The following is a 55,623-nucleotide window of genomic DNA, read 5'->3' on the forward strand; positions in this document are numbered from 1 at the left end:
CGGTGCCGGAGCGGACGGGATCAAGGTCGGAATCGGCCCCGGCTCGATCTGCACGACGCGGATCGTCGCCGGAGTGGGCGTGCCGCAACTCACTGCAGTCATGGCGGCATCGGCCGCGGCACGGGAATCGGGCGTGCCGGTCATCGCCGACGGCGGCATCCGGACCAGCGGCGACATCGCCAAGGCGATTGCCGCGGGCGCTTCGGCGGTGATGATCGGCTCGCTTCTGGCCGGGACCGCGGAAGCGCCGGGCGAGACCTTCCTTTACCAGGGCCGCGCCTACAAGAGCTATCGCGGCATGGGCTCGGTCGGGGCGATGGCGCGCGGCTCGGCCGACCGCTATTTCCAGCAGGACATCCGCGACCATCTGAAACTGGTCCCCGAGGGGATCGAAGGCCAGGTGCCGTACAAGGGGCCGGCGCGCGACATCGTCCACCAGCTGGTCGGCGGGGTGAAGGCGGCGATGGGCTACACCGGCTCGACCAGCATCGCCGAGCTGCAGAAGCGCGCGAAGTTCATCCGAATCACCAACGCCGGCCTGTCGGAAAGCCACGTCCACGACGTCGCGATCACCCGCGAGGCGCCGAACTATCCGACGCGCTAGGGCCCCCATAAAAGTGGTACTTTAATGGGAACCCTTGAGCCATGACTCCCGCCGCTCGGCTCCAGGCGGCGATCGAAATCCTCGATGAGGTGATTGCCTCGGCCCGCGACGATGGCCCGCCCGCCGACGTCATCGTCACCCGCTACTTCAAGACGCGCCGCTATGCCGGCTCGGGGGACCGCCGCGCCGTTCGCGAGCTGGTGTTCCGGGCGATCCGAAGGTCGGCGGAACGGCCGGACAGTGGCCGCGCGGCGATCGTCGGGCTGGCGCGAGACGACCCGCAACTGCCGCCGCTGTTCGGCCAGGTGCGCGGGCCGGCGGCGATCGCCGAAGGGGAGGAGGGGAGCCCGGCGGCGGCGGTCCCGTCCTGGCTCGAGCCGGAGATCTCGCCGCTGATCGATCGCTCCGAATGGCCGGCGCTGCTCGAGCGCGCCCCGCTCGACCTGCGGGTCAACGTCGCGCGCGCCGATCGAGACGCTCTGATCGGCCAGTTTCCCGGTGCGCAGCCGACGCGCGTCAGCCCGTGGGGGCTGCGACTGCCGCCCGATAGCCGGGTCGACCAGCATCCGGCGTATGCCGACGGCCTGGTCGAGGTTCAGGATGAGGGCAGCCAGCTGGTCGCGCTCGCTTGCGAGCCGCGCGAGGGCGAGCGCATCCTCGATCTGTGCGCCGGCGGCGGCGGCAAGGCGCTGGCGCTCGCCGCCGCGGCCGCGGGCGCGCAAATCCTTGCCACCGACACCAACCGATCGAGGCTGTCGAAACTGCCGCCGCGCGCGGCGAAGGCGGGCGCGCGGATCGAATCGCGCCTGCTCGACATGCCGCGCGAGCTCGAGGGGCTCGCCGACTGGGCGGACAGCGCCGACCTCGTGCTGGTCGACGCGCCCTGCTCGGGCAGCGGCACTTGGAGGCGCAATCCCGAGGGCCGCTGGCGGCTCAGTCCCGAGCGGCTCGAGCGGATGGTCCAGCTGCAGTCGCGCCTGCTGGACATTGGCGCGGCGATGGTCCGGCCGGGCGGCCGTCTGGTCTATGCGGTCTGCTCGATTCTGACCCGGGAAGGCGAAGCGCAGGCTGCCGACTTTCTCAGCCGCCGTTCATCCTGGGTTGCGCAGGAAACAGCTATCCACGCCGGACGTTTGACGGGTGTTGGACGGCTGCTGGTCCCAGGTCAGGACGGCACCGATGGCTTTTTCGTCGCGCGACTGGCCCGACCATGTTAGGCGGGCGGCGAGCGACACGGAGAGAATGATGCGTCTGTTGCACCGCATTATGTTGGTCGGCCTTGCCGGCGCGTTGCTTGCTGCTCCGGTGTCCAGCCAGAAGCCGGACGATCAAATTCATCCCCGCTCCCTCGAGCTGATGCGCCAGGGCGAGACGTTGCTCGCCGAAGGCAAGTTCGTCGACGCCGACGATGCGCTCGAAGCCTCGCTCGTGGTCGATCCGCGCAACCGTGCTGCCTTCGTTGTCATGGCCCGCGTCGCCCAGAAGCAGAAATTGTTCGGTCAGGCGATCCGCTTCACCAACAAAGCCCTGGCGCTCGAACCGCGCGACCTCGATGCGCTGGCCGTCCAGGGCGAGGCGATGGTCGAGCTCGGCGCCGTGCCGCGGGCCCGCGACAATTTGGCCAAGCTCCAGAAGCTGTGCCCGAGCGGGTGCCGTCAGCTCGCGGTTTTGTCGGCGGCAATCAGCCGTGGGCCGACGGCGGTCGCTTCGGTCAAGCCGCCGGCCAGCCCCAAGACCAACTAGCTCAGCGCTCTCGCCAGCGAGACGAACTCCGCGACGCTGAGCGTCTCGGCTCGGCGTGTCGAGTCGATTGCGAGCTCATCCAGCGCTTCAAGTGCGCCCGGAAGCGACTTGAGGCTCGATCGAAGCATCTTGCGGCGCTGGCCGAAGGCGGCCTCGGTCAGCTGTTCCATCGTTCGCGCGTTCACTCCTGGCGGCATCCTGGACGGCATGATGTGCACCACCGCCGAGGTGACCTTGGGCGCCGGCACGAAAGCCGACCGGTTCACGCTGAGCGCGATCCTGGGTTGCGACCGCCACTGCGCAGCAAGCGACAGGCGCCCGTAATGCTCGGTGCCGGGTCGGGCGACGATGCGCTCGGCAACCTCCTTCTGGAACATCAGCGTCAAGGATCGCCACCACGGCGGCCAGTCACCGCCGAGCCAGCGCAGCAGCAGCGCGGTGCCGACATTGTAAGGCAGGTTGGCGACGACATGGGCGCCGTCCCCGGCCTCGGCACGCTCGTCGATCCGCATCGCGTCGCCGTCGATCACCTTGAGTCGCGCGGGATAGTTCTGCTCGAGCTCGGCCAGAGCCGGGCGGCAGCGGCGGTCGCGCTCGACCGCGACCACGTTCGCTCCGGCGTCGAGCAGCGCCTGGGTCAGGCCGCCCGGGCCTGGTCCGACCTCATAGACCGTCTGACCCTCCAGCGGCCCGGGCACCGCGGCGATCCGAGCCAGCAGCTGCCGGTCCAGGATGAAATTCTGCCCCAGCGATTTTCGAGCCTGGAGACCGTGCCGAGCGATTACTGCGCGCAGCGGCTGGCGCCCTTCCGTCATACGGCCGAGGTCATTCGACCGGAGTCCGGTGGATTCCGCACTGCGCGGCCATCCGGATCGCCGCCGCCATCGCGCGCGGGTCGGCGCGGTCATGGCCGGCGATATCGAACGCGGTGCCATGGTCCGGGGAGGTGCGGACGATCGGCAGGCCGAGGGTGACGTTGACGCCGTCCTCGAAATGCAGCGCCTTCAGCGGGATCAGCGCCTGGTCGTGGTACATGCACAAGGCGGCGTCGTAGCGCGCCCGGGCCTGGCTGTGGAACATGGTGTCGGCGGGGTGAGGACCGGTCACTCGCCAGCCTTCGGCGGCGAGCGCAGCGACCGCCGGCTCGATGATCTCGATCTCCTCGCGGCCGAGTGTCCCGCCCTCGCCCGCGTGCGGGTTCAGGGAAGCGACGGCCAGCCGCGGGTCCTCGATTCCGAAATTGCGCTGCAACCCGCGAAGCGCTGCGCGGCCACGCGATTCGATCAGCGCCGTCGACAGCGACTGCGCCGCCTGGGCGAGCGGGAGATGAGTCGTGACCGGCACGGTTCGAAGGGTTGGGCCGGCAAGCATCATCGCGACGTTGCCCGACGCCACTCCGCACCGCTCGGCGACGAACTCGGTCTGGCCGGGATGCGCAAAGCCGATCGCGTAGAGCTGCTCCTTGGATACCGGTCCGGTGACGACCGCGGCGGCCGAGCCCGAGCGGGCAAGCCCGACCGCGATCTCGAGCGAATCGAGCGAGCAGTGCGCTCCCGCCATGCTCGGATGGCCCGGGACGTCGGCCTCGGCAGCGGCGAGCTGGATCAGCGGCAAGCCGACGTCGAACGCGGCATCGGCTTCCTGAGGGTCGTCGATGACCGCCAGCGGACCGTCCCACACGGCCTCGACCGAGCGGGGGTCGCCGATGGCGACGAACGGCGGCAGCTCGAAGCGCGCCCGGTTGTCCCAGCATTTGGCGATCACTTCGGCGCCGATCCCGGCGGGGTCGCCAATCGAGACAGCAAGCGGTCCGGGCGGAAAGCTCGTCATTGCGAAACGGGCGGGCAGCGCGTCATCGCGCGGGCCTTATCTGAATTCGATCACCGCATCACGCCGTAGATCGCGCAGGTAGCGCCGCGCCCGCAGATTGACGCGCTCCTCATTCAACTGGCTGAACACCTCGTCATAGGTCGGAGCGGTCGCATCGACCTCGTCGCGGCCGCAGATCACGAGAATTCGGACGCCCTCGTCGATCGAGCCGAACGGCTGAGTCGCCTGGCCGACCTGCAACGGCAGCATGATTTGCTGGAGAGCGGGCGGCAGGTCGCGGATCTTGACCTGGTCGCTTTCGACCAATTCGCCCTTGAAATCGGCGGCGATCCGGTCGGCGCCGCCGCAGCCGCCGACGTTCTGGGCGGACTGGGCGAAGCGAGCGACCAGCGGCTCGGCCTGCTGGCGGCTCGTCCCCTTGGGGAACGTGATCGATACCTGCTTCAAGGTGAGCACCGCATCGCGGGGATCGGCGGTGAGGATTTTGCGCGTGTCCTGGACCGCGACGATCGAGAAGCCGCCCTGCACCGGAATGGGCTGGCTGACCTGGCCCGGCCGCATGCTTCGCAGCTGGGCGGCGATCGACTCGGGAAGCTGCTCGGGGCGAACCCAGCCGAGGTCGCCGCCGACCGCGGCCGTCGACGCTTCCGAATATTGGCGAGCGTAGCCGGCGAACGATGCGCCGTTGCGGAGCTGTTCGAGAATCCGGTTGGCGTTCGACAGCGCCTGGGCTTCATTGCCGGCGGTCGCCGACAGGAAAATCTCGCCGACCCGGAACTCCTGGGTTCCCTTGGCCGCGTTCATCTTGTCGAGAATGGCTTTCACCTCTTCCTCGCCGACGCTGATCGAGCTTTCGATCTTGGCACGCTGCAGCCGGGACCAGGCGATTTCCCCCTCGATTTGGCGACGCATGGTGTTGATCGAGGATCCGTTCGCTTCGAGCATCGCGGTCAGCTGCTCGACCGATTGTTTGGTGTTCGCCGCGACCCTGGCGAGGGTGCGGTCGATATCCGCCGGCTTGATGGTGATCTCCGCCGCCCGCGCTGCCTGGATCTGCAGGGTCTCGTCGATCAGGTTGCGGAGCACCTGCTGGCGAAGCCGATCCAATTCGTCGGCCGGAAGCTGGCCGCCGTTGGCGATCGCCAGCAGCGCCAGCCGCTGGTCGATGTCAGTCTGGGTAATGACTTCGCCGTTGACGATGGCGGTTGCCTTGACCACCGATGGCATGGCCGATCCGAACAGCTGGGGATTTTCGGGCAGCCTCAGCGTTGCGGTGCTGCTGGGCTCATTCGCGGCTGGGCTCGCGGCTTGCTGCGCCACGGCCGTTCCCGCGACCGCCAGTAGGACGGCGGCCGCTCCGAAACGAGCACGCGTCGACAAAAATCCAGAACCTGCTGTCACGATCGTCAAATCCCTTGCTAAACAACGATTAACGCCATTGCCGTTTATCCAGGCCCGCTGAACGCAGGCTTAGCGGCCAAGCCCTTTCAGCGCGATCCGAAGCGCGAAAGTGCTCCCCTTTCGGAAGTCCCCGATGCGCTCATAGTCGCGCCGCCAGGATAGGCCAAGTTCCAGGCATTCGTCCTCGTAGGCGATGCCGAGCCGCTGGCGCACCGGCTCGAAGCCGTCGGCCAGCGAAAGCGGGTCCTCGTCGCGGCCGGTGAGGTCGAGGACCGTTGCTCCGAACAGCGACCAGTAGCGGGCGAACTTCACCCGTCCGGCAAGGCGCAGCTCCTCCTTGTCGTGCAGGTCCTCGATTTCGGCGCTGATATCGCGGTTGAGGCGCAAATAGCCGATCTGGGCATAGGTTTCCTCGGTGCCGACAGTGAGGTCGACCTCGTTTCGGCGGACCGCCAGATTGCCCTTGTCGACTCGGAATCGGTGGGTGAGGTCGATCAGGCGGCCATATCGGACGCGGGTCCGGCCGACGAAGTCGGAGAATCGGTCGGACAGGCCGGTGCCCTCCGGGAAGATCGCTGGGCGGCGGCGGATTCGGTAGCTTTGGCCGACGGTCGTCGAGATCGACAGGTTGGGGCGGTCGAGAGCCCAATCCAGCCCATAAGTCACGCGCGAGGCGTCCTCCCAGCGGTCGTGGCCGGGGAAGCGGTTGAGAGCGAACAAATTGCTATCTTCCAGATCGACCGCGCGGGCATCCTCGTTGGGGATCGAGAGGTTGGGGGTCGGGGGCGTCAGGACCAGCTGGACCCTCGGCACCAGGCGCTGGAAGCCGCCGAACGCGGGCCCGACGAACGGCCATTGGGCCTCGGCGGCCAGCGCGCCGATGCCGCGCGTGTGCCAGCCCTCGGTGCCGCGGTAGATCGGAACTTCGGTCGTTTCGGACTCGACCGTGTGATAGACATCGCCGCGGGCGAACGCCGTGAACAGCAATTGCTGCCCCCATGGAGTCAACCGCCGCAGGTCCCAACGCCCGCTGACGAAAGCGCGCTGCGTGTCCTGGCCGTCAATCCGCAGAATCGACAGGCTGTTGGCCTGAAGCTCGATGCCGCCGCCGATCATCGGCGGATCGAGCCGCAAGCGCGCATCGATTGCCGGCAAGGCAATCGGGATCCGCCGCTGAACGTCGTCGACTCGCAGGCCCTGGAACGCCCAGCCGGCGATGCTGATGTAGGAGTCGGGCGTGATCCGCTCGGCGTTGACCAGGCTTCGAAGCCGGTCATCCCGGGTGATGTCGTAGCGCTGCGTTACGGTCTTGTCGGTCGCCACCCGAAACGAGCCGGTCAGGCTCCACAGGGGATTGAACTGCGCCCTTCCGTTGCCTTCGAAATAAGCGCGGAGGCCTCGCCGGGTGTTGGGGGTCGGGTCGTCGGGATCGGGATCGTCGATCCGGCTGTAGGTTCCAAACGCTCCGACCTGGAATGCCCCAAGGCGGTTGAGATGGCGGTAGCGGGCCTCGAGCGCCGGCCCGCTCTTGGTGTACAAATGCGGAGTCAAAGTGAGGTCGCGATTGGGCGCAAAGCGTCGGTAATAAGGGATCGCGAGCTCGAGCCCGTTGCGCGACGAGACGCTGACGTCCGGGACGAGCCATCCGGTAACCCCGCCGCCTTGCGCCGCGGTGCCGATGCTGAAGATCGGCAGCAGCGGCACGGTCACTCCGAACAGCCTCAGCCGACCGCCGTGGAAGCGGACCTGGCTGCGGGCCGGGTCGTGGATCACCTGGGCCGCGGTAATCGACCAGCTCGGATTGCGCGGGCAGCCGGCCTCGGTGGTCACCGGGCACGGTGAGTAGATGGCGTTGTCGAGCGCGGTGACGTCGCCCATCCGAGTGCCGCGGGCCGCCGCGATCCGACCGCCGCTTTCGAGCACCACCAGCAGATTATCGATGCTCCCGTCGCGCAAGCTGTCGGTCAGGACGACGCTGTCGCCGACCAGCTTGTCGCCCTCGGGATTGACGACGACGACATTGCCCTCGGCGCGGACCTCGCCGGAGCGGCGATTCCAGGTCACCCGGTCGGCGGCGAGATAATTGCCGTCGCGCGACATGCGCACTGCGCCGGCCGCGGTGACGAGCTCGTTCTCGCTGTCGTAGCTGACCTGGTCGGCGGTAAAGCTGACGACGTCGCCCGATTCCTCGCTCACGGTCGCGGGATCGGGCTCCGCGGGCTGGGCGATTGCGGCTGCCGGCACCCCGAGCACCATCGGCAGCGCCGACCACCAGACCAATCGTCTACGCAAACCTGTCCCCGCCGCTCACCTGGCCTTGCCTGACACCGCTATCGCATCTCGCGCGGCGCACGACAATCCGAATGGCTGGTGGCCGGCTGAGAGTGGCCCCGCTTTGCCTTTCCGCACACGCGCCTTAAAGCCCGTCCAAACCCATCTCCGTTCCGAGGACCGACCTTCATGCAGATTCGTTTCGTCGAGCGCCTTCCCGCCGGTGACTATGCGCTGGTCGTGCCGGTCGCCGGCAAGAACCGGGACCCGCTCAAGGGCTTGGGAGACGACCGCGCGGGAGTCGAGGCGGCGCTGACTCGCCAGCGCTTCGATGGGGAAGCATTGAGCGCGGCCGAGCATTTCCTGTCGACGAAAGGCGGCGTTCGGCGGCTTCTGGTCGTCGGCACCGGCAACGGCTCGGCGCCCGCCGATGCCGCTGAAAAGCTCGGCGGGACCGTGACCGCAAGGCTTCTGACGTCGGGTGAAAAGCACGCCGTCGTCGATCTGTCGGGCCTTGGCTATGACGTCGACGCCGCGGCGAAAGTCGCGCTCGGGGCGTCGCTTAGAGGCTGGCGTTACGACCGTTACCGAACGCGCCTCAAGGACAAGCAGAAGCCCACGCTTACCGAAATCACCATCGTCGGCGGGGGTGCCGAGGCGCAGCGGCGGTGGGAGCAGCGCTGGCAGCCGGTGCTCGAAGGGGTCAAGCTGACGCGCGAGCTGGTTACCGAACCGGCCAACATCATCTACCCCGAAAGCTTCGTCGAGCGCGTCCGCCACCTTGCCGATCTCGGCATCGAGCTCGAGGTGCTGGATGGAGCGGCGATGGAGAAGCTCGGAATGGGGGCTCTGCTCGGAGTTGCCCAAGGCTCGGTGCGCGACCCGCGGCTGCTGATCCTGCGCTGGAATGGGGGCAAGAAGGGCACCGCTCCCATCGCCTTCGTCGGCAAGGGAGTTACGTTCGACACCGGCGGCATCTCGATCAAGCCCGCCCAGGGCATGGAAGCGATGAAGTGGGACATGGGCGGCGCCGGAGCGGTCGTCGGGGCGCTCAAGGCGATCGCCCTGCGCAAGGCCAAGGTGAATGTCGTCGGAATCTGCGGATTGGTCGAAAACATGCCGTCCGGAAACGCCCAGCGGCCCGGCGACGTCGTCACCACCATGTCCGGCCAGACGGTCGAGGTCATCAACACCGACGCCGAAGGCCGCCTCGTGCTGGCCGACGCGATCGCCTACACCCAGCGCAACATCAAGCCGACAATTGTGGTCGACCTGGCGACCTTGACCGGCGCCATCGTGCTCGCCCTTGGCCACGAGTTCGGAGGCTTGTTCACGCCCGACGACGAGCTCGCGGACCAGCTGCTCGCCGCCGGGCATGCGTCGGGCGACCGGCTGTGGCGCATGCCGCTCGATGAGAAGTTCGATCGGCTGATCGATTCGCCGATCGCCGACGTCAAGAATGTCGGCCCGCGGGAGGGCGCCGCCATCACCGCCGCCGAGTTCATCCACCGGTTCGTCGACGACGGAGTGCGCTGGGCGCATCTCGACATTGCCGGCATGGCTTGGTCGGACAAGGCCGGAGCAACCTTCGACAAGGGCGCGACCGGTTATGGGGTGCGACTGATCGACCAGTTCCTCGCCGACACCGCCGAGGCCTAGCCACTCGTGCCGGCCTGAACATGCAGGTCGATTTCTACCAGCTGGGGCGAACTCCCCCCGAACAGGTGATCGCCAGCCTCGTCCACAAGCTGCTGGCGCAGGACGACCGGCTGCTGATCGTCGCCGAGGACCAGACCCTGCTCGCCCGGCTCGATCGCATGCTCTGGGACCAGGAGCCGGCGAGCTTCCTTCCGCACGCGCTGGCCGGCGGCGCCGACGACGCTCGCCAGCCGATCCTTCTGTCGACCAGTCCCGATGCGCCGAACCTGGCCCGCAACATGCTGATCGCGGACGGCCAGTGGCGCGAGGCGGCATTGAGCTATGATCGGGCTTTCTATCTGTTCGACCAGGACGCCCTGCAAGGCGCCCGGCTGGCGTGGAAATTGCTCGCCGGTCGGGAAGGGGTCGAGCGCCACTTCTGGGCCCAGGACGATCGCAGCCGCTGGGTCGAAAAAGGCTGACCCTTGCCGCGCCCGGTTCGGGCGGCTAGGCGCGGCCCGGCAATTCCACCAACCTCAATTTCAGGAGACCGCTCGGCCATGGCGACCGAACGCACCTTTTCGATCATCAAGCCCGATGCCACCCGGCGCAACATCACCGGCGCGATCACCAAGATGCTCGAGGACGCGGGCCTGCGAGTGGTCGCGTCGAGGCGCATCCGGATGACCCGCGAGCAGGCCGAAGGCTTCTACGCAGTCCACCGCGAGCGGCCGTTCTTCAACGACCTGTGCGCCTTCATGACCTCAGGGCCGGTGGTGGTGCAGGTGCTCGAGGGCGACGATGCGGTCGTCCGCAACCGCGAGGTGATGGGCGCCACCAACCCCGCCGACGCCGACGAGGGCACCATCCGCAAGACCTACGCCGAATCGATCGAGGCCAATTCGGTCCACGGCTCCGACAGCCCGGAGAACGCACAGGTCGAGATCGACTTCTTCTTCAAGCCCGACGAGATCGTCGGCTAGTCAGCGGCCGCCGGCTTCGAGCCGGCGACGAACAAGGTCGGCTGGCCGTGCGACAGCCGCTCCTGCGCTTCATTGCCGGACGAACTCCCGAAGCGCTTTGGGATATAGCCGATGCTCGGCCTCGAGCACGCGCTGTTCGAGCGCCGACGCGTCGTCGCCCGCCTCGATCGCCACTTCGATCTGGCCGAGCACCTTGCCGGCGTCGACCTTTTCGGTGACGATGTGGACCGAGCAGCCGGCGACCGTGTCGCGGGCGGCGATCGCCCGGGCATGCGTATCGAGACCCGGATATTTGGGCAGCAGCGAGGGGTGGATGTTGACGATCCGGCCGCCCCATTGCTCGACGAAGCGGCTCGACAGCAGGCGCATGTAGCCGGCCAGCGCGATGGTGCCGACGCGGTGGTCGCGCAGGGCCCGGTCGAGCGCCGCCTCGAACTCCTCGCGCGCCACTCCCTTGCTGTCCCAGGTCCAGGTCGGGATGCCGGCCCCGCGGGCGTAATCGAGGCCCGGCGCCTGCGGCTTGTTCGAGGCGACCAGGACCACCTGATAGCCGCTCGACTGCTCGATCAGCGCCCGCATGTTGCTGCCGCGGCCCGAGATCAGGATGGCGACCCGCCGCTGGTCGCCCGGCGCCCGCTCAGCCATAAAAAGTCGCGGTCCAGTCTTCGTCCGAGCCCCAGCTGCCGGCTGGGCCGCGGACCGTGCAGCCGCGCTTGCCGTTCGTAATTCGGCCGATGCGGTGAACCGTCTCGCCGGCCTGCTCCAGTTCCCGCGCCACCGGTCCGGCCTGAGCTTCGGCCACGATCGCGACCATTCCGACGCCGCAGTTGAAGGTCCGCGCCATCTCCGCGGCCGCGAGGTCGCCGCCTTCCTGGAGGAGCGCGAAGATCCGCGGCAGCGGCCATTCGCCGGCTTCTACTAGAGCGTGACAATCATCCGGTAGAACTCTTGGAATATTCTCGAGAAATCCGCCGCCGGTGACATGCGCGATCCCGTCGATACGACCGGATTGGATGACCGGCAGCACCGATCGAACATAGATTCGGGTCGGCTCGAGCAGCGTTTCGCCCAACGTCTTCCCGCTTGGCAGCGACTGGTGGAGGTCCCACTCCCGCTCGGCGATGATTCGGCGAACCAAAGAGAAGCCATTGCTGTGCACGCCCGAGCTCGCCAGGCCGAGGATCACATGCCCAGGCGCGATTCCGGCGCCGGTCAGCTGCGCCGACCGCTCGACCGCTCCGACGCAGAAGCCGGCAAGGTCGTAATCGCCGTTGGCGTACATGCCCGGCATCTCGGCCGTCTCGCCGCCGATCAGCGCGCAGCCCGCCTGTCGGCAGCCCTCCGCGATCGACGCGACGACCGCCGCCGCGACGTCGCCGTCCAGTTTGCCGGTCGCGAAATAGTCGAGGAAGAACAACGGCTCGGCACCCTGGACGATTAGGTCGTTGGCGCACATTGCGACAAGGTCGATGCCGACGCCGTCGTGCCGCCCAAGCTCGATGGCCAGCTTGAGCTTGGTTCCAACGCCGTCGTTGGCCGCGACCAGCAGCGGGTCCCGGTAGCCGGCGGCCTTCAGGTCGAACAGGCCGCCGAACCCGCCGAGTTCCGCGTCCGCGCCCGGCCGAGCGGTCGATTTCGCGAGCGGCCCGATCGCCTTCACCAGCGCGTTGCCGGCGGCGATCGATACCCCTGCGTCGGCATAGGTCAGAGGCTTTCGGGTCACGGCTGAGGCCCGTAGAGACAAGCCGCTTGGATTTCCACGCCGTTGTCGCCAAAAGCCGCAGCGATGCTCCGCCGGACGTTCCTTCCCGCACTGCTGCTGTTTCTCGTCGCCGTCACCCTGTCGGGCGCGCTTTACGCGCAGCTCGAGAGCGGCGAGCGTGGAATCCTGCCGATCGACAGCTCGGGAACGCTCGAGATCACCGGCATCCACGTCGACGTCGGGGGCAAGGACGCGGCGAGCGCCCGCTACTCCGGCTGGCGCCTCGCCCAGCGGCAGGGCTTCCGGGCGCTGTGGGCGAAAACCCACGGCCGGCCGATCAGCGAAGCGCCGTCGCTGCCGGATTCAACGCTTGACGGGCTGGTCAGCTCGATCACCATCGAACGCGAGCAGATCGGCCCCAACCGCTACATCGCCGATCTCGGTATATTGTTCGACCGCGCCCGCGCCGGTGAAATACTGGGCGTCGGAGGCCCGCGGCGGCAGTCCCCGCCAATGCTCCTGATCCCGATCTTGGTCAGCGGCGGCACCGCAACGTCCGTGGAGCTTCGCAATTCCTGGCAACGCGCCTGGGCCCAGTTCCGGACTTCGCAGAGCACGATCGATTATGTCCGGGTCAGCGGGATGAACGTCGACCCGTTGCTGGTCAATGCCGCGCAGACGAATCGCCCCGGACGCGGCTGGTGGCGCAATATCGTCGACCTTTACGGCGCCGCCGACATCCTGGTCGCGCAGGTCCAGCTTCACCGGCTCTATCCGGGCGGACCTGCGCGGGCCCGGTTCATCGCCCGTCACGGGCCCGATAATGAGATCGTCGGCGGGTTCACCCTGACCGCTCCCAACAGCGATGCGATCCCGGCGATGATGAACGAGGGCGTGCGCCGCATGGACGAGCTGTTCATGGCCGCTCTGGAGGCGGGAGCGCTTGAGCGCGACCCGTCGCTCGACATCCCGGAGCCGCCGCCGCTGCCCGAGTTGGAGGAGGAGGTGGTGGAAGCGCCGCGATCGCAGGCCCAGCAGCAGGCCTTTGCCTTCCAGGTGCAGATCACGGCGCCCAACGTGACCGTCTACAATTTCGCGATGGCGCATCTGCGCACGGTGCCGGGGATCGAGCAGGTCACCCCGCAGAGCATCAATCCGGGTGGGACCAGCTACATCCTGGTCAGCTTCCGCGGATCGGGTGCGCAACTGGCGGCGGCGCTGATCGCCCGCGGCTGGTCGGCAGATTATGGCGGTACGGTGGTCCGGATGCGGGGCGGCGCCGGGCCGCCGCCGCCGGTTCCACCGCCGCCACCGATCCAGCAGCCGCAGCCCCAGCCGCAGCCTCCCGGCCAGCCGGTCGCAAACACGCAATGAAGAGCGGTCCCGACCAGATCGCACTGCCGCTCGACTGGCCGCAATGCGCGGGTGACGCCCGGCTGATCCTGTCCGATGCCAACCGCGAGGCGTTCGACCATTTCCGCAAGTGGAGCATGTGGCCGGTCAAGGCGAGCATCCTCACCGGCCCCCGCCGCTCCGGCCGCACCCTGCTCGCCCGAAGCTTCGTCGAGCGGGTCGGAGGCCGGCTGTTCGATGGCGCCGAACGCGGCAACGAGGAAGATCTGTTCCATGCCTGGAACGACGCCCAGGACAGCGGCCGCCCGTTGGTGATGATCACCGATGTCGTTCCGCCGCAGTGGCAGCCGCGGCTTGCCGACCTGCGCACCCGGCTCGCGGTGACTCCGGTCGCCACCATCGGCCTGCCCGACGATTTCCTGTTTGCCCGGCTGATCGAGCTGTTGTTTGCCGACCGAGGTCTGCACGTGCCCGGCGAAGCGTTGCGCTTCATGGTCGAGCGCCTGGAGCGCGATTATTGGGCGGCCGAGCGGGCGGTGGAGGCGGTCGACCGCTTCGCGATCGCCGAGCGGGCGCGGCTGACCCTGCCGACGATCCGGCGAGCGCTGGGCGAAGCCAATCTGATTTCGAGCGAATGATCAGCCGCAGTTGGCGGCGATCACCCGGTTGCCGGCATCGACCCGCACCGTCAGCCGATCTTCGCGATATTCCATGGTGATCATCGAACCCGGCGGCACCCAGCGGACCGTCTTGGCGCCCGACGCCCGCCGCATCTCGGCGCCCAGCTCGGCCGTCGCCGCGCGGCCGACGAACCGCTCCAGGCCCTGACTTCGGCAGGTGAAACCCGGTGTTGCGCCCCGGACTGGAATCTCCGGCTGGGGAGCAGCGGCGGCACAGGCCGGCAGGGCCATCGTCAAAAGAGGAATCGCTTTACGCATCGACCGGTTCTTTCACCATCCGGCTTAACTTGAGCTTGCCGTTCTCGATCGCGAAGCCGATTCGGCCCTCGACCAGGTTGACGGCGTCGCGCCCGAATTCCTCGAACCGCCAGCCCGACAGGATATTGAGGCCGTTGCGGACCCCGGCCGCGAGCGCCTCCAGCTCGTCGGCTCGGGCGATCAGCCGCGGCGCCACCCCCGCCTCCTTGGCGCGAATCTTGAGCAGCAGCTTCAGAAGGTCGCTGACCAGGGCGCCCTCCTTGGTCAGCCCCGGCCGGCGCGGCTCGCGGTCGGGCAGCTCGTGCGGCTCGAGCGGCTTGGCCGAAGCGAGCGCGGCCATCAGCCTGGCGCCGATGTCGTTCGACTGCCAGCCCGACGACAGTCCGCGGACCTGGCCCAGCTCTTCCTGCTTCTTGGGCGGATGGACCGCGAGCTCGCCCAGAGTGTCGTCCTTGACGATCCGGCCGCGCGGCAAGTTCTTCGAGCGCGCTTCGGTCTCGCGCCACCCGGCCAGCGCCTTCAGCCGGCCGAGCACCGCCGGGTTGCGGCTCGGCAGCTTGAGGCGTTTCCACGCATCCTGCGCGTCGAAGGCGAAGCTCGACGGGTCGGCCAGCCGCTCCATCTCCTCGTCGAGCCAGGCGCCGCGCCCGTTCTTGCGCAGCCGGTCGACCATCCGCGGGAAAATCGTCGCCAGATGAGTGACGTCCGCGATCGCATAGTCGATCTGCCGCTTGTCGAGCGGCCGGCGGCTCCAGTCGGTGAAGCGAGCCCCCTTGTCGAGGCTGTGGCCGAGCAGCGATTCGATCAGGTTCGAGTAGCCGACCTGCTCGCCATGGCCGAGCGCCATCGCCGCGATCTGGGTGTCGAACAGCGGGCTGGGCACCTTGCCGGTCAGATTGTGGACGATTTCCAGGTCCTGGCCGCCGGCATGGAAGACTTTCAGCACGTCCTTGTTTTCGACCAGCAGCTCGAGGATCGGCGACAGGTCGATGTCCGCCTGGGGGTCGATCGCCGCTGCTTCCTCGCTGCTGGCGACCTGCAGCAGGCACAGGATCGGCCAGTAGGTGTTCTCGCGCATGAACTCGGTGTCGACGGCGATGAACGGTTGCCGCGAGAGCCGGTCGACCAGGCTGGAGAGTTCGTCGGTCTTGGTAATGAGCGGGTGAATTCGCATGAGTCTCACCGGCAATAGCGCCCGCCCGCGGGTTGACAAAGCGCCGAGTGAAGGGCGAAGCGCGGCGCGTCTTTTTTCCTCACTTCCGACAGTCAAGCGGGCCCCGGCCGACCATGCACGCCTATCGCACCCATAGCTGCGCCGAGCTTCGCTCCACCGACGTCGGTTCGACCGTCCGGCTGTCCGGCTGGATTCACCGCAAGCGCGACCATGGCGGCGTCCTGTTCGTCGATTTGCGTGATCATTATGGGCTCACCCAGGTGGTCGCGGCGGCGGGCAGCGAGGCGCTCCGGCTGCTCGACGCGCTGCGGGTGGAGTCGGTGATCACGGTCACCGGCGAAGTGGTCTCGCGGGGCGCTGAAGCGGTCAACCCGAAGCTCGCGACCGGCGAGATCGAGGTGGTCGCGCGCCAAGTGTCCGTGCAGTCGGCCGCCGCCGACCTGCCGATGCCGGTTGCCGGCGAGGCCGACTATCCCGAGGACATCCGCCTCAAGTACCGCTACCTCGACCTTCGCCGCGAGCGCATCCACGACAACATCATGCTGCGCTCGGCGGTGATCGCGTCGGTCCGGCGGCGGATGATCGACCAGGGATTCACCGAGTTCCAGACGCCGATCCTCACCGCTTCGTCGCCCGAGGGCGCGCGCGATTATCTGGTTCCGAGCCGGATCCACCCGGGTAAGTTCTACGCGCTCCCGCAGGCGCCGCAGATGTTCAAGCAGTTGATCATGGTCGCGGGCTTCGACCGCTATTTCCAGATCGCGCCCTGCTTTCGCGACGAGGACGCGCGCGCCGACCGCTCACCGGGCGAATTCTACCAGCTCGATTTCGAAATGAGCTTCGTCACTCAGGACGACGTGTTCGCCGCGCTGGAGCCGGTGCTCGCCGGGCTGTTCGAGGAATTCGCCGACGGCAAGTCGGTGACGCCGGCCGGGCAGTTCCCGCGCATCCCGTACCGCGAGGCGATGCTCAAATACGGCACCGACAAGCCCGATCTCAGGAACCCGCTGCTGGTCCATGAGGTCGGCGAGCGCTTCCGCGGGTCGGGCTTCGGACTGTTCGCCAAGATCGTCGATGGCGGCGGGGTGGTGCGCGCGATCGCCGCTCCCGGCACCGCCGGCCTGAGCCGAAAATTCTTCGACGACATGAACGAATGGGCGCGAGGCGAAGGCTTCGCCGGGCTCGGCTACGCGACGCGCAAGGGGGGCGAGTGGGGCGGGCCGATCGCCAAAAACCACGGCACCGAGGGCATGGACGCGCTCGCCGAGGCGATGGGTCTCGGCCCCGACGACGGGATTTTCTTCGCCGCCGGCAAGGAAGCGGAAGCGGCGCGGCTCGCCGGGCTCGCTCGGACCCGCGTCGCCGAGCATCTCGACCTCATCGAAAAAGACTCGTTCCGTTTCTGCTGGATCGTCGATTTCCCGATGTTCGAGTTCAACGACGACCAGAAGAAGGTCGACTTTTCGCACAACCCCTTCTCGATGCCGCAGGGCGAGCTCGAGGCGCTCGAAACCAGGGACCCGCTCGACATCCTTGCCTGGCAGTATGACATCGTCTGCAACGGGGTGGAGCTGAGCTCGGGCGCGATCCGCAATCACCGCCCGGACATCATGTACAAGGCGTTTGAAGTCGCCGGCTACACTCGCGAGGAGGTCGACCGCGAGTTCTCGGGCATGATCAACGCCCTCAAGTACGGCGCGCCGCCGCACGGCGGTTCGGCGCCGGGCATCGACCGGATCGTCATGCTGCTCGCCGGCGAGCCCAACATCCGCGAGGTGGTGCTGTTCCCGATGAACCAGAAGGCCGAGGATTTGATGATGAACGCCCCCGCGCCGGTGTCGGACAAGCAGCTCAAGGAGCTGTCGATCAAGGTCGTCGGAAGCTAGCCGCCCGGATAGTCGATCGAGAGGACTTCGTAGCTCTTCTCGCCGTTCGGGAGCCGCACCATGCGTTCGTCGCCGACCCTGGCGCCGACCAGCGCCCGGGCCAGGGGAGCGCTCCAACCGATCCGGCCCTCGCTCGCGTCGGCCTCGTCGTCGCCGACGATGGTGAGGATTCGCCGCTGGTCGTCCGCGTCCGCCAGCTCGACGGTCGCACCGAAGCGCACCTCGCCGGTCGCCGACTGGCTCGAAGGGTCGACGACCTTGGCCGCTTTCATGACCCGCGCCAGATGCGCCAGCCGGCGGTCGATCTCGCGCAGCCGCTTCTTGCCATAGAGATAATCGGCGTTTTCGGACCGGTCCCCGAGCGATGCGGCCCACGAGACGATCTCGACGATCTTCGGGCGTTCGACGCCGAACAGCTCGTCATATTCGGCGCGAAGGCGCGCGAACCCTTGCGGAGTGATGAAACGCGGCGAGTCGGCCATCGCGGCCGGATATCAGCCTGGGCGGCTCTTTCCCAAGTAACGCGAGACGTGCATCGCCGAGCGAGGAGCGGGCTGCGGGTTCATCGAATCGTAGACGACGCTGTTTTCGATCACCCGCTGGACATAGCCGCGGGTTTCCATGAACGGGATCGCCTCGATCCATCGGATCACGTCCGTGTTGCGCGGGTCGCCATTGGCCCGAACCCACTTGCGGACATTGCCGGAGCCGGCGTTGTAGCTCGCCACCGCCAGCGGAACGTTGCCGTTCCAATTGTTGAGCAGCCGGGCGAAATAGGCGGAGCCGAGCATCACGTTGTAAGCGGGATCGCTGGTCAGCCGGCTGCTGTTGTATGCGACCCCCATCTTGCCGGCCTGCTCGCGCGCCGTCGGAAGCATGAGCTGCATCATGCCGCGCGCGCCGGCGTGGCTGATCGCGGCGCGGTCGAACGAGCTTTCCTGCCGAGCGATGCCGTGGGTCAGCGGCCACAAATGCCCCCGCGGCGCCGACGCGAGCGTCGGATAGGCCTGGCGGGCGTAAAACGACGCGCCCTTGTTGCGCGCCGAGCGCGAAACCCAGACCGACACGTCCTGGCGGCCGATTTGCTGGCCGAATTCGAGCGCCAGCGACCGCTCGGCGTCGTTCTGAAGCGATTCGGCGAGCGCCCGAATGAACAATGTCTGCTCGTCACGCCGGCCTAGCTGGCCGAGCAGCCGCGTCGCGCGGACCAGCCGGTTGCCGCTGAACACCACTCGCTGGGCATCGTTCACGACCGGGTTGATGGCCCGCGGAGCAGTCACCGAGCGCCCGACGCGCTCGAGCGCGAGCTGCCCGTAGAACAACTCGGGATAGCGGGCGGCGCTCTGGAAATAGAGGCCCGCGTCGCTCGCGCGCCCGGCCGCAAGAGCCGCGCGCCCGGCCCAATAGAGCCCCTTGGAGGCGACCTGCAGCGAGCGTCCGCCCTGCGAATAGCGGTGGAAATGCGTGACGGCTTCCGCCGGACGCCCGAGGCCGTCGAGCGCGGCAGTTCCGGCGAGCCACGTCAGCGAGGTGTAATCGTCGCGAATCCCGAGCGGTTTCAGGCTGATGTCGGTGCCGGCTGGGAACACGTCGTCGACCTGCCGGGCGATATCGTAGGCGATGCGCCACTGCCGATCGGAAGCGGCGCCGCGCGCCAGCAGCAGCATCATCTCATAGAAGCGGCCCGGATCGGTCGGACGATGAACCAGATTGCGCGGCCGAGCGAAAAGCTGTCGGGCCGCATGCTCGAGGCCGGTGTCGCGAAGGTAGCGCGCCCGGTCCATCATCAGCCCGGCATCGCTGGTCACGTTGGCCATCAGCGGCTGATACCGCCGTTCCGCGTCCGGCATCCGCGACTGCATGGCGATCCGAGCGCCGAACGAGGCGGCGCGATGCGGGCTGACGAAGCCGAGAAGACGGTGCGCGTCGCTGACCTTCTTGTCGAACAGCAGCGCATCGACCCGGCGGTCATGGTCCGAGCGGGTGAAGTGCGCCCCGTAACGGGCATGGAGGACTGGTTCGTAGGTGGTGCTGAGGTCACCGGAAGCCCAGGCCTCGCGGGCGGCGGCAAGAGCTTCGGCCTGCCGACCATTTGCGAGCAGTGCGTCGGCAAGCGCCGCATGGCCGTTGCCGGTCGTCGGCTGAGCGCTTGCAAAGAAGGCCAGCACCGTCGCCGGATTTTCGCCGGGCCGGATCGCCCGCTCGGCGTTTCGGCGCAGCGTGGATTCACCCGGCCAGGCGGAATTGGCGACCAGGAAGCGCGCATAGTCGCCAAAGCTGTAGCCGCTGCTTTGCCGCAGCCGGCGCCAATCGGCGATCGCCCAGTTGATGTCGTTGTTGACCGCGGGTGCCGGCTGGAAGGTCGGGCGATAGCTTTGCTGCCACGGCGCTTGAGCCGAGCTCGATGCGGCGGTCGCCAGCAACGGAAGGAGAAAAGCGGCTCGTCTCATGCTGGACATCATGCAGTCGCCGTCCTTATCAGTCGCTGAACAAGAGCAGGTTCCGCCTGCAAAGTGAATCCTCCGGGAGGACTTAAGTTCATGTTTTTCGGGTCAATCCCGGCGCTCGTGACGCCATTTGTCGGCGGCCGTGTCGCGGAGGACACATTAACCGAGCTGGTTAAATGGCAAATTAATCAAGGGAGCACCGCTCTGGTGCCGTGCGGGACCACCGGCGAAGTCGCGACCCTGACCGCCGACGAGCATCGCCGGGTGATCGAGCTGGCGGTCGAGCAGGCGCGGGGGCGGGTGCCGGTCATCGCCGGCTGCGGAAGCTATTCGACCGCCGCCTCGATCGAGCGGATGGCGGCAGCCAAGCAGGTCGGCGCCGACGCCGCGCTGATCGTCGTGCCTTATTACAACAAGCCGAGCCAGGCCGGCATCGCCGCCCATTTCCGGGCGCTGGCCGAGGCCTCGGACCTGCCGATCATCGTCTACAACGTGCCGTCGCGAACGGTTGCCGACATTTCTGTCGAAACGCTGGCCGAGGTCGCCCGGCTGCCGACGGTGGTCGGCGTCAAGGACGCGACCGGCAACCTTGGCCGAGTCACCGCCCAGCGCCTCGCCTGCGGGGCCGACTTCTGCCAGCTGTCCGGCAACGACGACATGGCGCTGGGCTTCAATGCGATGGGCGGGGTGGGCTGCATCTCGGTCACCGCCAATGTCGCGCCCAAGCTGTGCGCCCAGTTTCAGGAGGCGACGCGCGAGGGCCGCTGGGATGACGCGCTCGAGCTCCAGGACCGGCTTTACCCGCTTCACGCCGCCTTGTTCACCGACGCGTCGCCCGGCCCGGCGAAATATGCGCTGGGGAAAGTCCGCTCCGGCTTTCCCACCGAGCTTCGATTGCCCCTCACCGAGCCGTCGGAAGCGTCGCGCCAGGCGGTCGATGCGGCGCTCGCTCACGCCGGACTCGCCTAGGCCCCGTTCGTCCTGAGCTTGTCGAAGGACTGTCTTTCTTCCTAGGGCTAAAGGAGAGGGCAGGGCTTCGACAAGCTCAGCCCGACGGGCCAGGAAAGTTTCGCACCGCCAATCATGCCCAAACCGCTGCCGCCACCGTTCGACAAGAAGAAGGTCGTCGCCGAGAACCGGCGCGCACGGTACGATTATTTCGTCGAGGAGCGGCTCGAGGCGGGAATCGAGCTCACCGGCACCGAGGTGAAGTCGCTGCGCAGCGGCGAGGGCTCGATTGCCGAAAGCTACGCCGCGGTCGAGGGCGAGGAGCTGTGGCTGATCAACAGCCATGTCCCCGAGTATAGCCACGGCAACCGGCTCAACCACCATCCGCGGCGGCCCCGGAAACTGTTGCTCAAGAGCCGGGAGATCGCCAAGCTGCAGGGCGCGGTGACGCGCCAGGGGCTGACGATCGTTCCGTTGTCGATCTATTTCAACGGCAGCGGCCGGGCGAAGGTCGAACTGGCGGTCGCTCGCGGAAAGAAGATGCACGACAAGCGCGACACCGAGAAAGAGCGCGACTGGAAGCGCGAGCAGGGCCGGCTGCTGCGGAAGCATGGCTAACGCCCTGATCCCGATCGAAGATCTTCAGCGCGTTTGCAGCTTGTCCGGTGCCGCTCGTCGGATCGCACTGGCGCGAGTAGGGCAATGGCGGCAGCATCGCTCCATGTTGCAACAGAGGAGCGCGGAGTCGCGCTCGTGTTCGAGAGGAATGAAATGCTTCGAGTAATGATGATCCTGGCCGCAGGGACGGCTTTGGCCGGGTGCGCGGCGGGAACGGTGCCGCCGGCGGTCGTGGCAACCGACGTCGAGCTTGCAACGGCGGTCGAGGCGGCTCCGGAAGCGCCGAAGCCCGAGATCGACACGTTCGGTTTCGACACGGCCGGCATGGACCGGAGCGTTCGCCCCGGCGACGATTGGGTGCAGTTCGCCAACGGCACCTTCCTGCGCACGCTGGAGATTCCCTCGGACAAGCCGGCCTACGGCATGTTCAACAGGCTCGACGATCTGTCGCGCGAGCGCACCCGCGAGATCATCGAAGCTGCGGCCGCGTCGAAGGCGACCGCAGGAACCAACGCCCAGAAGGTCGGCGACTATTACAGCAGCTTCATGGACGAGGCTGCGATCGAGTCGCTGGGAGCGGCGCCCCTGGTCGAGGATCTCGCGCCGTTCAAAGCGGCTCGGACCAAGGCCGACTTCGCCCGCGTTGTGGGAGAGTCGCTGGACGGCTTCGACCCCGGCCTGTTCCCGTTCTTCATCGGCCAGGATGTCAAGGCGCCGGACCGCTACGTGCCGATCTTCTTCCAGGCCGGGCTCGGCATGCCGGACCGCGACTATTATCTGTCGAAGGATCCCAAGCTGGTCGACGCGCGCAACAAATATGTGACCCACGTCGCCAAGATGCTGCGGCTTTCGGGCGTCCCCGAAGCTCAGGCTGCCGCGAAGGCCAGGGCGATCTTCAACCTCGAGCGCAAGTTCGCCCAGGTCCATTGGACCCGGGTCGAGAGCCGCGACGACGACAAGACCTACAACAAATGGTCGCGCTCGGATTTCGCACGCAAGGCTCCGGGCTTCGACTGGAACGCCTATCTTTCCGCCGCCGGCCTCGGCGGGCAGCAGGACTTCATCGTTTCCCAGCCGAGCGCCTTTGCCGGCATGGCCAAAGCCGTGGCGTCGACCCCGCTCCAAACGCTGACCGACTGGGCGATCTACCACACCGCCCGTGATGCCGCGGGCGTGCTCCCGAAGGCGTTCACCGAGGAGCGGTTCGATTTCACCGGCCGGGTCCTCTCCGGCACTCCGGAACTGGAGCCGCGCTGGAAACGCGGAGTGAATGCCGTCAACGCCTCGATCGGCGAGGCGGTGGGGGAACTCTATGTCTCCAAATATTTCCCGCCCGAAACCAAGGCCGAGGCCGACCGCCTGGTCCGCAATCTCATCGCATCGATGGATACGCGGCTTGCGAACCTGCCGTGGATGACCGCGCAGACGAAGGTCAAGGCGCGCGAAAAGCTGGCGAGCTTCCGGGCGAAGATCGGCTACCCCGACAAGTGGATCGACTATTCGCCGCTGACCATCCAGCGTGGGGACGCGTACGGCAATGCGGAGCGGGCGACCGCCTTCGAATACCGCCGCGAGCTCAATAAGCTCGGTAAGCCGGTCGACCGCGACGAGTGGTTCATGACCCCGATGACCGTCAACGCCTACGCCAATCCGCCGATGAACGAGATCGTCTTCCCGGCGGCGATCCTGCAGCCGCCGTTCTTCGACCCGAACGCCGACGACGCGGTGAACTATGGCGGGATCGGCGCGGTGATCGGGCACGAGATCAGCCACCATTTCGACGACCAGGGCCGCAAGTACGATCCGCGGGGGCGGCTGACCGACTGGTGGACGCCCGCCGACGTCAAGGCGTTCGAAGCCTATGCGACCAAGCTCGCCGAACAGTACAGCCTGTACGAGCCGCTGACCGGGACCTTCATCAACGGGCGTCTGGCCCTGGGCGAAAACATTGCCGACCTCGCCGGCCTGCTCGTCTCCCACGATGCTTACCGACTGTCGCTCGGCGGGAAACAGGCGCCGGTGATCGACGGTTTCACCGGCGATCAGCGCTTCTTCCTCGGGCACGCGCAGATCTGGCGGATCAAGTACCGCGAGGCGGCGCTCAAGCGGCAACTGGTCACCGGGCCCCACTCGCCGGGCCACTTCCGGCCTTACGTCGTTCGCAACCTCGACGAATGGTACCCGGCGTTCGACGTCCAGCCGGGCCAGAAGCTCTATCTGGCGCCGACCGACCGAGTGCGGATCTGGTAGATGCTTCACCAGGAGCTGCCTGCCATCGATGCGAGTTCGCTCGACGGAGTCTCTCGCTGGCTGGTGCCGGCGCTGGTCGGCGCGGCGGCACTGACTGGAGCTTTGCTCGCCTGGCTGCTCGGCTATCCGCTGGTCGCGGCCGGGATCGCCGTCGCCGGGCTGGCCGGCGCGATCGCGGTGAGACTGGCGGACAGGCGCTCCGAGCCCGCCATCCCGCAATCCGCCACTCTTAGCCTGGCTCCCGACTATTCGGTCATCGGCTCGACCCTCGGCCTCAGCCGCGAGCCGGCCGCGCTGACCGACTGCGACGGCGGCCTGCTGGTCGCCAACAGCGCCTATCGGGACCGGTTCGGCGGCGCCGGTTCGCCGCTTAAGCTCGGGACCGACGCCGATTCATCGCAGTCGCTGCAACTGGTGTGGACCATGGCGGTTCGCGACGGCGGCGGCTGTGTGACCGGAGTATCGACCGCTTCGGGCGCAACCGCGGTCGAGGTCGAGCGGGTCGGCTCGAGCGGCGAGCTCCTGCTGTGGCGCTTCCCGAAGGCGTCCGCGCCCAATCCCATGACCGTCGCCGCCAAGCAGGTCGCCGGCCCGATCGGCGAGCGGCTCGCCGCCGCCGGTATGCTCGCTGCCCTGGTCGATGCCGACGGCCGGCTGGTCGCCGCCAACCGCTCGTTCGCCAGTCGCGCGGTGACCAACGACGAGGATGCCGACAAGCTGCCCTTCGCCGATCTCGTCGAGTTCACCGAAGACGGAAAGGCCCGGCTGGTGGCGGAGGGCGAATCCGCGCGGCCGCTGCAGGTCGTCCACATCCCGGTCGACCCGCGCCAGGAAGGCGGCGCCGGCACGTTCCTCTTGGTCGAACGGCACGAAGGCGGAGCGCTCGATTCCGCCGACCTCCAGGCGTTGCTGGAAATCCTTCCCATCGGCCTTGCACTGGTCGATCGCGACGGGCGCTTCCTGACCATGAATCGCGCTTTCCGGGTGGCCGCGGGGATCAAGGGCACGACGATGCCCAGCTATCCCGGCGATCTGGTGGTCAAGGAAGACAAGGCGCCGGTCGCCAACGCGGTCCGCCGCAACGCGCGTGGCCCAGCGATGTCGGGCGATGTCGCCGTGCGCCTCGCCAAGCACAATTCCGAACCGGTCGCGCTGACCGTCGCCGGGGTTCGCGGGCTCGGCGACGCCGCGGTGCTGCTGCTGCTCAAGGACAATAGCGAGGAGGCCAAGCTCAAGCGCCAGATCGCCCAGGCGACCAAGATGCAGGTCGTCGGCCAGCTCGCCGGCGGAGTCGCGCACGACTTCAACAACATCCTGACGGCGATCATCGGCCACTGCGACCTGATGCTGATGCGCCATACGCCCGGCGACAGCGACTATGACGACATCCAGCAGATCAAGTCGAACTCCAACCGCGCCGCCGGCCTGACCCGGCAGCTGCTCGCCTTCTCGCGCCAGCAGACCCTTCGGCCGCAGGTGCTGCAGCTGCCCGACGTCGTCTCCGAGGTCTCGCACCTGCTCAAGCGTTTGCTCGGCGAGACGGTGAAGCTGGTCGTCAAGCACGGCCGCGACCTCGGTCCGGTTCGGGCCGACCCCGGCCAGCTCGAGCAGGTGATCGTCAACCTCGCCGTCAACGCCCGCGACGCGATGGTCTCGCAAGGTGGCGGCACGCTCACCATCCAGACCTACGCGGTCCGCGCCGACCAGGTTGCCGAGCTCGGCTCGGAGATTTTGCCAGTCGCCGACTACAGCGCCCTGTCGGTGACCGACACCGGCTGCGGCATTCCCGCCGGAGTGCTCGGCAAGGTGTTCGAGCCGTTCTTCACCACCAAGGAAGTCGGCAAGGGCACTGGGCTCGGCCTCAGCACCGTCTATGGAATCGTCAAGCAGTCGGGCGGTTTCATCTTCGCCGATTCGAAGGTCGGCGAGGGCACCCGCTTCGTCATCTATCTGCCGGTCCATCGCGAGGACGCGACCGCCGGCAAGGCCCGCCGGGTTGCCAAGCCCAAGGAGCACGACCTGTGGGGGACCGGCACGATCCTGCTGGTCGAGGACGAACCGATGGTCCGCGGTGTCGCCGAGCGGGCGCTGACCCGCCACGGTTACACGGTGATCACGGCCGAGAACGGCGAGGAAGCGTTGGAGGTGCTCGCCACCGGCGAGGAGATCGCGCTCCTGATCAGCGACGTGGTGATGCCGGCGATGGACGGTCCGACCATGGTCCGCGAAGCGCGCAAGACCCGGCCGGACCTCAAGATTTTGTTCATGTCTGGCTATGCCGAGGAGCAATTGCGCAACTCGATCGACATCGACAATGTCGCCTTCCTGCCCAAACCCTTTTCGGTTCAGGAGCTTGCCGAGGCCACCCGGCGCGCATTGTCGGTCAAATAATCGTTGCTCTTGCGGTCCGGTCGATTATTCCGGCGCTTATGTCGGCGTCGCGTTCCATTCTGATCGTCGAAGACGAACCGCTGATCGCGATGATGCTCGAGGATTTCCTCGAATCGCTCGGCCACTCGATCTCCGCGACCTGCGACAGCCTCGATGCGGCGATGGCCGAAGCCGACAAGGGCGGGTTCGATCTCGCCATCCTCGACGTCAATCTGAAGGGCGAGAACGTCTGGCCGGTCGCCAGCCGCCTGCGCGAGCAGGGGATTCCGTTCGTCATCGCCAGCGGCGGCCATGTCGACCCGCCGCCGCCCGAGTTCGCCTCGGTGCCGCTGATCGAAAAGCCCTACACCGTCGACCGGGTGACCCCGGCGATCAATGCCGCCTTCGCCGGCTAGGTCGCGACTTTTCAAACTCGCTGGTGCGGCCCTTGTCTCGATCGCCGCGTTCCTGCTCGTGATGTTCGAGTTCCAGGCCCAGGCGATTTTCCCAGTTCACGCCGTCGCGGCGCCGGGACCGCTTCCGAGCGGCGCCGAGCGCGTCAGGATCGCGGCGCCCGAAGGCAACCAGCTGCACGGAATCCACATCCCGCCCGCCCGAGCGCCATCGGGAGAGCGGACGCTGATCCTGGGTTTTGCCGGCAATGCGTGGAACAGCCAGGACGCAGCGGCCTACCTCAGCGATCTCTACCCGTCGGCCGACATCGTCGCCTTCCATTATCGCGGCTACCGGCCGTCGACCGGCTCGCCGTCGTCCGCGGCGCTGCTCGGGGATGCGCCCCTGGTGCACGATTTCGCGGTGTCAAAGGTTCGGCCCAGGCGGACCATCGCCGTCGGCTTCAGCATCGGCAGCGGCGTTGCCGCGCACTTGGCCAGCGAGCGACCGCTCGACGGGGTGATCCTCGTGACCCCGTTCGATTCCTTAAAGGCGGTAGCCAGCGGCCATTACCCGTTCCTTCCGGTCGGCGCGCTCTTTCGTCACGAAATGGACGCGGCGGCCGCGCTCAAGGAGAGCAAGGTGCCGACGGCGATCGTCGCGGCCGAGCGCGATTCGATCATCCTGCCGCGGCGCACCGAGGCGCTGCGCGGCTCGGTCGGCAATCTGGTGTTCGACCGGACGATTCCCGGCGCCGGCCACAACGACCTCTATCATCTGCCCGAATTCCGCGATGCGATGCAGCGCGCCCTACAGGCTCTCGGCGAGCCCGGCGCCTAGTCATCGGACGGGGCCTTGCCGAGGCACCGCCCGCGAGCCATATTCCTGAATTGGAACAGCAATCGGCGCGCGTGGGCGGTGTTAAGACTCCCGAGAGTTTGATTGTGTAATAAAGATGGCTAGCATGGCGCTCGACGGAAGGGCGGCTCAAGGCCGGACGATAGGATTGGAATGACCAAGCTTTCAGGCGGCGACAGCAAGAGCACCCTCTACTGCTCGTTCTGCGGCAAGTCGCAGCATGAGGTCAGGAAGCTGATTGCCGGGCCGACCGTCTTCATCTGCGACGAATGCGTCGAGCTGTGCAACGACATCATCCGCGAGGAATCGAAGTCGGCGCTCGTCAAGACCCGCGACGGAGTTCCGACCCCGGCCGAGATCTGCAAGGTGCTCGACGATTATGTGATCGGTCAGAACCGCGCCAAGCGCGTGCTCTCGGTTGCCGTCCACAACCATTACAAGCGCCTCAACCACGGCGCCAAGACCGGCACCGACGTCGAGCTCGCCAAGTCCAACATCCTGCTGATCGGCCCGACCGGCTGCGGCAAGACCCTGCTCGCCCAGACCCTTGCCCGAATCCTCGACGTGCCCTTCACCATGGCCGACGCGACGACCCTGACCGAGGCCGGCTATGTCGGCGAGGACGTCGAGAACATCATCCTGAAATTGCTCCAGTCGTCCGACTACAATGTCGAAAAAGCGCAGCGCGGGATCGTCTACATCGACGAGATCGACAAGATCAGCCGCAAGTCCGACAACCCGTCGATTACCCGCGACGTGTCGGGCGAGGGCGTCCAGCAGGCCCTGCTGAAGCTGATGGAGGGCACAACCGCTTCGGTCCCGCCTCAGGGCGGCCGCAAGCACCCCCAGCAGGAATTCCTGCAGGTCGATACGACCAACATCCTATTTATCTGCGGCGGCGCCTTCGCCGGGCTCGAGAAGATCATCGCCGACCGGCTGCAGGGCAAGTCGATCGGCTTCGGCGCCCATGTCGCCGCTCCCGAGGAACGCCAGACCGGTGAGGTTTTGAAGCATTGCGAGCCCGAGGATCTGCTGAAGTTCGGGTTGATCCCGGAGTTCATCGGCCGCTTGCCGGTGATCGCCACTCTCGAGGACTTGGACGAGGAGGCCCTGGTCAAGATCCTGGTCGAGCCCAAGAACGCACTGGTCAAGCAATATGCGAAGCTGTTCGACATGGAAGACGTCGAGCTCGACTTTACCGACGAGGCGCTGGGAGCGGTCGCGCGCAAGGCGATCGACCGCAAGACCGGCGCTCGCGGCCTTCGCTCGATCCTCGAGGGAATCCTGCTCGACACGATGTTCGACCTGCCGTCGATGGACGGGGTCGACGAGGTCCATATCGACCATGAGGTGGTCGACGGCCGCAAGGAGCCGGTCCGGGTCTACGCGAAGAAAGGCAAGGCGGGCGACGCCGCCTGACCGCACGCCGACCTTAAGCCTTCGGTCCTAACCAGTGACTCATTCCGACGGCACGCGGCTCGCCGAGTGGCGGGCCCCCGTTTCCTTCCTTCCGAAAGCGCTGCTCGAGCCCCGCCGCCCGCTGCTCGCGCTCGCGATCGCCTGGGCGACGGCATTCCTTCCGAGCCTGCCGCTCGGAGCCGCGGTCAGCGCGCTCCTGCCGCGAGATGCGCTGCCGCAATTTCCGCAGGTGGACTGGTATTTCTTCGTGTTGCTCGTCGTCGCGGCACCGCTGGCCGAGACAGTGCTGATGGGCGCCGCGCTGTTGTTGCTGAGGCTCTTCCTCAGCCCGACCAGCGCGGTTGTGGTCAGCGCCGTCGGCTGGGGGATTCTCCATTCGACCGCGGCGCCGGCCTGGGGCCTGGTGATTTGGTGGCCGTTCCTGGTCTTCTCGACGGTATTCCTGACCTGGCGGGGCCGCTCGTTGTTAGCCGCCTTCGGGCTGGCTGCGGCCACCCATGCGCTGCACAACCTGCTGCCGGCGCTGTTGCTCCTGTCCGGCTTTCAGGGCTAGCGCGCGGCCAGCTCCGAATCGCCGAAATAGCGGGCGATGACCGCCGCGTCGCGCCGGTACGGATCGTTCCTGAAAGCGATCCCGGTCGGGGTCGCGGAAGCGGTCAGATAAGTGATGAACACCGGCACCGGCTCGGGAATGTCGACGCGCAGCGGTCGGTCGGGGTCGGGCGCCCGCGGCAGTCCGCCCATCAGCCAGGCGGCGAGGCGCTGGGCATCCTCGACTCGGATGCAGCCGTTGCTGACCCAGCGGTCCTCGTCGGCGAACAGCGCCTTGTTGGGGGTGTCGTGCAGATAGATGCCGAAGTCGTTGGGCATCATGAACTTGACCTGGCCCATCGAATTGCCGCCGCCCGGCAGCTGGCGCACTCGGATTTCCTTGCGGCCGGCCGCGACCGCCGGCCAGTCGACGGTCGCCGGATCGATCGGCTGCGCCTCGTCGCTCCAGTCGGCGAGGACTTCGTAACGACGGTCCTTGAGATAGGTCATGCCCTGCTTGAGCACATTGGGCGCGATCAGGCTGATCACCAGCTCGGGCGGGACGTTCCAGTAGGGATTGACGTCCGCGTAGCGCATTTGCGCGGCCATCATCGGAGTGGCCGTGTCCGCCTTGCCGACGATCACCTTCATGCTGTCGACCGGTCGTCCGTTCTCGTAGAGAAACAGCTTGGCGGCGCCGACGTCGACCAGCACGTAGCGCCCGCGTTCGGTCGCCAGCGGCAACCGCCGGGCGCGCTCGAGATTGACGATGATCAGGCGCTCGTAATGCCGCGAGCCGAGGTTCAGCGATGCGATCGTGCCCGCGCCAGCGACCCCGTCGGCCTTCAGGCCGTGCGCGGCCTGATACTCCTTGACGGCAATGGCGAGTTGCTCGTCGAACTTGTCGCCCGGCAGGAGGCCGAACCGCTGGCGAAGCATGGCAACGTTCATGCCTTGAGAGCCGACCTTCATCGCCGCGCCGGCGGGTATCTGGAACTGCGGCAGATCGCCCCACTTCTGCTTGTAGCGGACCAGGCCGCGCCGCAGCTCGGTGTAGATCGGGTTGACCGGCAGGAACAGATCGTAGGGGGCGCCGGCCCATTCCTCGAACGAGATCTGATGCATGGCGACGTCGGCGTCGCGCAGCTTGGGGGCGATCTCCGGGTCGATGTAGATCATGTCGACGCCCTGCTCGACGCTCGGCGGCAGGTCGATCGGCTCGATCGGCTGGGCGCGCTGGGCGAGCGCCGGGGCCGACAAACCGACGGAAAGTCCGAGCGCGGCGGCGGTCACCAGCAGTCGAAAAGGCTTCAGGCTGTGTCTCATGCCAGCCGGTTTAGCATGTAATTCTGAACAGTTACGGAATCAGTGAATTTTTCGCCCCTCAGAGGCCAACTGTGCTTGAGCCAAGATCGCCGCATTCCATCTCCGCCGCGGTTCGCTTCCAGGTCGCGAAAAGCGAGCAGTCTTCCGGGGATTGTTCCGGCGGCTTTGTTGCGCCGCGCCGGAGCGCCGCCCATATAGGCCCATATGACACGTTTGCTTCCAATCCTCCCGCTGCGCGACATCGTCGTCTTTCCGCAGCGGATCGTGCCCCTGTTCGTCGGTCGCGAGAAATCGGTCGCCGCGCTCGAAGCCGCGATGGCGACCGACAAGGAATTGTTCCTGGTCGCGCAGCTCGATCCAGGCGAGGACGACCCCGACCGGGATGCCCTTTACGACCTCGGAGTCGTCGCCACCGCGATGCAGCTGCTCAAGCTTCCCGACGGAACCGTCCGGGTGCTGGTCGAGGGCCTTCGCCGGGCGAAGCTGGTCGATCTGGTGCCGCGCGACGGCTACATGGCGGCCGAGGTCGAGGACGTGCCCGAGCAAGCGTCCGAAGGGCCCGAGGCCCAGGCGCTGATGCGCTCGGTGATCGACCAGTTCGAGAATTACGCCAAGCTCAACAAGCGCCTGCCGCCCGAGACCGGAATCCAGCTCGGCGAGATCGAGGATCCTTCGATCCTTGCCGACGCTGTCGCGTCCAACCTGTCGATCAAGGTCGCCGACAAGCAGGCGCTGCTTGGCGAGCTCGACCCGGTGCGCCGGATGGAGATGGTGTTCGCCTTCATGGAGGGCGAGCTCGGAGTGCTCCAGGTCGAGAAAAAGATCCGCAGCCGCGTCAAGCGGCAGATGGAGAAGACCCAGCGCGAATATTATCTCAACGAGCAGCTGAAGGCGATCCAGCGCGAGCTCGGCAACGAGAGCGAGGAGGGCGGCGACGAGCTCGCCGAGCTTGCGGCCAAGATCCGCAAGACCCGCCTGTCCAAGGAAGCCAGAAGCCGCGCCACCGCCGAGCTCAAGAAGCTCAAGGCAATGGCGCCGATGTCGGCCGAGGCGACCGTCGCGCGCAACTATCTCGACGTTCTGCTGGGCCTTCCGTGGGGCAAGAAGTCGCGCGTCAAGAAGGACATCGCCGAGGCCCAGGCGGTGCTCGACGAGGACCATTACGGGCTCGAGAAGGTCAAGGACCGGATCGTCGAATATCTCGCCGTGCAGGCGCGGACCAACAAGTTGAAGGGGCCGATCCTGTGCCTGGTCGGAGCGCCGGGCGTCGGCAAGACCTCCCTTGGCCGCTCGATCGCCCGTGCCACCGGCCGCGAGTTCGTCCGCCAGTCACTGGGCGGAGTGCGCGACGAGGCCGAGATCCGCGGCCACCGGCGGACCTACATCGGCTCGCTGCCGGGCAAGATCATCTCCAACCTCAAGAAGGCCGGGACCTCCAACCCGCTATTCCTTCTGGACGAGATCGACAAGCTCGGCACCGATTTCCGCGGTGACCCTGCAGCGGCGCTGCTCGAGGTGCTCGATCCGGAGCAGAATTCCAAGTTCCAGGACCATTATCTCGAGATCGACTACGACTTGTCCGACGTGATGTTCGTGACCACCGCGAACTCGCTCGACATTCCCCAGGCGCTGCTCGACCGGATGGAGGTCATCCGCCTTGAAGGCTATACCGAGGACGAAAAGGTCGAGATCGCCAAGCGCCACCTGATCCCCAAGCAGATGGAGGCGCACGGCCTCAAGCCCGAGGAGCTGAGCTACAGCGACGAGGCCCTGCGCGGGATCATGCGCCACTACACCCGTGAGGCCGGAGTCCGGACGCTGGAGCGCGAGCTGGCCAAGGTCGCCCGCAAGTCACTCCGCCAGATCCTCGAGGGCAAGGTGACTTCGGTCGAGCTGACCGCGGACAATCTCGGCGATTTCCTCGGCGTCATTCGCTACCGCTACGGGGTTGGCGAGGAAGAGGACCAGATCGGCGCGGTCACCGGACTTGCCTGGACCGAGGTTGGCGGCGAATTGCTGACCATCGAGGCGGTGACGGTTCCCGGCAAGGGGCAGGTCAAGACCACCGGCAAGCTCGGCGAGGTGATGCAGGAGTCGATCCAGGCGGCGATGAGCTTCGTCAAGGCACGCAGCCCAAGCTACGGGGTCAAGCCGTCGATCTTCGCCCGCAAGGACATCCACGTCCACTTGCCCGAGGGCGCGGTGCCCAAGGACGGCCCGTCGGCCGGCATCGGGATGGTGGTCGCGATGATTTCCACCCTGACCGGGATCGCGGTTCGCCGCGACGTCGCGATGACCGGCGAGGTCACGCTGCGCGGCCGGGTGCTGCCGATCGGCGGCTTGAAGGAAAAGCTGCTCGCGGCGCTGCGGGGAGGGATCACGACCGTTCTGATCCCCTCGGAAAATGAAAAGGATCTCGCCGAGATTCCGGACTCGCTGAAGGAAGTCCTCGAAATCATCCCCGTCGCTCATGTCGACGACGTTCTGGCGCGCGCCCTGGCCGAGCCGATGCGGCCGATCGAGTGGACCGACGCGGACGAGCATGCGGCTGAACCTCCGGTTCCACCGATTCCGCCCGAAACCGGGACAGCAGTGCGCCACTAGGCCCGTTTAAGCGCCGAAGAGCTTTGACTTCGCGGCCGACTCTTGCCTTAAAGAACCGCGTCTGACGCGGGCGAGTCTCGCGACACGTCCCGGGAGTTGCGAGCCTATGAACAAGCAGGAACTGATTGGCCATGTCGCCGATCGCGCCGGGCTCAACCGCAACGATGCAGTCCGAGCGGTGGAAACCATGCTCGAGGTCATCATGTCGGCCTTGAAGCGCGGCGATGAGGTTCGGCTGGTGGGTTTCGGCAATTTCTCCGTGACCCGCCGCAAACCGTCGACGGGACGCAATCCGCGCACCGGCGAGCCGATCCAGATCAAGGCCAGCTCGCAGCCCAAGTTCCGACCCGGCAAGGCGCTCAAGGACGCGGTCCAGTAAGCGAACAAGAGCGCGCGCTGGACAGCCCATGTTGCGCGCCTTATCTCCGCGCTCCGGCGAGGGCGTGGGCGCGTAGCTCAGTGGTAGAGCACTGTGTTCACACCGCAGGGGTCGCAAGTTCAATCCTTGCCGCGCCCACCATGCCCCGCCTTGCAACCGTGCTTTGACGGACCGCGTTGCTCCACCGATGAACCGCATTCCCGACAGCGTCTCGGCGCCGCCGACTGAACTGCTGCGCGGCGCCAGCCTGTTCCTCGATTTCGACGGCACGCTGGTCGACATCACCGCAACGCCCGACGCTGTGGTCGTGACCGAGCAGCTGCGGCGATTGCTTGTGACTTTGCAGGAGCGTCTCGGCGAGCGAGTCGCGATCATCACCGGTCGATCCGCCTCGAATGTCGAGGGATTGTTCAAACCGGTGCCGGTGCTGGTTGGCGGCAGCCACGGGCTGGAAATCCCGGGCGATCGCGGCGACGATCGAATTCACCGCCCAGCGGCCCTCGACGAAATCATCGCCGAACTGCGCGAGGTCGAACGGACATATCCGGGCGTGCTGGTCGAGGTGAAGCCGCTCGGGGTCGCCCTCCATTACCGGCAGGCGCCGGATGCCGAGCAGGCCTGCCGAACCGCCACCGAGCAGGCCGCGGCACGCAGCGGGCTTGAGGTGCAGGCCGGCAAGATGGTGTTCGAGCTCAAGCCGCGCGGCGCCGACAAGGGAGCAGCCGTCAGGACGTTGATGTCGCGCCCCCCGTTCGCCGGCTCTCGACCGGTGTTCCTCGGCGACGACCTGACCGACGAGCCGGCTTTCGCCGCGGCTCGGGAGCTCGGCGGAGCCGGCGTCCTGATCGGCGACCCGCGGCCGACCGCAGCGGCCTACCGCCTGCCGACGGTTGCCGCAGCGCTCGAGTGGCTCGCCGAAGCGAGCGGCGCCGCGCGATGACTTCGCTCGATCTCTGGCCGATCGGCAATTGCCAGGTCAGCGCGTTGGTCGACCGGGCGGGCAGCTTCGTCTGGGGTTGCGTGCCGCGGGTGGACGGCGACCCCGTTTTCTCGAGCCTTGTCGCCGGAGCGCCATCGGAAGGCGGCGAGAGCGGCAGCTGGTCGATCGAGCTCGAAGGCGGTGAAACGACCGAGCAAGCCTATGTGCGCAACACGCCGATCCTGCGGACCGTCCAGGCGAGCGAAGCCGGGAATGCAATCGAGATCATCGATTTCTGCCCACGATTCCGCCGCTCCGGCAGAATCTACCGGCCGGTCGCCTTCGTCCGGATCGTTCGCCCGCTCCACGGCAGCCCGCGAGTCCGAGTCCGGCTTCGGCCAACCCGCAACTGGGGGCTGTATTCGCCGCCGTTGCCCGGCGGGTCCAACCATTTGCGCTTCGACCTGACCGCGCTGCCGATGCGGCTGACCACCGACGCGCCGATCAGCCTCATCCAGGAGGGGCGCTGGTTCCGGCTCGAGCAGCCGCTGCATTTCTTCTTCGGTCCCGACGAGAGCTTTGTCGGCGACGTCCGCCAAACGCTCGACGACATGCTCGCGAAGACTGCTTCGGAATGGCAGGAATGGGTCCGCGGCCTCGCCATCCCGCTCGAATGGCAGAGAGCCGTGATCCAGGCGGCGATTTCGCTCAAACTGTGCCAGCACGAGGAGACCGGGGCGATCGTCGCGGCGCTGACGACGTCGATCCCGGAGCACGACCGGTCGGAGCGCAACTGGGACTATCGCTACTGCTGGATCCGCGACGCTTATTACACCGTTCAGGCGCTCAACCGGCTCGGCGCGCTGGACGTGCTCGAATCGTACCTCGCATATCTGCGCAACATCGTCGACGCGGCCAAAGGCGGGCACATCCAGCCGCTCTACGGAGTGAGCGGAGAGGCGAAGCTCGACGAGCGCGCGGCTCCCGATCTTGCCGGCTACCGCGGCCTCGGGCCGGTGCGGGTCGGCAACCAGGCTTACGAACAGGTTCAGCACGACGCCTACGGGCAGATCATTCTGCCCAACGTCCAGGCGTTCTTCGACCAGCGCCTGTTCCGCCCATCGGGAGTCGAGGACTTCCATTCGCTGGAGCGGGTCGGCGAGCGGGCCTGGCAGCTCTACGACACGCCCGACTCGGGCCCGTGGGAGCTGCGGACCCGCAAGGCCGTCCATACCTACTCGGCGGCGATGTCGTGGGCAGCATGCGACCGGCTCGCCAATGCCGCCGAGGTTCTAGGGCTCGACGAGCGGGCTGCGGTCTGGGCCGAGCGGGCGGCGACCATCCGAGCGCGCATCGAGCAGTCGGCGTGGCGTCCGGACATGAAGAGCATGGCGGCGACGTTCGACGGCGATGACCTCGATGCAAGCCTCATCCAGCTGCTCGACTTGCGGTTCTTCGCGCCAGGCGACCCAAGGTTCGAAGGCACGCTTCGGGCGGTCGAGGCGGGGCTGCGCCGCGGCTCGCACATGCTTCGCTATGCGACCGAGGACGATTTCGGGCTGCCGGAGACCGCCTTCAACGTCTGCACTTTCTGGCTGATCGAGGCGCTTCATGGTACAGGCCGCTCGGAGGATGCCCGAGCGTTGTTCGAGGAGATGCTCGAACGGCGCACCGCTGCGGGCCTGTTGTCCGAAGACATCGACCCCGAGAGCGGCGAATTGTGGGGAAATTACCCGCAGACCTACTCTCTTGTCGGCATAATCAACTGCGCAGTCCTGCTCAGCAAGCCGTGGAGCTCCATCCGATGAGCCGCCTGATTGTCATTTCCAACCGCGTTTCGGCGGCGACCGGGCAGCTTTCGGGTGCCCAGGGCGGGCTCGCCGTCGCCTTGACCGCCGCGCTTCGGGAATATCGCGGGCTGTGGTTCGGCTGGTCGGGCGAGCTGACCGAGGAGTTTACCGGCCAGATCAATTTCAACCGCGAGGCGGGCGTCACCACCGCGACGGTCGATCTCGAGGAGCAGGACGTCGACGAATATTACAACGGCTACGCCAACCGGACGCTGTGGCCGTTATTCCATTATCGCATCGATCTGGCCGAATATGAGCGCGATTTCGCCGGCGGTTACCAGCGCGCCAACGAACGGTTCGCCCACACCGTCCAGCCGCTCATCGAGCCCGACGACGTCGTCTGGGTCCAGGACTATCACATGATCCCGCTCGGGCTGGAACTGCGCAAGCTCGGCTGCCGTAACCGGATCGGCTTCTTCCTGCACATACCCTGGCCGCCGCGCAGGTTGCTCAACACGCTGCCCGAGGCGCGCCAGCTGGTGGAGACGATGTTCGCCTATGACGTCATCGGCTTCCACACCGACGAATGGCTCCAGTCGTTCCGCGAATATGCGGTCGCGGAATGCCGCGGCTCGTACAGCGACGGAGTGATGGCGGTCGGCGACCAGAAGGTGCTGCTGATCGTCTGCCCGATCGGCATTGACGCCAAGGAATTCACCGAGCTCGCCAACAGCGAGGCGGCGCGAGGCGTGTGCGAGCGCATGCAGGAAAGCGCGAACGGCCGAGCGATGATCGTCGGCGTCGACCGGCTCGATTACAGCAAGGGCCTCGAAGAGCGATTCCTCGGCTATGAACGCTTCCTCGTCGACAATCCGGAGGAGCGCAAGGAAGTCTTCCTGCTGCAGATCGCGCCCCCGTCACGCGACGCGGTCGAAAGCTACCAGCGGATCCGCGCCGGCCTCGAGGGCCTGTCGGGGCGGATCAACGGCGCCCACGCCGACATCGACTGGGTGCCGATCCGCTACGTCAACCAGAACTATCCGCGCGACGTTCTCGCCGGCGTCTACCGCGCGGCCAAGATCGGGCTCGTGACCCCGTTGCGCGATGGCATGAATCTGGTCGCCAAGGAGTTCGTTGCGGCGCAGGATCCCGACGATCCCGGAGTGCTGATCCTGTCGCGGTTCGCCGGCGCCGCCGCCCAGATGAAGCAGGCGCTGCTGGTCAACCCGCACAGCGCGGAGGAGATCTCCGACGCGATCTGTACGGCGATCAGCATGCCCCGCGAAGAGCGGGTCGAGCGTTGGCGAAAGCTGCAGAAGATCAACCTCGAGCAGGACGTTCGCTGGTGGCGCCAGCGCTTCACCGACGCTTTGATGGCCGCCCCGGTGAGGGAGCGGGCGCCGGCCCAGTAAGCCGCAAGTGAGGCTATCTGAGGTAGTTCGGCTGGAAGCTCGCAAGCCGCCGGAGTTCCGGCCAGTCACGGAACAGGATTTCGCGGCCGCGGCGCTCGATCAGACCCTGGCGCTGCAGATCGGCGAGCACCCGGTTGACGTTGACCGAAGTCTGGCCGGTGATGTCGGCGATCTGCTGCTGCGTGAACGGGTTGATCATCCGGTCACGCTCTGCGCCGTTGCCGGTGCGAGCCACCGTCTCGCACAGCAGATGGGCAACACGGGCGGTGGAATCGCGCCGGCCGCAGTTGACCAGCCATTCGTAGCTGATCGCCTCGTTGCGCAGGATCTGCTTCCAGACGAAGCGGCCCAGCTCCGGATGAGCGTCGACGATGCGGTCGAAATCCTTTGCGCTCCCGATCAGCACCTCGCTCCGGACGATGCCCTGGATGCCGAAGTCGGCGGGACCCTGGCTCGGCAGGATGGCTTCACCCGCAAAGCGCAGCGCGACGATCTGTCGGCGCCCGCCGCCGTCGGTCTTGTACTTGCAAAGGATTCCCGAGCGCACGAACAGGATCTCGCGGCGAGGGGCGCCTGGTACGCGAAACGGGCGCCGCGGGTCGACCGCAACGGCGGTGTGAGGAATATCGTCGAGGAGCGACGCAAGACGCCGTTCCAGACCCGCGGCGGTCAGCGCGTCCACAAGCGACACTGCTGGCGCCGTCGCCGAGCGTCGACTCGCCTGCATTCTGTTTTCTCCTCACGCAATGATGCGTCAGGCGATGGTGTTGTGCAAGATTGCGCGCCAGTTACGGGGTTGGTTTAAACCAGCTTGGCAAGCTCATCCCGTAACGCGCTGATCTGATCCAGGGAAAGCTTGATTGCCGATTTGAGGTCGGCGGGTCCGGGCCAGCCTTGGTCGACGAAATCCAGCCCATGCCATTCCCGCGCGCCCGAATAGCGCGGTATCACGTGGAAATGGACGTGGGGATCGACCATCATCAGCATCAGATAGTTGATCCGCTGGTAGCGGCAAAAGGCGCTGAGGCCGGTCTCGATCGCGGCGACCGCGTCGGCCTGCTCCGCGAAGGCCCGCCGCGGCAGCTCCCCGTACGCCGTCGCGTCGCTCCTGGCCGCAAGGACCAGCGACCCGAGGGTCACCTGCGCAGGCCGGACCAGCACCAGCCAATGGTCAAATTCGCGCACCAGGCTCGCCGGGTAGCCGAACTTCTCGATTGTCGGGTTAATGGGGGTCGCATTCATGCCGGTTCGTTCATAGATGGGCGTTGCTTGCCTTCGGTAGGCCCCGACCTTAAGGACCGCGCGCGCCTTAGGGAACTGCTCCAAAGGCGCGCCGTGGCGATCGTAGCTCAGCTGGTTAGAGCATCGGTTTGTGGTACCGAGGGTCGCGGGTTCAAGTCCCGTCGGTCGCCCCACCAGCTGCTCTTCGACAAAGATGGAAATTCGCTCGTCTATGACCATTGCCTGGCGCCTTCCCGACTACGACGCGCACGAAGTGCTGCATTTCGTCCATGACGAGGCGTCGGGGCTGAAGGCCATCATCGCCATTCACTCGACCCATCTCGGTCCCTCGGCGGGCGGCTGCCGATTCTGGCATTATGACCACCCCGAGGACGCGATCACCGACGCTCTGCGGCTGTCGCGCGGGATGAGCTACAAGAACGCGATGGCCGGGCTGCCGCTGGGCGGCGGCAAGTCGGTGATCCTCGCCGATGAGGCGCTGACCAAGCCCCCCGAGCTGCTGGCTGCGTTCGGGCGCGCGGTCGACCGGCTCGGCGGGCATTACGTGACCGCCGAGGATGTCGGAATGAATGTCAAGGACATGGTCGAGGTCAGCCGGCAGACCAAGTTCGTCGCCGGGCTTCCGGCGGAAGACGGCGTCGGTGGCGACCCTGGGCCGCACACCTCGCTCGGCGTGTTCCTCGGAATCAAGGCAGCGGTCCGCCACGCGCTCGGCAAGGACAGCGTTTCGGGGCTGCACATCGCGCTCCAGGGCGCCGGCAGCGTCGCCACCGGGGTCGCGCTCCACGCCGCCGCCGAGGGGGCGAAATTGTCGATCGCCGACATCGATCCCGAAAAGGCGCAGAAGCTCGCCGATGCGTCCGATGGAAAGGCGGTCGACCCGGACGACATCCTGTCGCTCGAGGCCGACGTCCTCAGCCCGTGCGCGCTCGGAGCCATTCTCGACGAGGAGAGCATTGCGGCGCTGCGGGTCCCGGTCGTCGCCGGCGGCGCCAACAACCAGCTCGCGACGCCCGAGGACGGCGCGAAACTCCACCAGCGCGGCATTCTTTATGCGCCGGATTACGTGATCAACGCCGGCGGAATCATCAACGTCTGCACCGAATATCTCGGCGACGGCGACCAGAGCCTTGTCCGCCAGCGGATCGAGGCGATCCCCGACAGGCTCGAGCAGGTCTGGGCGGAAAGCGCCTCGTCGGGCCGCGATCCGGCCGCGGTCGCCGACGCGATGGCCCAGCGGCTGATCGGGCGGGGCTAACGCCGCCGATCATGCACGCGCTCGCCAATCCCGCCCGTTTCCTGCGCATTGCCCGGCCGGCGACCGCATGGCTGATGGCGATCGGGCTGCTGCTGGCCGCCGCCGGGATGGCGGCTGGGCTGATGCTGACTCCGCCCGACTATCTGCAAGGCGAAACGGTGCGCATCCTCTACGTCCACGTCCCCGCCGCGTGGCTTGGCATGGCCGGCTGGGCCGGGATCGCCGCCGCCTCGATCAGCCAGCTGGTCTGGCGGCACCCGCTGTCCGCGGTCGCCGGCCGGGCGATCGCCCCGGCCGGAGCGACCTTCGCACTGGTCTGCCTCGCGACCGGCTCGATCTGGGGCCGGCCGACCTGGGGCACCTGGTGGGAGTGGGATGGCCGGCTGACCTCGATGCTGATCCTGTTTTTTCTCTATCTGGGATACATCGCGCTGGCCTCGGCGGAAAAGCAGCGCGGCGGCGAGGGACGGCTGGCCGCGATCTTTGGCCTGGTGGGTGCCATCAACCTGCCGATCATCCATTATTCCGTGCTGTGGTGGCGAACTCTCCACCAGGGTCCAAGCATCGGAGTCACTGGCTCCACCATCGACAATTCGATCTTGTGGCCGCTGCCGCTGACCGTGATCGGCCTGACCGCGATCTTCGCTGGAGCCGCGCTGATGCGCATGCGGGCCGAGCTCGCCGAGGCCAAGGTCGAGGCGCGCCTGCGCCGCTCGGCAGCCGAATGAACCCGTGGCCGTTCGTCGTCGCCGCTTACGCGGTGACCATCGTCGCCGTCACCGGGCTGATCCTGTGGTCGTACGCGTCGATGCGGCGTGCCGAGGCCGCGGCCGACAAGCTCAGAAGCCGATGAAGCCCAAGAACCAGCGGCTGGTCCTGGTGATGGCCGCGGCGGTCGCGGTGCTCGCCGCCGTGCTGCTCGCAATGTGGGGCCTCAAGGATCGCGCGGCTTACTTCTACACCCCCGCCGACATCGCTGCCGGCGGCGCCGTCGACGGCAAGGCGATGCGGCTCGGCGGCATGGTCGAGACCGGTTCGGTGCAAAAACAAGCCGACGGCGTGAGCATCCGCTTTACCGTCGTCGACGGCAAAGCGCGCACCCCGGTCTCGTACCGCGGCATCGTCCCCGACCTGTTCCGCGAGGGCAGCGGAGTGGTTGCGGAAGGGCGCCTCCAGCGCGGCACGTTCATCGCCGACACGATCCTCGCCAAGCATGACGAGCGCTACATGCCGCCGCAGCTCGGCAATCAGGCCGCGGAGCACAAGGCGGCGAAGACGCTCGAGCGATGAGCGCTCAACATGATCGCTGAGGCCGGACTTGCGGCTTTGTGGCTGGCGGCGGCGCTGTCGCTGCTCCAGCTGCTGCTGACGGTCGGCGAGCTGCGCGGCTGGTACGCCGGGGCCCGCGCGATCCGCGGAGTCGCGATCGTCCAGGGCGTGCTGACCCTGATCGCGATGGCGATGCTGATCTGGGTGTTCGTCCGAACCGACCTGTCGGTGGCCCTGGTCGCGGCCAACAGCCACAGCGCCAAGCCGTTCATCTATAAGCTCGCCGGGGCGTGGGGCAACCACGAGGGCTCGATGCTGCTGTGGGTGACCGTGCTCGCACTCGCGGGCGCCATTCTGGCCGCCGGCTCGCGCCGTCTCGCCGAGCGCACCCTGGTCGCGGCACTGGGAGCGCAGGGCGCTCTGGCTCTCGGCTTTTACGCGTTCCTGCTGATCGCTTCAAACCCGTTCGAGCGCCTGAATCCCGCCCCGCTCGAGGGCCGGGGGCTCAACCCGCTTCTCCAGGACCCCGGCCTCGCGTTCCACCCGCCGACGCTTTACCTGGGCTATGTTGGGCTGTCGGTCGCGTTCAGCCTCGCGGTCGGAGCGCTCCTGACCGGCGACGTCGGCCGGGCGCTTGGCCGGGCGATGCGGCCGTGGGTGCTCGGCGCCTGGGTGCTCCTGACGCTGGGCATCTCGGCGGGCAGCTACTGGGCCTATTACGAGCTCGGCTGGGGCGGCTGGTGGTTCTGGGACCCGGTCGAGAACGCCTCGCTGATGCCGTGGCTGGCGGGAACGGCGCTGCTCCATTCGGTCACCGTGCTCGCGTCGCGCGGGGCGTTGCGCGCGTGGACGATGATGCTGGCGATGATCGCCTTTTCGATGTCGATGGTCGGCACCTTCCTGGTCCGCTCGGGCATCCTGACCTCGGTCCACAGCTTCGCGGTCGACCCGACCCGCGGAACGTTCATCCTCGCGCTTCTCGGCATCTATGTCGGCGCAGCATTCCTGCTGTTCGCGCTGCGGGCCGCGGCTCTCAAGGAAGGCCCGCCGTTCGAGCTCGTAAGCCGCGAGTCGGCTCTGGTCGTCAACAATCTGCTGCTGACCGTGATCCTCGGGATTGTCTTCTTCGGGACGCTTTACCCGTTGCTGGTCGAAGCGGCGAGCGGCGACAAATTGTCGGTCGGTCCGCCGTACTTCAACACGGTCGCCGGGCCGCTCGCATTGATCCTGGCCGCGTTGGTCGCGGTCGGGCCGTTGCTCGCCTGGAGGCGCGAGCCGCGGCCGGTGTTCAAGCGGCTGGCGGTCCCGGCACTGGTCGCCGCGGCGGCGTTCGTCATCAGCCTGTTCGCCGCGCCCGGCATCGGCTTGCTGCCGAGGCTTGGCCTGACGCTCGCCGCCTGGCTTGCGCCCGCCAGCCTGATCCCGCTGATCAGCCGCAATCCGTGGCGCACGCCGCTCGCCACCTGGGGCATGGCGGTCGCGCATTTCGGAGTCGCCGTGGCCATCGCCGGGATGGCGGCCGACAGCGCTTTCACCCAGGAGAAGCTCGCCGCCGCCCGGCCCGGCGAGACGTTGAGCGTCGGCCCGTGGCTAGTCCGGCTGCAGAGCGTGACTCCGGCCGTCGGGGCGAACTGGACGGCCGTCGAGGCCGAGCTTCGAGCCTCGCGCGGCGGCGGCGTTCGGGTGCTGAGGCCGCAGACCCGCTATTTCACCGACCCGGTGACCGAAACCAACGAGGCGGCGATCGACACCATGCTGCGCGGCCAGCTCTACACGGTGATCGGCAAGCCGGACGGGGAGGGGCGCTGGCAGCTCCGGTTATGGTGGAAGCCGCTGGTCACCTTGATCTGGCTTGGCGGCGTCCTGATCGCCCTGGGCGGACTGCTGGCGCTCGCCGGCCGAGGGTTGCGCGCCTGGCGCACGAGACCCGGCGCTCGGGAGGCGCGTGGCGAGCGCGCCTGGCGCCGGGAGCGCTACGCATGAGCAAGTGGCTGCGTCTCGCACCGATCATCTTGCTTGGCCTCGTGCTGGCAGCGCTGGTCTGGCGCCTCGCCAATCCCGAGGACACGACCATCCGCTCGCGCCTCGCCGGCAAGCCGGTGCCCGAGTTCATGCTTCCGCCGGCGCTTCCGGGCAAGCCCGGCCTTGCGTCCGCCGACCTCGCGAAGGGCCAGCCGCGCCTGCTCAATGTGTTCGCCAGCTGGTGCGTGCCGTGCATCGCCGAGGCGCCGTTGCTGCTGCAGCTCAAGGACCGGGGGGTCGCGATCGACGCGATCGCCATCCGTGACCGGCCCGAGGACGTCGCCGAGTTCCTCGCCCGGCATGGCGACCCGTTCGACCGCATCGGCTCGGACGACAACAGCCGAGTCCAGCTCGCCCTCGGTTCGTCCGGGGTGCCGGAGAGCTACGTCATCGATGGCCGCGGCAGGATTCGTCACCAGCACGTCGGCCCGATCCAGCCGTCCGACGTGCTGGCGATCCTCGCCGAGCTGGAGAAAGCGAGGTGATTTTCCACCCCTGCGTTCGTCCCGAGCGAAGTCGAGGGACGTATCTCGACTACGCTTCGCTGCGCTCGATACGAACGGTGTTGGGGTTGGTGTTGGCCTTGCTCGCCGCGCAGCCGGCGCTCGCCGACTCGTCGCTTCCGCCGGCTGAGTGGGCCAACCGCCAACTGCCGGACCCGCGCCAGGAAGCCCGCGCCCGGGCGCTGATGGAGGAGCTTCGCTGCCTGGTCTGCCAAGGCCAGTCGATCGCCGATTCCGACGCGGAGATTGCCGGCGACATGCGGCACCTGGTGCGCACCCGGATCGCCGCCGGCGAGAAACCCCGCGCGATCCGCTCCTGGCTGGTCGAGCGTTACGGCCACTGGATCAGCTATCGCCCACCGGCCGAGCCGGTCGGCTGGCCGCTGTGGCTTGCCCCGCTGGTCCTGCTGCTGCTCGGGGCGCTGCTGGTTCGCAAGCGCATCAAGCTGAGGCGCGGATGAGCGGCTGGCTGATCCTCATTGCGCTGGTCGTGCTCGGCCTCGGCGCTTTCCGGCTGCTGGGCCTGCGCGGTCCGATGCTCCAGCTCGGCGCGGCGGCTTTGCTGGTCGGAGCGGCCGGCTACGCGCTGCAGGGCCGCCCGGGCCTGGCCGGGTCACCGCGTGCAACGGCGACGTCTCGCGAGGTGCTCCCGCTGACCGGCGCGCGCAACGCCTTCTTCGGCCAGTTCACCCGGACGGGGCACTGGTTGCTGATGGCGGACTCGATGGCTCGCAAGGGGAGGACCGCCGACGCCGCCGGGCTGCTGCGCTCGGCGGTGCGCGAATATCCCAACGACCCGGTGCTTTGGGTGGGTCTGGGCAACGCGCTGGTCGATCATTCCGGAGTGCTGACTCCGGCTGCCCAGCTCGCTTACGAGCGCGCCGTTGAGCTTGCGCCCGGGCATCCGGCGGCGCGGTTCTTCTTCGGCCTTGCGCTGGCGCGGTCGGGGGACCGGGCAGGGGCGATCGTCATGTGGCGTCAGATCCTGGCCGAAGCGCCGGCCGACGCGGGTTGGCGGCCGCTGGTCGAGGACGCGATCGCCGCTCTCGAGTCATCAGCGCGACGATAGTCAGTCGGCGCGCCCGGTTTTCTCGCGCAGTTCGTCGATCCGCTTGGATGCCTCGGCCTTGCTGAGCGACGGGTCGAACTCCGCGCCGGCCTCTTCGGACAGGGTCTGCAAATAGGAGGCCTGGGCTCCGGTCATCGCCTCGTCGCCGCTCACCCAGTCCTCGGGATCCTTGACCGCATTGCCGACCGGATGCTGCTTCGGGTCGTCGGGAATTCGCTCGGACATTGCCGCACCTTTTCAACTGCTTGAACAGCCGAGCCAACGCGTCTGTTCTTCTAATGTTCCGCTGCTAGGCGGCGGCCTCGAAGTCCAGCTCGAGCGCCTCGGCAACCGCCTCGTGGCGGATCTTGCCATTGGACACATTGACGCCGTTGGCGAGGTGCGGGTCGGCGCGCATCGCCTCCTCGGCGCCGAGATTGGCGATCTTCAGAGCGAAGGGCAGGGTCGCATTGTTGAGCGCGAACGCGCTGGTCCGCGACACGGCGCCGGGCATGTTGGCGACGCAGTAATGGATCACTCCCTCGACCTCGTAGACGGGGTCGTCGTGGGTGGTCGCGTGACTGGTCTCGAAGCAGCCGCCCTGGTCGATGGCGATGTCGACGATGACGCTGCCGCGCTTCATCGTCTTGAGCATCTCGCGGGTCACCAGCTTGGGCGCGGCGGCGCCGGGCACCAGCACGGCTCCGATTACCAGCTCGGCTTTCTGGACCGCGCTGGCGATTGCGCTCCGCGACGCATATGCGGTCTTGATCTGGCTGCCGAAGAACATGTCGAGCTCGGCCAGGCGCTCGTTGGAAATGTCGTAGATGGTGACGTCGGCGCGCATCCCGACCGCCATCTGCGCCGCATTGACCCCGGCGACTCCCCCGCCGAGGATTGCGACGCTGGCCGGGGCGACTCCCGGCACTCCGCCGAGCAGCACTCCGCGGCCGCCCTGCTCCTTTTCGAGATAGTGGGCGCCAACCTGGATCGACATCCGGCCCGCGACCTCGCTCATCGGCTTCAAGAGCGGCAGAGCGCCCGAGCGCGAGGTCACCGTCTCATAGGCGATGCAGGTCGCGCCCGATTTCATCAGCCCCTCGGCCTGCGGCTTGTCGGCCGCCAAATGGAGGTAGGTGAACAGGATATGCCGGGGCTCGAGAAGCGCGATTTCCTGCGGCTGCGGCTCCTTCACCTTGACGATCATGTCGGCGGCTTTGAACACGGCCGCCGCATCGGGAAGGATTTCCGCTCCGCCTTTCCGGTACGCGGCGTCGGGGCAGTCGATGCCGTTGCCGGCCCTGGTCTCGACCACCACTTCGTGCCCGGCGGCAACCAGCTCGGCGACCGACGCGGGAGTGAGGCCCACCCGATATTCGTGGTTCTTGATTTCCCTGGGCACCCCAATGCGCATCGATTCCCCGCTCCGGAAGTCATGTTCGCGCCGCGCTATAGACGCGCCATTCGCCCTTGTCCCGCTAGATTGCAGCCATGGATTCGCGGTGCTAGGGCGGCGCGCCGCTGCTCTCGTGGCGCGGCAGGGGCACTCGAACAAATGCGCACGCGCGGACGGTTCAGGCAGAACATCACAGCATGAACATCACTGCGACGGGAGGCGCCGAGGCGGACGCGCCGCACGACGTGTCCCATGGGCACGCGCACGGGCCTCTGCACAAGCTGGCGCTCGGAGCGGTCGGAATTGTCTACGGGGATATCGGCACCTCGCCGATCTACGCGTTCCGCGAGACCTTCGCGGGGCATCATACCCTCGCTCCCGACCAGCTCCACATCTACGGCGTCCTCAGCCTGATCTTCTGGTCGATGATGATCATCGTCACGACGAAATATCTGTCCGTCATCATGCGCGCCGACAACAAGGGTGAGGGCGGCAGTCTGGCATTGCTGGCGCTGATCAACCGCTCGGTCGGCGGCGAGAAGCGCTGGACCGCCGGCATCGTCCTTCTGGGAGTGTTCGCGACCGCCCTGTTTTACGGCGATTCGATGATTACCCCGGCCATCTCGGTGCTGTCGGCGGTGGAGGGGCTGACCACCGTCGAGGCTCGCTTCGAGCCGTTCGTGATCCCGGTAGCGATCGGGATTCTCGTCGGCCTGTTCGCGATCCAGTCGCGCGGCACGGCCAAGGTCGGCTCGCTGTTCGGCCCGGTGATGGTCATCTATTTCGTGACTCTGGCGGTGCTCGGCTCAATGCACATCGCCGATCATCCGGCCGTGCTGTGGAATACGATCAACCCGTTCAACGCGCTCAACTTCTACATCCAGGAGCCGACGCGCGCGTTTATCGCGATGGGGTCGGTGGTCTTGGCGGTAACCGGTGCCGAGGCGCTGTACGCGGACATGGGCCATTTCGGCCGGCGGCCGATCCGCGTCGCGTGGATCTATTTCGTCATGCCGGCGCTGCTGCTCAACTACATGGGGCAGGCGGCGATGCTGATGGCGCAGTCGCCAGCCGACGCGGTCGAGACGGTCAAAAACCCGTTTTTCTATCTCGCCCCCGACGTGCTTCGCCTGCCGCTGGTGCTGCTGGCGACCTTGGCGACGATCATTGCTAGCCAGGCGGTGATCTCCGGCGCCTTTTCGGTCACCCAGCAGGCGATCCAGCTAGGCTTCATGCCCCGGCTTCGCATCACCCACACCAGCGAGCGCGCCGCCGGCCAGATCTACATACCGGTGATCAACTGGGCGCTGATGGTGATGGTGATCCTGCTGGTCATCACTTTCGGATCGTCGTCCAACCTCGCTGCCGCCTATGGTATCGCGGTCACCGGTGCGATGCTGATCGACGGGGTGCTGATCGCGGTCGTGCTGCTGATGATGTGGAAGTGGAACCGGGTCGTCGCGATCGCGCTCTTGGCCGTCTTCTTCACCATCGACCTGCTCTATTTCTCAGCCAATTTGCTCAAGGTGCCCGACGGTGGCTGGTTCCCGCTGCTCGTCGGGGCGGTTGCCTTCACCTTGCTGACCACCTGGGCGAAGGGCCGCAAGCTGATGATCGACCGGATGGCCGAGGCGAGCCTGCCGATGGAGATCTTCATCAAGTCGGCCGCTGGAAGCGCCGCCCGAGTCCCCGGCACCGCGGTGTTCATGACCAGCTCGGGGAGTGGAGTTCCGCACGCGCTGCTCCACAACCTCAAGCACAACAAGGTGCTCCATGAGCGGGTGATCCTGCTGACCGTGCGGATCGAGGACGTGCCTTATGTGCCGGAGGACAAGCGCGTCGAAACCCACGATTATGGCTCGGGCTTCTACCGGCTGAAGCTGCGCTACGGCTTCATGGAGGAAGTCAATGTGCCGGCGGCCCTGGCCAAGGCGAAGAATTGCGGGCCGATCTGCAAGATGATGGACACCAGCTTCTTCCTTGCCCGCCAGACCCTGCTGCCGTCGGCGAACCCCGGCATGGCGCTGTGGCGCGAAAAACTGTTTGCCTGGATGCTTCGCAACGCCGAAAGCGCGATGGAATTCTTCAAGCTTCCGACCAACCGGGTCGTCGAGCTCGGAAGCCAGCTCGAAATCTGAACTTTCGCGCCGCGCTGCGGGTTGCGCGGCCATGGAAACCAGCCTTTCGTGGGTCGCGACGATCGCGACCGTCACCGCCGCCTCGATCGTTGCCTCCAACCTCGGCGCTCGAATCACCGGCTACGGATTTATCATCTTCACGGTCGGCTCGCTCGCCTGGCTGGGGGTCGGCCTGGCGAGCGACCAGATAGCGTTGGTGTGGACCAACATCGCCCTGACGTTCCTCAATCTGTTCGGCATCTGGCGCTGGCTCGGCCGTCAGGCGCGGGTCGAGGACGGATCGCGCGCGGCCGCCCGGGCGAGCCACTCGGCGCCCGGCGAAGACCTGTTCCCGGTGTCGCTGCTGGCCGGCGCCAAGGTTCGATCCGGAACCTCCGACCTCGGCAGCTGCGTCGATGCGATGGCCGGCTGCCGAAGCGGACGGATCGCCTATGTGATGGTTTCCGAGGGCGGGTTCGCGGGCGCCGGCGAGCATTTGCGCCGGCTCCCTTGGAACGAGCTGCATGTCGACGACGATGCGGTCGTCACCCGCCTCGACGCGGCTCGATTCTGCAGGCTTGACCCCGTTCCGAAGGACGAATGGCCGGCGCGCTGATCGTCACCGCCGAGCTGGGCTCCGAGGATTTCGCCTGGCTCGACGCGCTTCGCCGTCGCCATTACCCGCCGGAGCGCAACCGGGTGCCGGCGCATCTGACCATGTTCCACGCGCTTGCTCCGTCCGCCGAGGATGAGGTCCGAGGGCGGCTTGCCGGCCATTCTGCCGGTCCGGCTCCGCCCGCCCGTATCGCCGGGGTCATGGATCTGGGCGGCGGGGTTGCCTTCCGGGTTGTTTCGGACGAGCTCGAGGCGCTCCGTGACGAACTCGCCGACGACCTCCACGGGCTTCTCGGAGCGCAGGATTCGCGCGGATGGAAACCGCACGTCACGATCCAGAACAAGGTCGCTCCCAAGGTCGCGCGTCAGCTTCTTTATTCGCTCGAGCGTGAATTTCGGCCGCGGCCGCTGCGCATCGCCGGGCTCGGGCTGCATCGCTACCTCGCCGGCCCGTGGGAAACGCTCGGGGTGTGGAAGTTCCGCGGCTAGCTGACGTCGCCGACGCCGTTGCAGCTCAACTCGAACGCGGCGAGTCCGGCTTCGAGAACGGAGGCCAGCATCGGCATGTCGAGCAATTCGTCGATCGCCGCGTCGCTTCCGCCGGTGACGAGCGCGGTCGCTTCCTCCATCGCCTCGTCCCAGTCGGCGACGTCGTAGGTGCCCTGGCCGACCCAGCAGAAAGCGACCACCTCGGCCAGCTGGTCCTCGCCGAGGTCCTCGAGAATCGCCTTCAATTCCTCTTCGACGCTGTCGTTGATGGTGTCGTCGAGCACCGACAGCGCGCCCTCCTCGTCGTCGTCGACATTGTCCGCTGTTTCGTCGCCGTCATAGTTGGTCGGCGTCTGGGCTTCATATTCTCGCGCCCGAAGGACGATCCGGCACAGGGTGTCGAGCGGGGTCAGCGGGTCCATTCAAGCGGCCTCCATTCGCTCGCTCAACGAGGGCAGGGGTAAGCGGTTCCTCGCGTTGACCGGCAGCATGGCGCGACCTATATCCGCCGCCGCTCCCGCCACGGCGGGAACAGTCGTCAAGCCCCGCGACATGCCGCGGAAATTTGCTGGGGCGGAGTAGCTCAGCTGGTTAGAGCAGCGGAATCATAATCCGCGTGTCGGGGGTTCAAGTCCCTCCTCCGCTACCACCTCGTCCCCTCCGTTCGCCCTAATCGAGCGGGGATGGGTGATAGCTGTCGTCGGGGTGGCGCCGGCGCAGGCCGAGAAGGCCGAGCACCCCGAACAACCCGATCAGGTCCCACGGAATCCCGGCATCCCCTTTGGCGAGGCGCCGCTGCGTCTCGGTCGGAATGCCGCCCACATCCTGGTTCTGGGCGAGCGCCGGCGGGCCTGCCGCGGTCGCCGCGAGAAGGGCCGCGAGAATCAACTTGTTGCGCATTTCCGTCCTCCCGTTCGCATCCGCGTAATTGCGATGAAGGCGCAAAATCGCAACGGATTTGGGCACGGAACTGTTCCGCACGCCGAACGACGCTGGATCGGTAAATGGAGGCTGCTCGCAACTCGCCTTGTCCCGGCAAAAGGAAACGCCCGGACCGACTTGCGGTCCGGGCGTCCTGCGTGACGACTGAAAATCACTCGCCCCCTTGAAACGCTAATCCTGCATTCGCGGCCTTGTCACCTGTGCACGGCTGTTCGGGCGACTTTTCCACAGCCGCTGTGTCGGGCGAGACACAGCGCCATCGCGCCCGAGGCCGCTGGCCTCCGCATTGCGTTGGCCAATCCGCCGCCTTAGGGGAAGGCGCCGCAGCCAACAGCAACAGCCGGAAGGCATCCATCACTTGCGAGTCTCCCGCTGTTTCCTGCCCGTCCTCAAGGAAAGCCCGTCGGACGCCCAGATCGTCAGCCACAAGCTGATGCTGCGCGCCGGTCTCGTTCGGCAGACCGCGGCTGGCATCTATGCCTGGCTGCCGCTCGGCTTCCGGGTCCTCAAGAAGATCGAGCAGATCGTCCGCGAGGAGCAGGACCGCGCCGGAGCGATCGAAATGCTGATGCCGACCCTGCAGCCGGCCGAACTGTGGCGGACAAGCGGCCGCTACGACGCCTACGGGCCGGAGATGCTTCGGATCCGGGACCGCCACGACCGCGAGATGCTCTACGGCCCGACCAACGAGGAGATGCTGACGGCGATCTTCCGCGACGACGTCAAGAGCTACCGCGACCTGCCGCGAACGCTCTATCATATCCAGTGGAAGTTCCGCGACGAGGTCCGCCCGCGCTTCGGCGTGATGCGCGGCCGCGAGTTCCTGATGAAGGACGCCTATTCCTTCGACCTCGACGAGGGCGGCGCCCGGCTGAGCTATTACACGCAGCTGCTCGCTTATTTGCGCACCTTCCAGCGGATGGGCATCCAGGCGGTGCCGATGAAAGCGGCATCGGGACCGATCGGCGGCGATCTTTCGCACGAGTTCATCGTCCTCGCCCCGACCGGCGAGAGCGAGGTGTTCTACGATTCCGCGTTCGAGCAGATCGACTGGAACCGCGCCGACCTCGACTATTCCGACGAGGCCGGGCTTCACGGCCTGTTCGAGCAGGTCAGCTCGACCTACGCGGCCACGGATGAGACTCACGATCAAGCGCTGTGGGCCAAGGTTCCCGACGAGCGCCGCCGCACCGGCCGCGGCATCGAGGTCGGCCATATCTTCAATTTCGGCCAGCTCTACAGCGAGAAGATGGGCCTGAAGGTGTCTGGATCGGACGGCTCGATGGTGACTCCGCACATGGGCAGCTACGGTGTCGGAGTGTCGCGGCTCGTTGGGGCGATCATCGAGGCCAGCCACGACGACAATGGCATCGTCTGGCCCGAAGCAGTCGCTCCGTGGCGGGTCGGGCTAGTCACCATGCGCGCCGACGACGAACCGACCCTCGTCGCCGCCGACCGGCTCTACGCCGACCTGACCGCGGCGGGCGTCGAGACTCTGTACGACGACCGCGACGAGCGCGGCGGGGTCAAGCTCGGCTCGATGGACCTGATCGGCCTGCCCTGGCAGGTGATCCTGGGGCCGCGTGGGATCGCCTGCGGCACGGTCGAGCTCAAGAACCGCCGCACCGGCGAGCGCGAGGAACTGAGCCTCGATTCCGCATTCGCGAGGCTGGCCGCATGATCCTCAACCGCTACGAGCGGATGATCGCCCGCCGCTATCTGCTTCCGGGCAAGGGCGAAGGCTTCATCTTCCTGGTCGCCGCGATCAGCCTGATGGCGGTCGCGCTCGGCGTCGCCGCCTTGATCATCGTCATGAGCGTCATGAACGGCTTTCGGGCCGAGCTGTTCGACAAGATCGTCGGCTTGAACGGCCATGCCATCGTCCAGGGTTACGACGGGCGGCTATCCAACTGGCAGCAGATCGCCGACGCCGCGCGCAAGACGCCCGGGGTGACCTCCGCGCTTCCGCTGATTGAACAGCCCTTGATGGCCTCTGCCAATGGTCGGGTCGAAGGCGTGCTGGTGCGCGGAATGCGAATCCAGGACCTGCGGTCGAACCGGACCATCAACGACAACGTCAAGTCCGGCGACCTGCGCTCGGTTACCCCCGGCAGCGGCCGTATCGCGATCGGCTCCAGGCTCGCCGAGATGCTCGGCGCCTTTCCAGGCAGCGAGATCGCGCTGATCAGCCCCGAGGGTCGTTCGACGGTCGTCGGCACCGTGCCGAGGATCGTCTCCTACACCGTCGGAGCGACGTTCGAGGTCGGCGTCTATGATTACGACAAGGCGTTCGTCGTCATGCCGATGGAAGACGCCCAAACGCTGTTGATGCTGGGCGACGAGGTCGGGATGATCGAAATCCAGACGACCAATCCCGACCGGGTGCACGAGATCCTCGCACCGCTCGAGCCGGTGGTCCGCGGCCGCGGAATCATCGTCGACTGGCGTCAGATGAACTCCGCGCTGTTCGAGGCGCTGGAAATCGAGCGGATCGCGATGTTTGTGGTGCTGTCGCTGATCGTGCTGGTCGCGGTGTTCAACATCCTGTCGTCGCTGATCATGCTGGTGCGGGCCAAGACCCGCGACATCGCCATCCTCCGGACGATGGGCGCCAGCCGGCAGGGGATGATGAAGGTCTTCGTCACCGTCGGGGTGATTATCGGCTCGCTCGGCATCGTCCTTGGCCTGATCCTCGGCGCGATCTTCCTGTTCTTCCGCCAGGGCGTGGTCGACGTGATCCAGGCGATGACCGGCCAGAATTTGTGGGACCCGTCGGTCCGCTTCCTGTCCGAATTGCCGTCCAAGACGGACCCGTTCGAGGTGACGGCGATCGTGTTGATAGCGCTCATCCTGTCGTTCCTGGCAACGCTCTACCCGGCCTGGAAGGCGGCGAGCACCGACCCAGTGCAGGTGCTGCGCTATGAGTGAGGAGTCTCTCGAACGGCTCCGCGAGGCCGCGACGCCGGTCCTCAAGACCCACCAGCTCAAGCGCAGCTTCACCCAGGCCGACGTCACCATCGAGGTGCTTCGCGGGGTCGATCTCGAGGTCCGGCCGGGAGAGATCGTCGCGCTTCTCGGGCCGTCCGGGTCGGGCAAGTCGACCTTGCTGCAGGCGGTCGGGCTGCTCGAGGGCGGCTTTGAAGGCTCGATCCGGATTGTCGGCCGCGAAGCCTCCGAACTCGACAACGACCAGCGCACGCGGCTTCGCCGCGAGGCGTTGGGGTTCGTCTATCAGTTTCACCATCTGCTGCCTGATTTCGACGCTCGCGAGAATGTCATGCTGCCGGTGCTGATCCGCGGCGCCGAGGTCGACGCCGCGCGCACTCGCTCCGATGAGTTGCTGACCAAGCTTGGGCTTGGCGGGCGCCTCACGCACCGCCCCGCGAAGCTGTCGGGCGGCGAGCAGCAGCGCGTGGCGGTTGCGCGGGCGCTCGCCAACCGGCCGCCGCTGGTGCTGGCCGACGAGCCGACCGGCAACCTCGACGAGGCGACCGCCGACGTTGTCTTCGGCGAATTCCTCCAACTCGTCCGAGGTGAGGGCAGCGCGGCGCTGGTGGCGACCCACAACGAGCGGATCGCTGGCAAGATGGACCGAGTCCTGCGTCTCCATGACGGCCGGCTCGAATGATTGGACCTGACACAGCAGCGGCGCGTTAGCGCCCCCATGCGACGCCTGAACCCAACGGCGATAGCCCTGCTCGCGGGTGCCCTGCTGCTGCTCCTGATCATCTACGTTTTCACCGGGGCGACCCGAACGAACACCGACAGATTGTCCGACGCGCAGGTCACCGGCGAGGTCGACGCCAGCGATCCGGAGAAGCGCTGCGGTTCCCAAAAGACGTATGATCTGATCAAGCGCGAGCTGTTTCGCCGGGCCGCCGAGGTTCGCGGCAGCGACCAGGCGGCGTTCGACCGGCTCGCGGCCTATTCGGTGGTGCGGATGGACGCTCCGATGCTGCGCAGCCACGACGAGGAGCTTGGCACGATCACTTGCGCCGGTTCGTTGGCGCTGGACCTGCCCCCGGGAGTTGCGGTGGTCGGCGGCCGCCGCACTCTGACCGCCAACATCGGCTACGCAATCCAGCCGGCCGCCGACGGCAGCGGCGACGTGCTGACCGTGAGCGGCGCCGACTCGATCATCACCCCGCTCGCGACCCTCGCCCGAGTCGGCTCAGCGGCCGGGCAGCCGCTGGCCCCGGCAGATCCAAGCGATCCGACCCTGCCACCGCTCACCGCCGAGCCGCCGCCATCGCGGCCGCCGGCCACAATGCCGCCGCCGCCGCAGGACACCCGACCGCCGCCGCCGCAGCCGTCTCGGCCACCCGCAACGGCCAGCCCGAGCTTCAACTGCCGCTTCGCGCGCAGCCGGGGCGAGATCGCGGTCTGCAACGACGGTGGATTGGCGGCGCTGGATCGCCAGATGGCGGCGCAATTCAATTCCGCCATGGCCCAGGCCGATTCGCGCCAGCGGTCGCTGCTCCAGCGAACCAGAAGCGATTTCCTGCGCTACCGCGACAATTGCCCGTCCAACGGCTGCATCGCCGAGACCTACCGCGGGCGGATTCGGGAAATCCGCGATATCATGGCGGGCCACTGGCGGGGGCGCTGACCAGCCGGCAATCAGTTGTGGAAAACATCGCACCGCGCGGTTTTCCTCGAGTGGTGAAGGCCCCATAGTGCCCGCGTGACCGCGCCCTACGTTCCGCTCCGCAACCTGTCGTGCTTCACCATGCTCGAAGGCGCGATGGAGCCCAAGACCATCGCCGAGCGCGCGGCGATGCTCGGCTTCCCGGCGATCGCGCTCACCGACCGCAACGGCCTTTATGCGGCGATGCCGTTCAGCGACGCCTGCGCGGCCAAAGGCGTGCAGCCGATCATCGGCGCGATGCTGGCGGTGGCTCGGCCGGCCGAGATCGGCGCCCTTCGACAGGCTCA

The 55,623-nt window shown here is 67.0% G+C and carries 56 protein-coding genes and 3 tRNA genes (1 of these 59 only partly in view); 42 read left to right on the top strand and 17 right to left on the bottom strand.

Annotated features, from left to right (window positions below):
- From H0T81_RS05290 to H0T81_RS05300, 3 genes are all read left to right on the top strand, one after another.
- Positions 1-604: IMP dehydrogenase (locus H0T81_RS05290; RefSeq protein ID WP_294010586.1), on the top strand; the 604-nt coding region annotated here is incomplete at its 5' end.
- Between the two features lie 41 nt (positions 605-645).
- The gene (locus H0T81_RS05295; protein WP_294010589.1) at positions 646-1,821 is read left to right on the top strand and encodes an RsmB/NOP family class I SAM-dependent RNA methyltransferase; all 1,176 of its coding nucleotides are present in this window, start codon (positions 646-648) and stop codon (positions 1,819-1,821) included.
- 25 nt (positions 1,822-1,846) lie between these two features.
- On the top strand, positions 1,847-2,347 hold the full coding sequence (locus tag H0T81_RS05300) for a tetratricopeptide repeat protein (RefSeq protein WP_294010593.1): 501 nt from the start codon (positions 1,847-1,849) through the stop codon (positions 2,345-2,347).
- On the opposite strand, the gene rsmA is transcribed toward H0T81_RS05300, so the two are convergent.
- Genes rsmA through H0T81_RS05315 form a run of 3 tightly spaced genes read right to left on the bottom strand, consistent with a single transcriptional unit; the run spans position 2,344 to position 5,404 of the window.
- Positions 2,344-3,162, bottom strand: a complete 819-nt coding sequence (gene rsmA / locus H0T81_RS05305; RefSeq protein WP_294010596.1) for a 16S rRNA (adenine(1518)-N(6)/adenine(1519)-N(6))-dimethyltransferase RsmA — start codon at positions 3,160-3,162, stop codon at positions 2,344-2,346. The genes H0T81_RS05300 and rsmA overlap by 4 nt on opposite strands.
- A gap of 10 nt (positions 3,163-3,172) precedes the next feature.
- On the bottom strand, positions 3,173-4,177 hold the full coding sequence (pdxA, locus tag H0T81_RS05310; protein ID WP_294010598.1) for a 4-hydroxythreonine-4-phosphate dehydrogenase PdxA: 1,005 nt from the start codon (positions 4,175-4,177) through the stop codon (positions 3,173-3,175).
- Positions 4,178-4,213: 36 nt separating this feature from the next.
- Positions 4,214-5,404, bottom strand: a complete 1,191-nt coding sequence (locus H0T81_RS05315; protein ID WP_294010601.1) for a peptidylprolyl isomerase — start codon at positions 5,402-5,404, stop codon at positions 4,214-4,216.
- On the opposite strand from H0T81_RS05315, the gene H0T81_RS05320 reads away from it, so the two are divergent.
- On the top strand, positions 5,388-5,639 hold the full coding sequence (locus tag H0T81_RS05320; protein ID WP_294010603.1) for a hypothetical protein: 252 nt from the start codon (positions 5,388-5,390) through the stop codon (positions 5,637-5,639). The genes H0T81_RS05315 and H0T81_RS05320 overlap by 17 nt on opposite strands.
- Before the next feature lie 8 nt (positions 5,640-5,647).
- On the opposite strand, the gene lptD is transcribed toward H0T81_RS05320, so the two are convergent.
- Complete coding sequence (gene lptD, locus H0T81_RS05325) at positions 5,648-7,858, bottom strand: LPS assembly protein LptD (RefSeq protein ID WP_294010605.1); 2,211 nt, start codon at positions 7,856-7,858, stop codon at positions 5,648-5,650.
- A gap of 180 nt (positions 7,859-8,038) precedes the next feature.
- On the opposite strand from lptD, the gene H0T81_RS05330 reads away from it, so the two are divergent.
- The 3 genes from H0T81_RS05330 (at position 8,039) to ndk (ending at position 10,470) form a co-directional block, all read left to right on the top strand.
- Positions 8,039-9,508: a leucyl aminopeptidase gene (locus tag H0T81_RS05330; protein WP_294010608.1), complete on the top strand. Its 1,470-nt coding sequence runs from the start codon at positions 8,039-8,041 to the stop codon at positions 9,506-9,508.
- Between the two features lie 20 nt (positions 9,509-9,528).
- Entirely contained in the window at positions 9,529-9,969 is a 441-nt protein-coding gene (locus tag H0T81_RS05335; protein WP_294010611.1) for a DNA polymerase III subunit chi, read from the top strand.
- A 78-nt stretch (positions 9,970-10,047) separates the two neighbouring features.
- On the top strand, positions 10,048-10,470 hold the full coding sequence (ndk, locus tag H0T81_RS05340) for a nucleoside-diphosphate kinase (RefSeq protein WP_294010613.1): 423 nt from the start codon (positions 10,048-10,050) through the stop codon (positions 10,468-10,470).
- 69 nt (positions 10,471-10,539) lie between these two features.
- Here ndk and purN read toward each other — a convergent pair whose 3' ends face one another.
- Positions 10,540-11,115 carry a phosphoribosylglycinamide formyltransferase gene (gene purN, locus H0T81_RS05345; RefSeq protein WP_294010616.1) on the bottom strand — a complete coding sequence of 192 codons (576 nt, stop codon included), beginning with the start codon at positions 11,113-11,115 and terminating at the stop codon, positions 10,540-10,542.
- Entirely contained in the window at positions 11,108-12,193 is a 1,086-nt protein-coding gene (gene purM / locus H0T81_RS05350; RefSeq protein WP_294010619.1) for a phosphoribosylformylglycinamidine cyclo-ligase, read from the bottom strand. Before purM ends, purN begins: the two co-directional genes overlap by 8 nt.
- Positions 12,194-12,256: 63 nt before the next feature.
- On the opposite strand from purM, the gene H0T81_RS05355 reads away from it, so the two are divergent.
- Both H0T81_RS05355 and H0T81_RS05360 read left to right on the top strand, forming a co-directional pair.
- Positions 12,257-13,546: a heavy-metal-associated domain-containing protein gene (locus H0T81_RS05355; RefSeq protein ID WP_294010622.1), complete on the top strand. Its 1,290-nt coding sequence runs from the start codon at positions 12,257-12,259 to the stop codon at positions 13,544-13,546.
- The gene (locus H0T81_RS05360) at positions 13,543-14,163 is read left to right on the top strand and encodes a chromosomal replication initiator DnaA (protein ID WP_294010625.1); all 621 of its coding nucleotides are present in this window, start codon (positions 13,543-13,545) and stop codon (positions 14,161-14,163) included. The genes H0T81_RS05355 and H0T81_RS05360 overlap by 4 nt, the downstream gene beginning before the upstream one ends.
- Here H0T81_RS05360 and H0T81_RS05365 read toward each other — a convergent pair whose 3' ends face one another.
- Positions 14,164-14,463, bottom strand: a complete 300-nt coding sequence (locus tag H0T81_RS05365) for an I78 family peptidase inhibitor (RefSeq protein WP_294010627.1) — start codon at positions 14,461-14,463, stop codon at positions 14,164-14,166. It abuts the gene before it with no gap.
- Entirely contained in the window at positions 14,456-15,637 is a 1,182-nt protein-coding gene (gene rnd / locus H0T81_RS05370; RefSeq protein ID WP_294010733.1) for a ribonuclease D, read from the bottom strand. The genes H0T81_RS05365 and rnd overlap by 8 nt, the downstream gene beginning before the upstream one ends.
- 113 nt (positions 15,638-15,750) lie before the next feature.
- Here rnd and aspS point away from each other — a divergent pair, with 113 nt between their 5' ends.
- Positions 15,751-17,523 carry an aspartate--tRNA ligase gene (gene aspS / locus H0T81_RS05375; RefSeq protein WP_294010630.1) on the top strand — a complete coding sequence of 591 codons (1,773 nt, stop codon included), beginning with the start codon at positions 15,751-15,753 and terminating at the stop codon, positions 17,521-17,523.
- Here aspS and greB read toward each other — a convergent pair.
- Complete coding sequence (greB, locus tag H0T81_RS05380) at positions 17,520-18,005, bottom strand: transcription elongation factor GreB (RefSeq protein ID WP_294010632.1); 486 nt, start codon at positions 18,003-18,005, stop codon at positions 17,520-17,522. The genes aspS and greB overlap by 4 nt on opposite strands.
- 12 nt (positions 18,006-18,017) lie before the next feature.
- On the bottom strand, positions 18,018-19,973 hold the full coding sequence (locus H0T81_RS05385; RefSeq protein WP_294010633.1) for a lytic transglycosylase domain-containing protein: 1,956 nt from the start codon (positions 19,971-19,973) through the stop codon (positions 18,018-18,020).
- Positions 19,974-20,063: 90 nt separating this feature from the next.
- Between H0T81_RS05385 and dapA the strand changes: the two genes are divergently transcribed.
- The 8 genes from dapA (at position 20,064) to H0T81_RS05425 (ending at position 29,379) form a co-directional block, all read left to right on the top strand.
- Complete coding sequence (gene dapA, locus H0T81_RS05390) at positions 20,064-20,939, top strand: 4-hydroxy-tetrahydrodipicolinate synthase (protein ID WP_294010636.1); 876 nt, start codon at positions 20,064-20,066, stop codon at positions 20,937-20,939.
- A gap of 114 nt (positions 20,940-21,053) precedes the next feature.
- A complete protein-coding gene (gene smpB / locus H0T81_RS05395) occupies positions 21,054-21,536 on the top strand; it encodes an SsrA-binding protein SmpB (RefSeq protein WP_294010639.1) in 483 nt (160 codons plus the stop codon).
- Between the two features lie 84 nt (positions 21,537-21,620).
- Complete coding sequence (locus H0T81_RS05400; RefSeq protein ID WP_294010642.1) at positions 21,621-23,786, top strand: M13 family metallopeptidase; 2,166 nt, start codon at positions 21,621-21,623, stop codon at positions 23,784-23,786.
- Positions 23,787-26,177: a response regulator gene (locus H0T81_RS05405; RefSeq protein ID WP_294010645.1), complete on the top strand. Its 2,391-nt coding sequence runs from the start codon at positions 23,787-23,789 to the stop codon at positions 26,175-26,177.
- 38 nt (positions 26,178-26,215) lie between these two features.
- Positions 26,216-26,572: a response regulator gene (locus tag H0T81_RS05410; RefSeq protein WP_294010648.1), complete on the top strand. Its 357-nt coding sequence runs from the start codon at positions 26,216-26,218 to the stop codon at positions 26,570-26,572.
- Positions 26,573-26,633: 61 nt separating this feature from the next.
- A complete protein-coding gene (locus H0T81_RS05415) occupies positions 26,634-27,389 on the top strand; it encodes an alpha/beta fold hydrolase (RefSeq protein ID WP_294010650.1) in 756 nt (251 codons plus the stop codon).
- 171 nt (positions 27,390-27,560) lie between these two features.
- Positions 27,561-28,826: an ATP-dependent Clp protease ATP-binding subunit ClpX gene (gene clpX / locus H0T81_RS05420; protein ID WP_294010652.1), complete on the top strand. Its 1,266-nt coding sequence runs from the start codon at positions 27,561-27,563 to the stop codon at positions 28,824-28,826.
- Between the two features lie 34 nt (positions 28,827-28,860).
- A complete protein-coding gene (locus H0T81_RS05425) occupies positions 28,861-29,379 on the top strand; it encodes a hypothetical protein (protein WP_294010654.1) in 519 nt (172 codons plus the stop codon).
- Here the strand turns inward: H0T81_RS05425 and H0T81_RS05430 are convergent.
- Entirely contained in the window at positions 29,376-30,683 is a 1,308-nt protein-coding gene (locus H0T81_RS05430) for a L,D-transpeptidase family protein (protein ID WP_294010657.1), read from the bottom strand. The genes H0T81_RS05425 and H0T81_RS05430 overlap by 4 nt on opposite strands.
- A 204-nt stretch (positions 30,684-30,887) precedes the next feature.
- Here H0T81_RS05430 and lon point away from each other — a divergent pair, with 204 nt between their 5' ends.
- The 6 genes from lon (at position 30,888) to H0T81_RS05460 (ending at position 37,787) form a co-directional block, all read left to right on the top strand.
- The gene (gene lon, locus H0T81_RS05435) at positions 30,888-33,287 is read left to right on the top strand and encodes an endopeptidase La (RefSeq protein WP_294010660.1); all 2,400 of its coding nucleotides are present in this window, start codon (positions 30,888-30,890) and stop codon (positions 33,285-33,287) included.
- A 106-nt stretch (positions 33,288-33,393) separates the two neighbouring features.
- On the top strand, positions 33,394-33,666 hold the full coding sequence (locus H0T81_RS05440; RefSeq protein ID WP_294010663.1) for an HU family DNA-binding protein: 273 nt from the start codon (positions 33,394-33,396) through the stop codon (positions 33,664-33,666).
- Between the two features lie 66 nt (positions 33,667-33,732).
- Positions 33,733-33,807: transfer RNA gene (locus H0T81_RS05445), tRNA-Val, on the top strand.
- A gap of 46 nt (positions 33,808-33,853) precedes the next feature.
- A complete protein-coding gene (gene otsB / locus H0T81_RS05450) occupies positions 33,854-34,606 on the top strand; it encodes a trehalose-phosphatase (RefSeq protein ID WP_294010666.1) in 753 nt (250 codons plus the stop codon).
- Positions 34,603-36,393: a glycoside hydrolase family 15 protein gene (locus tag H0T81_RS05455; protein WP_294010669.1), complete on the top strand. Its 1,791-nt coding sequence runs from the start codon at positions 34,603-34,605 to the stop codon at positions 36,391-36,393. Before otsB ends, H0T81_RS05455 begins: the two co-directional genes overlap by 4 nt.
- Positions 36,390-37,787 (top strand): trehalose-6-phosphate synthase, encoded by a 1,398-nt coding sequence (locus H0T81_RS05460; RefSeq protein ID WP_294010671.1) that lies wholly within the window; start codon positions 36,390-36,392, stop codon positions 37,785-37,787. Before H0T81_RS05455 ends, H0T81_RS05460 begins: the two co-directional genes overlap by 4 nt.
- Positions 37,788-37,800: 13 nt before the next feature.
- Here H0T81_RS05460 and H0T81_RS05465 read toward each other — a convergent pair whose 3' ends face one another.
- Entirely contained in the window at positions 37,801-38,514 is a 714-nt protein-coding gene (locus H0T81_RS05465; RefSeq protein WP_294010674.1) for a Crp/Fnr family transcriptional regulator, read from the bottom strand.
- A 74-nt stretch (positions 38,515-38,588) separates the two neighbouring features.
- Positions 38,589-39,014: an HIT family protein gene (locus H0T81_RS05470; RefSeq protein WP_294010736.1), complete on the bottom strand. Its 426-nt coding sequence runs from the start codon at positions 39,012-39,014 to the stop codon at positions 38,589-38,591.
- 111 nt (positions 39,015-39,125) lie between these two features.
- Here H0T81_RS05470 and H0T81_RS05475 point away from each other — a divergent pair.
- The 9 genes from H0T81_RS05475 to H0T81_RS05515 all read left to right on the top strand — a co-directional run bounded on the left by H0T81_RS05475 (position 39,126) and on the right by H0T81_RS05515 (position 45,150).
- Positions 39,126-39,202: transfer RNA gene (locus tag H0T81_RS05475), tRNA-His, on the top strand.
- 38 nt (positions 39,203-39,240) lie between these two features.
- Positions 39,241-40,287 (top strand): Glu/Leu/Phe/Val dehydrogenase dimerization domain-containing protein, encoded by a 1,047-nt coding sequence (locus H0T81_RS05480; protein ID WP_294010678.1) that lies wholly within the window; start codon positions 39,241-39,243, stop codon positions 40,285-40,287.
- 11 nt (positions 40,288-40,298) lie between these two features.
- Entirely contained in the window at positions 40,299-41,015 is a 717-nt protein-coding gene (ccmC, locus tag H0T81_RS05485) for a heme ABC transporter permease CcmC (RefSeq protein ID WP_294010680.1), read from the top strand.
- The gene (gene ccmD, locus H0T81_RS05490) at positions 41,012-41,140 is read left to right on the top strand and encodes a heme exporter protein CcmD (protein ID WP_294010683.1); all 129 of its coding nucleotides are present in this window, start codon (positions 41,012-41,014) and stop codon (positions 41,138-41,140) included. Before ccmC ends, ccmD begins: the two co-directional genes overlap by 4 nt.
- The gene (gene ccmE, locus H0T81_RS05495) at positions 41,137-41,577 is read left to right on the top strand and encodes a cytochrome c maturation protein CcmE (protein WP_294010685.1); all 441 of its coding nucleotides are present in this window, start codon (positions 41,137-41,139) and stop codon (positions 41,575-41,577) included. The genes ccmD and ccmE overlap by 4 nt, the downstream gene beginning before the upstream one ends.
- Before the next feature lie 9 nt (positions 41,578-41,586).
- Positions 41,587-43,539: a heme lyase CcmF/NrfE family subunit gene (locus H0T81_RS05500; RefSeq protein WP_294010688.1), complete on the top strand. Its 1,953-nt coding sequence runs from the start codon at positions 41,587-41,589 to the stop codon at positions 43,537-43,539.
- Positions 43,536-44,063, top strand: coding sequence for a DsbE family thiol:disulfide interchange protein (locus tag H0T81_RS05505; RefSeq protein WP_294010691.1), 528 nt, complete (start codon positions 43,536-43,538; stop codon positions 44,061-44,063). Before H0T81_RS05500 ends, H0T81_RS05505 begins: the two co-directional genes overlap by 4 nt.
- A gap of 77 nt (positions 44,064-44,140) precedes the next feature.
- The gene (locus H0T81_RS05510) at positions 44,141-44,542 is read left to right on the top strand and encodes a cytochrome c-type biogenesis protein (RefSeq protein ID WP_294010694.1); all 402 of its coding nucleotides are present in this window, start codon (positions 44,141-44,143) and stop codon (positions 44,540-44,542) included.
- On the top strand, positions 44,539-45,150 hold the full coding sequence (locus H0T81_RS05515) for a tetratricopeptide repeat protein (RefSeq protein ID WP_294010696.1): 612 nt from the start codon (positions 44,539-44,541) through the stop codon (positions 45,148-45,150). Before H0T81_RS05510 ends, H0T81_RS05515 begins: the two co-directional genes overlap by 4 nt.
- Here the strand turns inward: H0T81_RS05515 and H0T81_RS05520 are convergent, their stop codons facing one another.
- Together H0T81_RS05520 and ald are read right to left on the bottom strand one after the other, a co-directional pair.
- Positions 45,151-45,375 carry a DUF3072 domain-containing protein gene (locus H0T81_RS05520; RefSeq protein WP_294010698.1) on the bottom strand — a complete coding sequence of 75 codons (225 nt, stop codon included), beginning with the start codon at positions 45,373-45,375 and terminating at the stop codon, positions 45,151-45,153.
- A 64-nt stretch (positions 45,376-45,439) separates the two neighbouring features.
- Positions 45,440-46,543, bottom strand: a complete 1,104-nt coding sequence (gene ald, locus H0T81_RS05525) for an alanine dehydrogenase (protein WP_294010700.1) — start codon at positions 46,541-46,543, stop codon at positions 45,440-45,442.
- A 179-nt stretch (positions 46,544-46,722) separates the two neighbouring features.
- Here ald and H0T81_RS05530 point away from each other — a divergent pair, with 179 nt between their 5' ends.
- From H0T81_RS05530 to H0T81_RS05540, 3 genes are read left to right on the top strand one after another with little or no spacing between them, the layout of a single operon-like run.
- Entirely contained in the window at positions 46,723-48,663 is a 1,941-nt protein-coding gene (locus tag H0T81_RS05530) for a potassium transporter Kup (protein ID WP_294010702.1), read from the top strand.
- A 31-nt stretch (positions 48,664-48,694) separates the two neighbouring features.
- Positions 48,695-49,258: a PRC-barrel domain-containing protein gene (locus H0T81_RS05535; protein WP_294010705.1), complete on the top strand. Its 564-nt coding sequence runs from the start codon at positions 48,695-48,697 to the stop codon at positions 49,256-49,258.
- On the top strand, positions 49,243-49,746 hold the full coding sequence (locus tag H0T81_RS05540; RefSeq protein WP_294010707.1) for a 2'-5' RNA ligase family protein: 504 nt from the start codon (positions 49,243-49,245) through the stop codon (positions 49,744-49,746). Before H0T81_RS05535 ends, H0T81_RS05540 begins: the two co-directional genes overlap by 16 nt.
- Here the strand turns inward: H0T81_RS05540 and H0T81_RS05545 are convergent.
- Positions 49,743-50,168 carry a DUF3775 domain-containing protein gene (locus H0T81_RS05545; RefSeq protein WP_294010709.1) on the bottom strand — a complete coding sequence of 142 codons (426 nt, stop codon included), beginning with the start codon at positions 50,166-50,168 and terminating at the stop codon, positions 49,743-49,745. The genes H0T81_RS05540 and H0T81_RS05545 overlap by 4 nt on opposite strands.
- Positions 50,169-50,318: 150 nt before the next feature.
- Here H0T81_RS05545 and H0T81_RS05550 point away from each other — a divergent pair.
- Positions 50,319-50,395 (top strand) — tRNA-Met (locus H0T81_RS05550).
- 20 nt (positions 50,396-50,415) lie between these two features.
- Here H0T81_RS05550 and H0T81_RS05555 read toward each other — a convergent pair.
- Positions 50,416-50,646 (bottom strand): WGxxGxxG family protein, encoded by a 231-nt coding sequence (locus H0T81_RS05555; protein ID WP_294010711.1) that lies wholly within the window; start codon positions 50,644-50,646, stop codon positions 50,416-50,418.
- Positions 50,647-51,046: 400 nt separating this feature from the next.
- Here H0T81_RS05555 and proS point away from each other — a divergent pair, with 400 nt between their 5' ends.
- The 5 genes from proS to dnaE form a co-directional block, all read left to right on the top strand.
- Positions 51,047-52,369, top strand: a complete 1,323-nt coding sequence (gene proS, locus H0T81_RS05560; RefSeq protein WP_294010714.1) for a proline--tRNA ligase — start codon at positions 51,047-51,049, stop codon at positions 52,367-52,369.
- On the top strand, positions 52,366-53,616 hold the full coding sequence (locus H0T81_RS05565) for a lipoprotein-releasing ABC transporter permease subunit (RefSeq protein WP_294010715.1): 1,251 nt from the start codon (positions 52,366-52,368) through the stop codon (positions 53,614-53,616). The genes proS and H0T81_RS05565 overlap by 4 nt, the downstream gene beginning before the upstream one ends.
- Positions 53,609-54,316 carry an ABC transporter ATP-binding protein gene (locus H0T81_RS05570; RefSeq protein ID WP_294010718.1) on the top strand — a complete coding sequence of 236 codons (708 nt, stop codon included), beginning with the start codon at positions 53,609-53,611 and terminating at the stop codon, positions 54,314-54,316. Before H0T81_RS05565 ends, H0T81_RS05570 begins: the two co-directional genes overlap by 8 nt.
- A gap of 36 nt (positions 54,317-54,352) precedes the next feature.
- Complete coding sequence (locus tag H0T81_RS05575) at positions 54,353-55,297, top strand: hypothetical protein (RefSeq protein WP_294010720.1); 945 nt, start codon at positions 54,353-54,355, stop codon at positions 55,295-55,297.
- Positions 55,298-55,372: 75 nt separating this feature from the next.
- Positions 55,373-55,623 carry the 5' end (the start) of a DNA polymerase III subunit alpha gene (dnaE, locus tag H0T81_RS05580; protein WP_294010722.1) on the top strand. The gene runs 3,256 nt beyond the window's last position, so only the first 251 of its 3,507 coding nucleotides appear in the window; the start codon lies at positions 55,373-55,375; its stop codon lies beyond the right edge, outside the window.

Source organism: Sphingomonas sp., assembly GCF_013812825.1.
Lineage (GTDB): Bacteria > Pseudomonadota > Alphaproteobacteria > Sphingomonadales > Sphingomonadaceae > Sphingomicrobium.

Coding starts and splice junctions, on each gene's coding strand:
- H0T81_RS05330 (WP_294010608.1), top strand. CDS start 8,039: ATGCAGATTCGTTTCGTCGAGCGCCTTCCCGCCGGTGACTATGCGCTG.
- H0T81_RS05500 (WP_294010688.1), top strand. CDS start 41,587: ATGATCGCTGAGGCCGGACTTGCGGCTTTGTGGCTGGCGGCGGCGCTG.
- H0T81_RS05365 (WP_294010627.1), bottom strand. CDS start 14,463: ATGCGTAAAGCGATTCCTCTTTTGACGATGGCCCTGCCGGCCTGTGCC.
- H0T81_RS05540 (WP_294010707.1), top strand. CDS start 49,243: ATGGCCGGCGCGCTGATCGTCACCGCCGAGCTGGGCTCCGAGGATTTC.
- H0T81_RS05335 (WP_294010611.1), top strand. CDS start 9,529: ATGCAGGTCGATTTCTACCAGCTGGGGCGAACTCCCCCCGAACAGGTG.
- H0T81_RS05480 (WP_294010678.1), top strand. CDS start 39,241: ATGACCATTGCCTGGCGCCTTCCCGACTACGACGCGCACGAAGTGCTG.
- otsB (WP_294010666.1), top strand. CDS start 33,854: ATGAACCGCATTCCCGACAGCGTCTCGGCGCCGCCGACTGAACTGCTG.
- ccmC (WP_294010680.1), top strand. CDS start 40,299: ATGCACGCGCTCGCCAATCCCGCCCGTTTCCTGCGCATTGCCCGGCCG.
- purN (WP_294010616.1), bottom strand. CDS start 11,115: ATGGCTGAGCGGGCGCCGGGCGACCAGCGGCGGGTCGCCATCCTGATC.
- H0T81_RS05460 (WP_294010671.1), top strand. CDS start 36,390: ATGAGCCGCCTGATTGTCATTTCCAACCGCGTTTCGGCGGCGACCGGG.
- H0T81_RS05575 (WP_294010720.1), top strand. CDS start 54,353: ATGCGACGCCTGAACCCAACGGCGATAGCCCTGCTCGCGGGTGCCCTG.
- H0T81_RS05455 (WP_294010669.1), top strand. CDS start 34,603: ATGACTTCGCTCGATCTCTGGCCGATCGGCAATTGCCAGGTCAGCGCG.
- ndk (WP_294010613.1), top strand. CDS start 10,048: ATGGCGACCGAACGCACCTTTTCGATCATCAAGCCCGATGCCACCCGG.
- ccmD (WP_294010683.1), top strand. CDS start 41,012: ATGAACCCGTGGCCGTTCGTCGTCGCCGCTTACGCGGTGACCATCGTC.
- H0T81_RS05405 (WP_294010645.1), top strand. CDS start 23,787: ATGCTTCACCAGGAGCTGCCTGCCATCGATGCGAGTTCGCTCGACGGA.
- H0T81_RS05300 (WP_294010593.1), top strand. CDS start 1,847: ATGATGCGTCTGTTGCACCGCATTATGTTGGTCGGCCTTGCCGGCGCG.
- H0T81_RS05555 (WP_294010711.1), bottom strand. CDS start 50,646: ATGCGCAACAAGTTGATTCTCGCGGCCCTTCTCGCGGCGACCGCGGCA.
- lon (WP_294010660.1), top strand. CDS start 30,888: ATGACACGTTTGCTTCCAATCCTCCCGCTGCGCGACATCGTCGTCTTT.
- greB (WP_294010632.1), bottom strand. CDS start 18,005: ATGGCCGACTCGCCGCGTTTCATCACTCCGCAAGGGTTCGCGCGCCTT.
- H0T81_RS05515 (WP_294010696.1), top strand. CDS start 44,539: ATGAGCGGCTGGCTGATCCTCATTGCGCTGGTCGTGCTCGGCCTCGGC.
- H0T81_RS05400 (WP_294010642.1), top strand. CDS start 21,621: ATGGCGGCAGCATCGCTCCATGTTGCAACAGAGGAGCGCGGAGTCGCG.
- smpB (WP_294010639.1), top strand. CDS start 21,054: ATGCCCAAACCGCTGCCGCCACCGTTCGACAAGAAGAAGGTCGTCGCC.
- H0T81_RS05570 (WP_294010718.1), top strand. CDS start 53,609: ATGAGTGAGGAGTCTCTCGAACGGCTCCGCGAGGCCGCGACGCCGGTC.
- rsmA (WP_294010596.1), bottom strand. CDS start 3,162: ATGACGGAAGGGCGCCAGCCGCTGCGCGCAGTAATCGCTCGGCACGGT.
- H0T81_RS05440 (WP_294010663.1), top strand. CDS start 33,394: ATGAACAAGCAGGAACTGATTGGCCATGTCGCCGATCGCGCCGGGCTC.
- H0T81_RS05415 (WP_294010650.1), top strand. CDS start 26,634: ATGTTCGAGTTCCAGGCCCAGGCGATTTTCCCAGTTCACGCCGTCGCG.
- H0T81_RS05410 (WP_294010648.1), top strand. CDS start 26,216: ATGTCGGCGTCGCGTTCCATTCTGATCGTCGAAGACGAACCGCTGATC.
- H0T81_RS05530 (WP_294010702.1), top strand. CDS start 46,723: ATGAACATCACTGCGACGGGAGGCGCCGAGGCGGACGCGCCGCACGAC.
- ald (WP_294010700.1), bottom strand. CDS start 46,543: ATGCGCATTGGGGTGCCCAGGGAAATCAAGAACCACGAATATCGGGTG.
- H0T81_RS05315 (WP_294010601.1), bottom strand. CDS start 5,404: ATGCCATCGGTGGTCAAGGCAACCGCCATCGTCAACGGCGAAGTCATT.
- H0T81_RS05465 (WP_294010674.1), bottom strand. CDS start 38,514: ATGCAGGCGAGTCGACGCTCGGCGACGGCGCCAGCAGTGTCGCTTGTG.
- H0T81_RS05360 (WP_294010625.1), top strand. CDS start 13,543: ATGAAGAGCGGTCCCGACCAGATCGCACTGCCGCTCGACTGGCCGCAA.
- clpX (WP_294010652.1), top strand. CDS start 27,561: ATGACCAAGCTTTCAGGCGGCGACAGCAAGAGCACCCTCTACTGCTCG.
- H0T81_RS05520 (WP_294010698.1), bottom strand. CDS start 45,375: ATGTCCGAGCGAATTCCCGACGACCCGAAGCAGCATCCGGTCGGCAAT.
- H0T81_RS05295 (WP_294010589.1), top strand. CDS start 646: ATGACTCCCGCCGCTCGGCTCCAGGCGGCGATCGAAATCCTCGATGAG.
- H0T81_RS05505 (WP_294010691.1), top strand. CDS start 43,536: ATGAGCAAGTGGCTGCGTCTCGCACCGATCATCTTGCTTGGCCTCGTG.
- dapA (WP_294010636.1), top strand. CDS start 20,064: ATGTTTTTCGGGTCAATCCCGGCGCTCGTGACGCCATTTGTCGGCGGC.
- H0T81_RS05355 (WP_294010622.1), top strand. CDS start 12,257: ATGCTCCGCCGGACGTTCCTTCCCGCACTGCTGCTGTTTCTCGTCGCC.
- ccmE (WP_294010685.1), top strand. CDS start 41,137: ATGAAGCCCAAGAACCAGCGGCTGGTCCTGGTGATGGCCGCGGCGGTC.
- H0T81_RS05535 (WP_294010705.1), top strand. CDS start 48,695: ATGGAAACCAGCCTTTCGTGGGTCGCGACGATCGCGACCGTCACCGCC.
- pdxA (WP_294010598.1), bottom strand. CDS start 4,177: ATGACGAGCTTTCCGCCCGGACCGCTTGCTGTCTCGATTGGCGACCCC.
- H0T81_RS05565 (WP_294010715.1), top strand. CDS start 52,366: ATGATCCTCAACCGCTACGAGCGGATGATCGCCCGCCGCTATCTGCTT.
- H0T81_RS05385 (WP_294010633.1), bottom strand. CDS start 19,973: ATGAGACGAGCCGCTTTTCTCCTTCCGTTGCTGGCGACCGCCGCATCG.
- rnd (WP_294010733.1), bottom strand. CDS start 15,637: ATGCGAATTCACCCGCTCATTACCAAGACCGACGAACTCTCCAGCCTG.
- aspS (WP_294010630.1), top strand. CDS start 15,751: ATGCACGCCTATCGCACCCATAGCTGCGCCGAGCTTCGCTCCACCGAC.
- H0T81_RS05545 (WP_294010709.1), bottom strand. CDS start 50,168: ATGGACCCGCTGACCCCGCTCGACACCCTGTGCCGGATCGTCCTTCGG.
- H0T81_RS05430 (WP_294010657.1), bottom strand. CDS start 30,683: ATGAGACACAGCCTGAAGCCTTTTCGACTGCTGGTGACCGCCGCCGCG.